This window comes from uncultured Veillonella sp. (assembly GCF_937981445.1).
In the GTDB taxonomy this organism is placed as follows: Bacteria; Bacillota; Negativicutes; order Veillonellales; family Veillonellaceae; genus Veillonella_A.
The window spans coordinates 1-57,671 of the sequence record NZ_CALJON010000034.1; the positions used below are offsets into that span (position 1 = coordinate 1).

The following is a 57,671-nucleotide window of genomic DNA, read 5'->3' on the forward strand; positions in this document are numbered from 1 at the left end:
GCAGTTTATCTAATAAAAAGATCACTTGTTTCTAAGACAAGTGATCTTTTTATATGTACAGCTACTGAACTTGAGTTCTGGGTAAAAACACCATCTCAAGTAGTTAGCAAAAATGAATTGTCCACGTCCCAAAAATTACAAGAACAATATTGGCAACGTACTCATGGCGCTGTTCGTACAGCCCTTGAAGAAGCTGTATTAGCTTTAAATGCCTATGGCTTAGAAGCTGAAATGGGGCATAAAGAAGTAGGTGGCGTTAAAGGTAAAATTGACGATGAAGGTCATATGGACCATGTATTAGAACAGCTTGAAATTGACTGGAAATACACTGGCAATCCACTTCAAACAGCAGATAATGAACTAGTAGCGCGCATTATTGTACGTGAAGTATTCCGTAAATATGGCTTAGATGTAACCTTCCAAGCAAAACCAATTATTGGTGTAGCTGGTTCTGGGGAACACACTCATTTTGGCTTAATGGCTAAAATGAAGTCCGGCAAAATGATTAACTTATTCTCCCCAGCAGATATGCGTAAAGCAGCTTTAAGCTCCATTGGTCTTGGCGCGATTATGGGGGTGCTTAAAAACTATGAAGTAATGAATCCATTCATTTCCTCTACTACGGACTCTTTGAATCGTTTAAAACCAGGCTTTGAAGCACCAATTTGTATCGTAACTTCCTTTGGTGAAGATCCAAGCGTACCGAGCCGTAATCGTACCATTCTTTGCGGTCTAATTCGCGATATTGAAAATCCAATGGCTACACGCTTTGAACTTCGTTCTCCTAATCCATATACCAATACTTATACAGCGATTGCTTTAATTTACTCCGCTGTACTCGATGGTCTTCGCTATGTACTTACTTCTGGTAAGTCCTATGAAGAATTATTAGCTGAAATTTCTAAAGCGCCTGAAGCTGAGGCAGATTATTTAGAAAAAGGCCGTGCATACCGCTCTGAAAAAGACGTATTCGATGATTATACCGTCGAAGAACGCAATGCTATGTTCGGTATGCCACCAGCTACTGTATGGGAAAATATCTTAGGATATCGCAATAATCCTGAAAAAGCACAGGCATTAGCTAGTGCTGGGGCATTTGCTACGGATTTGATGGACTCCTTTATTGCCGGTGTAATTAATCGTTGGACTTTGGAACTTACTAATCGTATTGTACCTTCTAATTTAGGCCTTGTGCGCGCTATGAAAGCAGCTCATGAAACTAATGCCTTCGACGATGCTCGTTGGGAAGAAGTAAATCGCCTTCGCTTATATCTGGCTAAAGATAGTGTAACTGAAAAATCCTTATTCACTCGTATTATTGAAGCTGTAGCAGCTAAAGACTATGACACAGCCTCTATATTACAAGTTGAAATGGGTGAAAAAATGGCTGAACTAGAAGCAAAATACTTCGAATATAGCCGCAACTTAATTTAATAGTTAGATTCTAGTTAATATAACTCCCTTACAAACTAATGGAATCGCATGTCAGTGTGGAACTCATTAGATTGTAGGGGAGTTTTTTTTATATATTTTTATATATTTTTTATGTAATTTGTCTGTAGATATTCATGTAGTTTGTAAAGAAAACAGTAGCGCTTATAGTGGGAATATCGTACAATAATATTTAGTATTGGGTTCGTCATTTTATTACAAAGGCATGTAAGAAAAGGAGACTTACAGGCCTAGTTTGTAGTAAGAGGAGGACTATTATGGAACATAATGTTTCCCCGCAAAATCATAAATCGGTTCAAAATCTTTTGTTATCCCCAACTAAGCCTTTAGGGATTGCCTTAACTATTGCAGGTACGGATCCCTCTGGTGGAGCTGGCGTTATGGCTGATTTGAAATCATTTCAGTCGCGCCAAGTTTATGGGATGGCGGCTATTACAAGTGTAGTGGCACAAAATACAAAGGGAGTACAGAGTATTCAAAATGTAGACCTTACTATGTTAGATGCTCAACTTCGCTGTGTATATGAAGATATTGCCCCAAAGGCAGTAAAAACGGGTATGATTCCTAATGTAGAGATGATGCGCATCATTCGAAACTATGTAGATGGTTCTATTCCCTATGTTATGGACCCTGTCATGGTGGCTACGAGTGGCGATTATTTAATTGACAAGGCTGCACGGGATCAGTTTAAATCTGAGTTGATGCCGGTGGCCACTTTAGTGACCCCTAATTTATCAGAGGCCGAGTTTTTAGTGGGTTTTTCCATTGAATCTGAAACAGATATTGCAAAAGCTGCGCAAGTTATTTTAAATGAAATGGGACCAAAAGCCGTTGTTATTAAAGGTGGTCATTTTGGCACGATGGCCAAAGATTATCTTTTTATTCGCGGTGAACAAGTTAAGACCTATGAAAGTCCTAAATTAGATACTAAACATACTCATGGTACAGGCTGTACTTTCTCTGCTGTTATTACGGCCGAGTTGGCTAAGGGGAAGGCCTTAGAAGAGGCTGTTTGGATTGGTAAGCAGTTTATAGCGAGGGCCATTGCTCAAAATCCATCCTTAGGGCATGGTCATGGACCAGTGAATCATATGGTATTTCAAGGAGATGTAGAATTATGAGAGTCAAAGATATGACTCATTATTTAGATCAATTGCGGGCTAAACAGCCACTTGTTATTTGCCTAACTAATGATGTAGTAAAAAATTTTACAGCCAATGGCCTCTTGGCCTTAGGGGCATCCCCTGTTATGAGTGGGTGTAAAGAAGATTTAGCAGATTTAATGCCTCATGCGGATGCATTACTCATTAATATTGGCACCATTACCCCTGAATTGGCTAATTTATATAAAGAAGCAGCGAGGTTGGCAAATATTCATAATGTACCTATAGTATTAGATCCTGTAGCAGCGAGTGCAGGAGCTTTTAGAAAATCAGTGGCTCTCGATTTATTACATAATTATAAAATTGCTGTAATTCGCGGCAACGCTGGTGAAATCGCTGCCTTAGTGGATGAAAGGATTGCCACAAAGGGCGTTGATAGTAGTGGCGCCACTGAACCAGGGGCATTAGCGCAAAGAGTAGCTCAAACATACAAGACCGTAGTTGTCGCTACCGGTGCGATTGATGGGGTGGCTACGGCGTCTCAATTTGTAGAGTTAGGGAATGGTTCCTCCTTAATGCCAAAAGTTGTAGGTACGGGTTGCTTACTAGGTGCTGTAGTGGCCGCTTTTGTAGGGATTGCAAGAGAACTTACAGTGGCAAAGCCTAACAGTGATACTAGTGATGACCATATGTTGTATTTTGATCTCGCAAGAGCGGCCCTATCTACGTATAATGTGAGTGGTGAATTGGCAGAACTTAAAAGCTTTGGTCAAGGTCCTGGCACGTATGGAGTGGAATTTATTAATGCCTTAGGAGCTGTTACGGATACTATGACTATAGAGCAGACGCGCTGTGTGCGTACAGCTAGTATTAATCCGTATAATGAGTCTGAATTGATTCGTAAGGCCTTGGGGATATATTTTATCTGTGGCACACAGGATTTTGATGGCGATGAAGTCGTAGCCCTAAAGACGATTGAAGCAGCCTTAAGGGCAGGGATTACCATGTTTCAACTTCGCGAGAAGGGGGCAGGCTCCTTAGTGGGGGCTAGAAAGAAAGCCTTTGCCCTTTCGGTACAAGGTCTTTGTAAAACATATAAGGTGCCATTTATTGTAAATGATGATATGGATTTAGCAGAGGAACTTGATGCTGACGGTGTACATATTGGTCAAAACGATGATCCTATTGAGACTGTAAGAAAACGTTTTGGTCATAAAATTATCGGTTTATCGATTCATGATGTGGCAGAATATAAAATCTCCAATGTGGAACTAGCCGATTATATCGGGGTAGGTCCTATTCATGGGACGCAGTCAAAAGCTGATGCTAAGTCAGCTATCGGTTATGAAGGCATAGAAGCAGTGCGACAATTTGCTCCACAAATACCTATAGTTGCTATAGGTGGCATCGTAGCAGCTGATGTGGCACCACTAAAAGCAGCTGGTGCCGATGGTGTAAGTGTTATATCCGCTATTACCAAGGCAAAGGATATAGCGCAAGCTGTTAAAGTGCTTAAGTAAGGGCTTTATAATGAATTGATTGATAGTATTTGATGGAGTTATATTATCAATTAGTATTTTCAAAGTTCATACAGGACAAACCAATGTGATAAAATTATACGAACTATGCTTTTAAATCATAAAATTAGTTTTTGTTTAACGTATATGTAAATCAAAGATTTCTGTTGGTTTATAAATTTAAAATATATATTTTTGGTAATAAAAAGAAGCGGCTATATCATCTTGATATGAGCCGCTTCTTTTCAATTATGTTATACTATGTTTCGTCATGGAAATAATATATTTCCATCATAATATTGACCACCTAGGGGTAAGAGATTGGTATATTGCCACATATAAACATCAGGCAGGTCACACTCCGTATTGTATTGAGCACACCATTTGGGGCAAGAGAGTTGGCTGCTATCAATATGATGGGTCCACCAATCAAGATTAGCATATATACCACAGTGATAGTATCCTGCGTTCCATAGGGTATTAACAAAGACACTACACATGTTGGTGATTTCTTGCTTAGTAAGCGGTGGCAGACAATACGTCGCCTTGTAGTCATCGGCATCTTCCATGTCATACCAAATGCCTAAGGGAATATGTTGCGGACTTAAGCCACAGTTTTGCAAGACTTGTATAACAAAATTAGCTTCCTTCTTCGCATCGACTTCATGAAGTGCGTAGGAATAGTAATAAATGCCTATAGGAAGCCCAATTTGAAGGGCTTCATTTACATTCTGATAAAACTTTGTATCTAGGTGTCCTTGGCCATAACCTAGGCGAATAATGACGAAGTCAATATGGCTTTGCTTTATAGTTTGCCATGGAATGATTCCATTGTGTTCACTAATATCAATGCCGCGAATTAAATGTGTAAACTTAGATTTAGCACCACTTGTACTAACTTTAGGGGCTTCGCTAAGAAGTTCATAGGATTCTTTACTAAGTTCCCGATCTTTTTTACTACGTTCGTATTGCTTTTTAGTGCGTATCATGATGTAACAGCTCCTTAAAATGTACTTGCAACGCAGCTAGAGCACGTTGTTTGTGTTTGTGAATGGCTTGCCTTGATATATTGTAGTCTCGACCTAACTGCGCCATTGATTTTTGATGGATATAAATATCTTTTAACAAATCTCGTTGCTTAGGTGCTAATTGTTGTAAGGCCTTATGCAAGGTCGCATAGGTATGACTCTTCATATACTCATATTCAGCGCTGTCGGCTGGATTAAGTAAATCTTCTAAATTTAATATATTTGAATCAGGTTTACGATCGCTGTCGAATTCTTGACCTAAGATGCAGCTTTCCTGTTCCCATTGGTGGCGATACTTTTTAAAAAGATTATATTGTCCATATTTTATGCGTGATTTTATAAAACCTGAAAAGGGAATATGAGTTGATGCGTCATATTCTTTCAATGCTTTAAGAAAACAACACCAGAGTTCGTTTTCTAGGTCCTCTTTCACCTTGTGAACTGGTGTGAGTGATGCATACTTTCGGATAAGGGGCTCGTAATTTTGGCAGAGCTGGGCTATGGACTGAGCATGGCCTGCTTGGGCTAGCTTTACTATGTTAGATTTATAACTAGTGTCTAAATATACCATATTCTTTCCTCCTTTACTGTTTTAGATTACGTAACCTAAGATATATTGTAGGATGTCTTGTGGTACTGCACAATAGGCCTAAGTTATCATGAATTTTACCCGGCATATTTGAAAAATACCATTATATATGGAAAGGGGGTGGTTAATGAGTATAATGAATGGTTTTTTATGTTTTTTTATAGTTTTCCTAATGAAAAGAGGTGGTATCTGCGATTATATTCCAGATCATAAGAGCTAGGGGATGTATGGCTACAAAAGCTTTTAAATAAAAAAATTTAGCCCTATGGACTCATGATTTATGGTACTTAATCATAAAAAATAATGTGCTTTATGTTACCTGCATTTTAAATTTGAGAGTAGTGTAAAACGTAACAGTATCTAGTAAATGAAAACAATAGGAATGAACTCAATCATTTACACTAGCTTGTAGTTGGAGTTACATGAGGTTGTATTGATATTTTGTTTTTTAGATGTTAGTTTCCATTTTTATGAGGTAACATAAAGTGCGGAAAGTTATTATAAGATAATAAAAATTAGACATTCGATGGAACAAAAGGTTTGCATGGAGGAGGGCATAAAAAATATCGATTAAATATTTTAAATTTTATTTCTAATATTATGTAAAGAATTATAATGAGGTTTTAAATGGGAAAAAAATTAAATTTTCAATTTAAACCGATTAATAATATTTCATCGTACAATTCGTTTTTTCTATTGGCGATGGAAGCACTTTTATTAGAGGCTCATGTAAGTCAAGAGGTAAGGGCTCAGTGTTTAGGCCCCTATAATCAGGCCTTTTCCCTATTAGATAGGGCTGTTAAAAGGGGACGTTTAACTCGAAGTACTAGAGATTATATGAGTAAAAGCTTTAGAAAGGGAGCGTTTACCATTAAGTCAAATCGAAACTTACTGAGTGCCGTAATGTATGGCAAAACATTAATGGATTATTTGGTTAACATGAGCAAGACTGCCGTGCATTTTATCAATCTTGAATGGGATTACAATAATGAGCTACACAAGAAGGGGATCAATTTTGTTCAATCATTCTTTACGCCCTATGATTTTAATAAGCTCATCGAAGAGCAAGCATATCGTATGAATGGACATACGTCAAAAACATACGAGCCTAGTTCATTTAGCTTCATCTATACTTATGAATCGGGGATTCGTCATATTACTTGTAAATTGGCGAATCATATAAAAGATATGTGGCGTATGATGCATAGCGAAAATATTGAAGCTAATGCGAATTTTTGCGAACTACTATGTAAGTTAAATGCTTACAGTAATGAAATTACTTTACTTCAAGAGCTAGTAAATAAAGTCAGTGGTTATGGCCCTATAAAGTATGAGGAGATATTTTTGACTGTTAGGTCTTTATTTAGCTACAATCAAACACTACATACTTTGTGGCGTTCTGTAGTAAATTTAGTGGAGGAGCAGTTATTGCAGGGGCTTAGCCTCGCCCCATCAAGGCAGGAGGCACTGATAAAACAAAGCCATGAGATTTATGCTTTATTAGATGAATTGCAGTGTGGTATTCATCTTTGTTGTTTTCGTCTTTGTGGAGGTGATATTTATAAAGGACAGATAACCTTCTTTAGAGGTACGCATGTCCGGTTATAACTTTTTTCTTAAATTCTTCTTTTTATTAAACTCTTCTAAGATGTGTAAATTGCTTGAGTCCATATTTTAGTAATATAATAAAAATACATCAGAAAGATACATCAGAACGATAAAGTAAGGCCATCCATTAGAACCATACATTAGAAAATATGTGAGGAAAAATATCAAAAAATATCAGAAAAACTTATATTAATTCAGCTAATTAATTTAATAAAATTTCCTATGAATCTTTATGTGGTGTTCATGATAGCATGGTATACTAAAATATAAATTTACTTGAGGAGTCGGAATGTACTATGAAATACCCTATTCACCAGTTTATTCAGCAGGTGTTACATGATGCTGGCCTCGATATAAGAGCGTGGTGTTATGAACGGAGTTTATATGTAGAAGAAAATGGAGCTGTATTACTTGTTAATGATGATGAGTTTTATGATTTTTTAATAGCCCATAAAAGAGCCCTAACTGGAAAATGCATAGCTAATTTAAGCAATTTAGAATTATATCGTCATTTTAACTCATTAGTTTACTATACTTTGGTGGGCGCTAATGCCATTGAGGGACTTCAGCGCTATATAGATTTTAAAAATCAAATAGGTCCTATTGGCATCGAATTGAAAGAAAGTGAAACGGAGTTTATTTTGCGATTTATTCATAAATCAACGGGGCTCATACTGACTGATCAAATGCTGAAATTAGAGCATGCCTATATTGTTAATGTACTAGGTCAGGGTGGTGGCACGTATACTTCCTGGCAAGGGCGCAAACACAAAGGGGGTCGCCTTGTAGAAAATAGATTAGTATTTCAGCGCACAGAATTACAATTTCCATTCCTTAAAAGCCACAATTTTATGTCGCAATATTTAATAAAGGCGAGAGCGCCATATTACAATCAACTAATGACTGAATCGGGGCATTTTTCACATTTATTAATTGATGAAATACTCATGGGCTTGTTGCGTCATGAATATCACATTATATCGTTAGCTAAACAGCTACAGATGAATGAGCGAGCGATACAAAGGCATTTGCATGATGAGGGGACATCGTATAAGCGTTTGCTAAAAGATGTGCAGCAAATGATGATTAAGGTATATTTGGACTTGTCCATAAGTTCTGAAGAAATAGCCTTCTTGACGGGTTTTACTACATTGAGGGATTTTCTGAAAACCTTTAGAGCTTGGTTCGGTAAGGGGTTTGCAGCTTATACAGAAGAACGGCGAAATAGTAAGAGAGAATTCCTTTCTTGATGGTTTAGTTATTAGTATTGCCAATTCTATTATGGATATATCTTACTGTTTGGGGAGGCTTGCATATGAAAACAGCGCATGAGATTATACATAATCCATTTTATAATAAGGGCACGGCATTTACTGCCAAGGAGCGAACGCAGTTTAAACTGCATGGCCTAGTGCCCCCTGGGGAGCAAAGTCTTGAAGAGCAAGTGGCAGAGGTTTTTGAAGCATTGCAACAGGCTCAAACAGATTGGGAAAAACGTTATATTCTTATGGATATATATCATCACAATCGTATTTTATTTTATAAATTATATCGGTCTCATATGACTGAGTGTATGGCTCTCTTATATGATTTGGGTGACAATGGAGCTAAAACTAATAGTATAAGTTCTCATGATAGACTGCCCTTAGACACTGTATATCTATCTATGGATGATGGGGATTGTATGCAAGAGGTTTTGCAGGCTGCTGGGCAGGGGCAAGCTATAAAATTATTTATAGTGACTGATTCGGAAGATATTTGCCATAGAGGGGATTTAGGCATTTATGGAGCTGCTAATAGTCATAGAACGGCTCTATTGTATAGTGCGGCAGCAGGCATTGCTCCTAGACAGATTGTTTCAATTGTGCTAGATGTGGGCAACAATCGCACCTCTTTATTAGAAAGTGAATTCTATATAGGGGCGAAACATAAACGAGTTACTGGCAAGGCATATTATGAGTTTATGGAACGATTTTTAGATACGGTAACATCTATATATCCTGATGCTTATGTACATTTCGAATCATTTCGCCGGCACACAATGGATACAATGCTTAAGACTTATAAGGACCGATATGCTCTCTTTAGTGCAGACTTAGAAGGCACCAGTGGAGCTGTGTTAGCTGCTATTTTAGGAGCTCTTCGCATGTCTAAGCAGGTGTTATATAATCAAATCTATATGTCCTATGGTGCCGGCACAGCGGGCACAACGATGGCAAATCGAGTATTGCAAGAGCTTATGGACCAAGGACTGAGCCGCGATGAAGCATTGGCACATTGCTATTTGGTAGATAAGCAAGGTCTTTTGTTTGACGATATGGAGGACTTAACACCAGAACAGCGTCCATTTGCTAGAAAACGCAGTGAATTTGTTAATAGTCGTGAGTTAGTTAGTTTAGAAGCTTGTGTAAAGGCCATTCGGCCAACTATTTTAATTGGCACCTCTTATGCAAGTGAGGCGTTCACTGAATCTATAATAAAAACTATGGCTTCTTATGTGGAACGTCCTATTATATGCCCTATGAGTTATCCTGTAGAATTTGTAGAGGCTAGGGCTGCCGACTTAATTCGCTGGACAGATGGACGCGCTTTAGTGGCCACGAACATCAAAGAAGCACCTGTAACATATAAAGGTCAGGTTTATGAAATAGGCCAAGCCTGTGGTGCGTTATTATTCCCAGGAATTCTTCTCGGCAGTCTCGCTGTAAAGGCCCGTCATATAACAGCAGGTATGTTAAATAAGGCGGCTCATGTTCTCAGTGAATTTGTTGATGTATCAAAGCCAGGGGCTTCAATTATTCCTAGCGTAGGGGCATTATATGAACTATCTCAGGCCATTGCATTAGCGGTAGGTCTGCAGGCGCTTCATGATGGTGTAGGCCGTGATACGTCTAATGTTGTAGACGATTCAATTGAATTAAAAGACTCTATTAAGTCAGCCATAGATCAGATTACGTGGCTTCCAGCTTATGAAGAGTTAAGTGAGGCAATTTATACTAATGAGCTTTGCCAAAGTAAGCAGAGTATAAGTAGTACAACAAAACATCGGTCTAGGAAGGTGCAAAAGAAAAAGAAAGGGAAGAAAAGTAAATAGTTGCACAATTCCTTAATTGGGCGTATAATCAAGTATGTAAGTTCGGTGATAATCAATTCCAATATGAACTTATAAACAATACAATTATATATAGAGTAGTCTTTGAGGCAAGGTGCGATGGTGTATTAGTTCTGCTGAAGTAGAAGTAAATGGATATACCAATCAATTCCTGACCGGCGGTTATAGTCCGCAAGCTCTGAAATGGGTTGACTCGGTGCGATTCCGAGACCGACAGTATAGTCTGGATGGGAAAAGACAGATACGCAGATTTATAGGTATAGCTTGGTAGCTATACAGGAGAGTAAGTTTGTGTAACCGTAATATATTCAAGGACTATAGAAATATAGTCCTTTTCTTTTTACCTCATAGATGAAATACGCTCTATGCAGTGCGTGTAGAGCTTGATTCTAGTATGTTAAATGATTGAGGTTATAGTATGACAGATGAGCAATATATGGCGCGGGCCTTGAGCCTGGCAGCTAAAGCGATAGGACATACACATCCCAACCCTATGGTAGGAGCAGTAGTAGTAAAAGATGGTCGCATCATAGGTGAAGGGTATCACCATAAAGCCGGTGAAGCTCATGCTGAAGTTAACGCCTTAAGAGAGGCGGGGGCGGAGGCACAGGGGGCTACCTTATATGTGACGTTAGAACCTTGTGCACATTATGGTAAAACGCCACCTTGTGCTAAACGTGTTATCGAAGCTGGATTAAAACGAGTTGTGGTGAGTATAGTAGACCCTAACCCGTTAGTCGCTGGTAAGGGCATTGCTATGCTGGAAGAGGCAGGCATTGAAGTTACAGTAGGTGTACTAGCTAAGGAATGTACCACATTGATAGAAGGCTTTTTAACCTATATTAAAACGAAAGAGCCTTTTGTAACTCTCAAATCAGCAATGTCTTTAGATGGTAAAATTGCTACGCAAAGTGGACAGTCGCAATGGATTACCAATGAGTCGGCACGGCGTGATGGACATGTTTTGCGGGCTACTCATGATGCGATTTTAGTGGGTATTGGTACTGTAATAGCAGACAATCCGACCTTAAATGCACGCATTACATATGAAGCGGTAGAGGCGCAGTTAACTCAAGCTGTTCAAGCCTATGCTTTGAAGAAAGCTCAAGAACCAGACGCTGAATTTACAGCTTTAAAAGTATATGAAAGGGCCGCAACTTCGAAAGAGAATGAAAGTGCCGCTACCTCAAAAGGGGATGAAAGTGCCGCTACTTGGACCGATCATGAAGCGAATGGAGCGTCAAAAAAACAGACAATTGATTGTGAAACTCAGGTCCATCAGCCTGATGTTGTTATTTTAGATAGTTTAGGGCGAACACCTACAGATGCTAAGCTTTGGAGTATAGGCAGTCGCTGTGTTCATATTTTTGTCAGTTCCAATTGCCAGGCTGTGGATAAAGCACGCTTAGAAGACGCGGGCGCTCAGGTCCATGTAGTAGAATTGGCTGAAGGGGGACTTGCTATCGACAGGGTCTTACAAACTTTGGGGCATCTAGGCTATACATCGGTATTAGTAGAAGGCGGTAGTCATGTTATATCGGCCTTTATGACACAAAAGCGATTTCATAAAATTGTAACCTATATAGGTAATATACTCATTGGGGGCCAAAAGGCTTTAAGTGCTATGGCAGGTAAGGGCCTTGATTTCTTAAATGAGGCACCTACTTTAGAGTATAGAGATGTGCAATTAATAGATAATAATATTCGAATTGAAGCCTATTATAAGGAAAGGAGTGGACGCTAATGTTTACCGGCATTGTAGAAGAAGTAGGCCATGTGGTAAGTGTGCGTCACACCGGGCCATCACTTCGTTTAACTATTGAAGGCAATAAAATCTTTGAAGACATGGAAATTGGCTGTTCCATTTCAGTCAATGGGGTATGCTTGACGGTAACTGAGTTTTCTGGACATCAATTTGTAGCTGATGTTATGGCAGAGTCTTTAAAAATGACTACATTTAAAAACTTAGCTAGTGGTACTCCTGTTAATTTAGAGCGTGCTATGGCTGCTAATGGACGCTTTGGCGGCCATATGGTGGCAGGTCATGTGGATGGCACGGGTGTTGTGCAGCAAGTGCGGCATATCGGTAATTCTGTGGTTTTCACCATTGCTACTACACCGGAAGTGCTAGAGTACATTATTTATAAAGGATCTGTTGCTGTGGATGGGGCGAGTTTAACCGTCTCAAAGCGGGATAGTCATTCTTTTGAAATATCGATTATACCGCATACTATTGGTAATACAATTTTAGCAAAGGCTAAAGTGGGTACTGTAGTTAATTTAGAAACCGACATAGCAGGACGTTATATTCAACACTTTCTTATGAATCAAAATTTTGCCAAACTTCCTAGCAAGGAATTGGATACCAAGGACCTGGGCAAGGAATCTGTTAAAGAAAATAAACAAGGCATTACAATGGATTGGCTGGCAGCCAAAGGGTTTATGTAAAGGAGCCAAACAATGGGACGTACATTAAATACAATTGAAGAAGTTTTAGAAGATATTAAAATTGGTAAACCAGTTATTATCGTGGATGACGAAAGTCGAGAAAATGAAGGCGATATCGTTATTGCTGCAGAGTTTGCTACAACAGAAAATATTAATTTCATGGTTAAAGAAGCCCGTGGCATTGTGTGCACACCAATGAAAAAAGCTGACTTAGACCGTCTTGGCATTAGCCAGATGGTAGAAAAGAATACAGATAATCATGAAACAGCCTTTACTGTAACTGTTGACCATGTAGATACAACTACCGGCGTATCCCCTTATGAACGAGGCCTTACAATCCGCCATTTACTTGATGACAATGCTAAACCAGAAGATTTCCGTCGCCCAGGCCATGTATTTCCCCTTCAATATAAAGAAGGCGGTGTCTTAGTTCGTCAAGGACATACAGAAGCATCTGTGGACCTTTGCCGTTTAGCAGGGCTTAAAGAAGCATCGGTCATTTGTGAGATTACTAATGATGATGGCAGCATGGCTCGCTTAGATGATTTATTAGCTTTTGCAGAAAAACATGATTTAAAAATTGCTTCTGTTGCTGAGCTAATTGAGTATCGCAAACTACACGAACCTATTATTACCCTTGCGGCAGAATCAAACTTGCCTACAGAATATGGTGATTTTAAAATTTTAGTGTTTAAGAACTACTTAGACCATAAAGAACATTTGGCCATCGTTAAAGGTGATGTAAAAGACGGTGAAGATGTGCTAGTTCGTGTTCACTCGGAATGCTTAACTGGAGATGTATTTGGTTCTAAACGCTGTGACTGCGGTCCTCAACTTCATAAAGCCTTAGAAACTATTGAAAAAGAAGGTCGTGGCGTAGTGGTGTATATGCGCCAAGAAGGTCGTGGCATTGGTTTAACTAATAAGATTAAAGCCTATGCCCTACAAGAACAAGGTCTCGATACAGTGGAAGCGAATGTAAAATTAGGCTTCCCACCTGATATGAGAGAATATTCCTTAGCGGCGCAAATTATCCGTTTCTTAGGCATTAAGAGTGTAGAATTACTTACAAATAATCCTTTAAAGCGTACAAGCCTTGAACATTGGGGCATTGATGTGCACAAACGAGTACCTGTGATTATTAAAGCTAATAGCATTAATGCATCATATTTACAAACTAAAAAAGAAAAGATGGGCCATTTATATTAATAGGAATGACCAATACGTAGTGAAGAGTAATACGTATTAAAGTTAATGAGATGATTGTAATGATTGAAATTAATACAATCATCATACGTATATCATACGTATGGGAAGCATTGAAGTTTTAAACAGAATATACATGTATTAGGAGGCATATTATGATTAGAGAAGGTAAATTATTAGGAACAGGTAAACGTTTTGCTATTATTGGCTCGCGTTTTAACGAATTTATTACATCTAAATTAATCGGTGGTGCTATGGATGCATTACTTCGTCATGATGTTAAGGAAGAGGATATTACTACAATTTGGGTGCCAGGGGCTTTTGAAATTCCTTTAATTGCCAAAAAAGCAGCGCTCAGCGGTAAATATGATGCTGTAATTTGCGTGGGTGCCGTAATTCGTGGATCTACCACTCATTATGATTATGTATGTAGTGAAGTGTCCAAAGGCATTGCTCATATTAGCCTAGAAACAGGTGTACCTGTTATGTTTGGTGTATTGACTACAGAAAACATCGAACAAGCTATTGAACGTGCTGGCACTAAGGCTGGTAACAAAGGTTTCGATTGCGCTATGGGTGCTATTGAAATGGTAAATTTGATCGAGCAGATTTAAAAGAAGGAGTATATATGGATATAATTCGTCGCTATACCACTAAAGAAGGCGTGCGTATGGCTATAGCTGTTACAAGAGATACGGTAGAAGAAGCAAGAGTTCGTCATGATTTGAGCCCAGTTGCTACGGCGGCTCTAGGTCGAACTCTGACTGGTGCTCTTTTAATGGCTGGAGATTTTAAAAATGAAGAAAATGTAAGTCTTCGTATTCAAGGGGATGGCCCTTTAGGCGTGATTCATGTAGATGCATTCAGTGATAACACTGTCCGTGGCTATGTAGATAACCCTACCGTTGATGTGCCTCTTAAATATGCTGGTAAATTAGATGTAGGCGCAGCTGTTGGTCACCATGGAGATGTAAAAGTAACTCGTTTTACTAAGCTTCGTCAAGACTATACGTCCCAAAGTCCGATTCAAAGTGGTGAAATTGCTGAGAATTTAGCTTATTATTTGTATACATCAGAACAAATCCCTGCCACTATTAGTTTAGGTGTATTGGTTGATACGGACCATACGACTAAGGCTGCAGGGGGCTTCTTGGTACAAGCATTACCAGATGCTACTGATGAGGCTTTAGCACAAGTAGAAGCTAATATTAATGAACTAGGACCTATTTCTAAATACTTAGAGTCTCATCCTGATGGTGAGGGCTTAGTAGACCGCGTTCTTCGTGGTTTAACGGTGGAACAAGTATATGAAGGGGATGTACATTTCCAATGTACTTGCAGTCGCGAACGGTTTGAACGAATCCTCATGACATTACAAGATGAGGATAAAAAAGATTTACTAGAAGATGAACAAACTGAATTAGTATGTCATTATTGTAATGAAAAATACCACTTCAGTCGTGAGGAATTGAAGTCTTTATTTGATGAAGCTAAACGTCATAAAAGCTAATAGTAAAGCTGAAGAAAAAGGCATATTTCAAGGTAAAGACTAAGGAAATAAAGTAAAGATTAAAGTAATAAAGTAAAGACTAAGGTAAATTCAAAACTGAAAACTAAGGCAAATCTAATGGTAGAGACTAGGGTTTTTATGTCTTTTCGTTTTTATCTTTTTTCTTTATAAATAAAACTGTATTCATGTAAAGTAATGATTAACGCTTTTATTGAGAATATGGTACAATATAATAGACAAGCCTTATATGACAAGTATTTAATTCTATAATACGAGTAAGTAACATAAGGTATCCATTCTCCAGGCTTGCCCTGGAGAATATTTTTTTATTTTATATGAAGAGGTGACATAATGGGCGTAATAGCAGTTATTGGTGGTACTGGCGTGTATGATCCATCCATGTTTGAACATATTGAAGCAAAAACTATGACCACTCCCTATGGTGATATTGCTTATACAGAAGGCTCTTATAAAGGTAAGAAAGTTATTTTTCTAGCTCGTCATGGGGCAGGTCATTCCATTCCGCCTCATTTAATTAATTATCGTGCTAATATTTGGGGCTTAAAAAAATTAGGCGTAACTGTTATTGTATCTACAACGGCGGTAGGTTCATTAAACCCCGATTATAAACCGGGTCAATTCGTGCTTATTGATCAATTCTTGGATTTTACAAAATCAAGAGAAGGTACTTTCTTTGATGGCAATGGCAAGAAAGTTGTCCACTTAGGCGTGGGCAATCCTTATGCCCCTGAAGTAAGAGCTGTTATTGAAGAGGCGGCGCATGAACTTAATATTGACATTCATAATGGTGGCACCTATGTGTGTACAGAAGGACCACGATTTGAAACACCAGCTGAAATTAAGATGTATCATATGTTTGGTGCCGACACAGTAGGTATGACTAATGTGCCAGAAGTGGTATTAGCAGGTGAGGCTGAAATTGCCTATGCTACGATTTCTATGGTAACGAACTTTGCGGCTGGCATATCGCCTACTGAATTAACTCATCAAGAAGTATTAGATATTATGCAAGAATTAAGTGATAAGTTTAAGGCTTTAATTTTACGTACTATTGAAAAACTTGACCCTGACCAAGACTTGCCAGCTCATCATCGATTGGCTGAATATGGTGGCTTTAAAGTGGCCTTAGGTAAAGATGGAGATTTGCTATGAGAAGTATTGAGTGGACAGGGGAAGAGTTAGTTTTATTAGATCAAACTAAATTACCTACAGAAGAGGTCTATATTCGCTGTACCGATTGGCGTGAAGTGGCAGAGGCTATCAAAATGCTTCGTGTGAGGGGCGCTCCGGCTATTGGGGTGGCCGCCGCCTATGGTTTGATTTTAGCAGCTAAAGAAGCGCAAGCTACAGTACTCCATGAAGCACGACCATTAGAGGATCGTGCTGTGGGGGAGAAGTCATTATTTTTAGACTTTGCCAATGAATTACGCAGTGCGAGACCGACGGCTATTAATTTAGCTTGGGCTATTGATCGCGTAGTAACCAATATTGTTGTGCCCGCTGAGTCCATTACGGCTGCTTTACCGCTTATTGAGGCGGAGGCACAGGCTATTGAGCATGAAGATTTGCAGCTTAATACGCGTATGGCTAAAGCAGGGATTACCTTATTTGAGGGGCAGCAGGGCATTCGCATTTTAACACATTGCAATGCTGGTGCTTTGGCTACCGCTGGAGTGGGCACGGCATTAGGTGTGGTGAGAGAACTTCATAAAGTAGGAAAATTAGAACGGGTTTATGCTGATGAAACGAGACCTTTGCTTCAAGGGGCACGCTTGACAGCCTTCGAATTACATGAAGACGGTATTCCCGTTACCTTGCTCACAGATAATATGGCAGCTTATGCTATGCAACAAGGCTTAATTGATGCTGTTATAGTAGGTGCTGACCGCATCACTACAAAGGGGGATGTGGCTAATAAAATTGGTACCTATGGAGTGGCATTATTAGCGAAAGCTCATAATATACCATTTTATGTAGCAGCACCTTACAGTACCTTTGATTTCACATTGGAGAATGGAGCAGATATTCCTATTGAAATGCGCGCCCCTGAAGAAGTGACTCACTTTAGTGGCGTCCAAACAGCACCAAAGGGCATTGAAGTGCTAAATCCGGCTTTTGATGTAACACCTCATGAGCTCGTTACAGCCATTATTACTGAGGAAGGTGTATTAAAACCGCCATTTACAGTATCTATTGATAAATTAAAACAATTAACTACGGATATATAAAAAACTATCAGAAAGAAGAGGATAGAGATGGAATCATTAATTAGAGATATTACATTAGCACCAGAAGGTCGTAAAAAAATTGAATGGGTAGCTAATTTCATGCCTGCTCTTAATAGTTTGCGTGAAGAGTTTAAAAACAGTCATAAATTTGAAGGTAAAACTGTAGTTGTAAGTGTTCACCTAGAAGCTAAAACAGCGTATTTGTCTACCGTTTTAAAAGAAGCTGGTGCTCAGGTGATTGTAACGGGGTCGAATCCGTTATCAACGCAAGATGACGTAGCCGCTGCACTTGTAGATATGGGCCTTACTGTATATGCTTGGCATGATTGTACTGAAGAAGAATATGTTATGTTTTTAAATAAAGCCTTAGATCATAAACCACATATTATCATTGATGATGGTGGTGATTTAGTAAATCTATTACATACGACTCGTCAAGATGCTAAAGAGCGTTTAATCGGTGGTTCAGAAGAAACAACAACAGGCGTGCATCGCCTTCATGCCTTAGCTAATGAACATAAACTAACCTTCCCAATGATTGCCGTAAATGACTCATATTGTAAGTATTTATTTGATAATCGCTATGGTACAGGCCAATCTGTATGGGATGGCATTATGCGTACGACTAATTTGACTGTAACTGGTAAAAATGTTGTCGTAGCTGGCTATGGCTGGTGTGGGAAGGGCGTGGCTATGCGTGCTAAAGGCTTAGGTGCTCATGTAATTGTTACTGAAGTTGATCCTATTAAAGCTATTGAAGCTGTATTTGATGGCTTTAAGGTTATGCCAATGATTGAGGCAGCGCCCATTGGTGATATTTTTATTACTGTAACCGGCTGTAAAGATGTGATTCGTAAAGAGCATTATGAAGTAATGAAAGATAAAGCGATTATGTGTAATGCTGGGCATTTCGATTGTGAAGTAAATGGTGTTGAGCTCGCTGAAGTGGCCGTATCTCATAAAAATGTACGCAAAAATATTGAAGGTTATACATTAGCAGATGGACGTACGCTATATTTATTAGCTGGTGGTCGCTTAGTCAACTTGGCCGCAGGGGATGGTCATCCAGCCGAAATTATGGACTTATCCTTTGCGATGCAAGCCTTAGCAGCAGAATATTTGCTTGACCATGGTACAACTATGGAAGCAACGGTTCATATCTTACCTCATGAGCTTGATGAACGCATTGCGAAGGTTAAATTGCAGTCCATGGGGTATGATATAGACGCATTGACACAGGAACAATACGATTATTTACACAAAGTTAACTAATGTATTTTTGTATACTGTAAAGTTTGTTCGGTTGTCTTATAAGAAAATTTCTTCTGTTATTTTATAGAATAGGTATTAATTTTATAAAATTATGTTTTTTAGAAAGGAGCTGACTTATGGCTCAGATTGTAATTCGTCATATTGACTGCATTACTGGCGAATATAAGGGTAATGAAAGTGTCATTATAAAAGACGCTACTTTATTATTAGAAAATGGATATATTAAACGCATTATAAGTCCTGAAGAAGCCGGTACTAAGGCTGGAGAAGCTCTTATAAGTGAAGCAATAAAAAATGCAGAATATGTACTGTATGGTGAAGGTAAAGTAGCAGCACCAGGATTTATCAATACTCATACTCATGTAGCAATGGGTTTATTTAGAAATTATGCAGATGACTTAGAGCTCATGGACTGGTTATCTAATGCAATTTGGCTAGCAGAAGCTAAATTAACTGATGAGCTTGTAGCTATCGGTACGCAATTGGGCATTGCAGAAATGCTCCGATCTGGCACAACCTGCTTCAATGATATGTATTTCTTTATGGACGAAACTGCTAATGTAGTGAAAGAAACAGGTATACGTGCTGTATTGTCCCGTGGTATGGCTGGGGTAGCACCAACGGCAGATGTGGCTTTACAAGAAAGTCGTCATCTCTATAATACATGGCATGGTTTTGAAGATAATCGCATCAAGGTTATGTTAGGACCTCATGCACCGTATACATGTCCTGATGCATACATGAAAAAGGTCATGGATTTAGCTCATGAATTAGGTGCTCAAATTCATGTACATCTTTGTGAAACTCGTACAGAAGTAGAGGATGTGTTAAAGGCTACTGGAAAAACACCAATTGCTCATTTTAATGATTTAGGTGTATTTGACACAGGCTGTATAGCAGCTCATGGTGTACATTTGACTGATGACGATATGCGTATTATGAAAGAAAAAAATGTGCGTCTAGCCCATAATCCACAATCCAATCTAAAATTAGCTAGTGGCATTGCTAATTTGCCGGCTTTACTTGAAAAGGGTATAACTGTAGGCCTTGGTACGGATGGTTCATCTAGCAATAATAATGCAGATATGTTAGAAGAAGTGCGTTTAGCTGCTATGTTACATAAAGCGACTCATTATGATCCTAAGGTAATCCCTGCTCACACAGCCCTTGCTTTAGGCACCGTAGAAGGAGCTAAAGTATTAGATTACAATGATTTAGGCCTTATCAAAGAAGGGTATCGTGCAGACATCGTTCTCTATGATGTGACGGGCATGCATTGGTTGCCACGCTATAATGATGTAGCGTCTTTAGTGTATGCAGCTAATTCCTCTGATGCTGTAACGACTATTGTAGCTGGTAAAGTACTTATGAAAGATCGTGAACTCTTGACTATTGATGAAGAACGTTTACGTCATGAAGTGCTAAAACAAAGTCAGATTTTTATGAAATAAAGTCAGATTTTTTGAAATAATGTCATATTTTTAGGAATCTCATGGAATTTATCCTACTACGCTTATATCTATAATGCGAGTAGTATGCAAAAAAATAGCCCTTGCCGAGGCAAGGGCTGTTTTTTATTATTAAGCTAATTTTTTAGCAGCTTCTAATGCAGCGTCGAAGTTAACTTCATGAGTTACTTCAGGAACATATTCAACATGAGCTACTTTATTGTCTTTGCCAATTACTACGATACCGCGAGTTAAAAGGCGAAGTTCTTCGATTAAGAAGCCATAGTTAGTACCGAAGCTTGCATCTTTGTGGTCGGAAAGAGTAACCACTTTGTCGATACCAGCAGCACCGCACCAACGTTTTTGAGCGAATGGAAGGTCCATGGATACAGTTAAAATTACTACATCGTCAGAAAGCTTAGCAGCTTCTACATTGAAACGACGAGTTTGTGCATCACATACGCCAGTATCTAAGGATGGTACTACGGAAATAATTTTTACTTTGCCTTCGTAGTCTTTAAGAGTTTTTGCTTGTAAATCATTATCTAATAGAGTAAAGTCAGGCGCTTGTTCGCCTACTTTAACTTCTTTACCAACAAGAGTCATTGGATTATTTAAAAATGTAATCACACCAGTACGTTTTTCCATTTCATTAACCTCCTAATGAATGATTGATTGAATACAAAAAGATTGGATGAGATTTCTCTCTTACATAAACAAGTATAGCATGTTGGAGGATAATAGTAAAACTATAAATTAAAAAAATTCGATATTTGTATATTTCTACTTTTTAAGGCTTTATGATAAAATAATATAATACATCGTTGATTTTCGATAAATACCTATATTTTGCATATAAGTATATGCCTATGTATTGTATGGCTATCTTTTATATTAGGAGTGACTATGAAAAAGTTACGTATTTTTTCCCAGTTTTTCAAAGGCTATGGGCCCGTATATTTACTGGGTGTTTTTGTGATGATTATTATTGATATTTTGTTTTTATATGTACCTAAATTAACTGGTGAAGCAATTAGCACCTTATATTATGGTAGAGAAGGATTGACTACCTATATAGGGTACTTTTTTATCTTAGGCATTGTGGTTACCATATTGAAATTTGCATCGCGCCACTTGCTACTGGGCTCTATTCGGCGCTTTGAGTTTTTATTGCGCCGTCGTCTCTTTGACCATGCTTTGTATATAAAAACTGCCTATTATGAAACAAATGGTCCTGGCAAAGTGATGGCTCTCATGACCAATGATGTAACTTCCTTGCGCGTATCATTAGGTCTAGGGGTCATGATATTAGTGGACGCCATCTTTTTTGGAATTTGCTCCTTCATATTAGTAGCCAATTCCATTAGCTTATCATTGGCCGCGACTATTCTATTACCCATGCCCTTTGTTCTCGTAGCTATGCTCTATGTGAGTCGGCGAATGCGCGCTAAACAGCGCGAGGCACAAAATACCTATAGCGATCTTACAGAATTTGCTCAAGAATTATTTCTTGGCATGCCCATTATCCGTGCTTTTAATAGGGAGATGCGCAGTGTAACACGTTTTATGAATATAAATACAGAAAATTACCATAAAAATATGAAGGTCGCCTTCTTAGACTCTTTACTGGCCCCGTTGACCTTCATAGCACCCTTTATGTGCTATGCCATTGCTATTTATGTATGTGGTGATTTAATTGTAAAAAATGAGCTAACTGTAGGTGAGTTTGTAGCTATTAATGGCTATTTATTGCTTATTATTGGGCCTATTATGGGGATTGGCTCCTTAGCATCTGTACTTCAAAAAGGTTTGGCTTCGCTAGATCGTATTTATGAGTTTCTTATGATTCCTGAAGAAGTAATGGGGGAAAGCAATGAAGAACTACCTTTAAGTGAACTGCGCTTAGAACATTTAAATTTTACTTATGAAGGAACTAAAGCGCCTATTCTAAAGGATGTGAATTTAATAGTAAAACCAGGTCAGTTCATTGGGATTGTAGGGGGCCCTGGGTCAGGGAAATCCACCTTATTCAAAGTACTGTTGCGTTTGCAAGAGATTCCTGAGCAGTCCGTGTTTATTGACAATAAAGACCTCGCTACCATGCCCCTTGAGGTAGTGCGCCGATCCATTGCCTATGTGCCACCGGAAAGTTATTTATTGGGTACTACAATTGGTGAGAATATTGCCTTTGGAGAGGCATCAAATCATAATTTAACATTGACAGAAGCAGCAGAGCGAGCAGCCTTAACTCGTGATTTAAAAGAACGCTTGCAGCCTGAAAGCAAGCGTTTAAAAGAGGGGGGCACAGACTTATCGGGTGGCCAAAAGCAGCGCATTAATATTGCCCGTGGTCTTTATAAAAATGCCCCCTATTTGCTTTTAGATGACAGTTTCTCTGCCTTAGATGCTATCAGTGCGGCTACGATTATTGATACCTTGCGAAGTGGACGAAATCAAACTTTGCTCTTCATTTCCCAGCGTTTAGAAGCCTTGCGTGATGCTGACCGCATCATTGTGTTTAAGGACGGCTCTATTGTAGAAGAGGGGACTCATGAAGCATTAATGGCCCTTAAAGGGGAATACTATCGCTTGTATGCCAAACAAATTGAAGGAGGTGAAGGCCTTGAGTAAGCAACATAACAGCACTTATGCAGTGCAAGAGGAAGTAGCCTTAACAAAAAGTGGCGATATTTTATTATTGCAACGCTTAGGGACTTATATTAAACCACATCTCCTACTTTTAATCGTGGCGGCCGTATTTTTATTAGTTGCCTTGGGGTTGGATTTGCTCCGACCTTGGATTATTAAAACAGTTATTGATACGGCCTTTCCAGAAAAGAGTTTAGGTCTTATTATGCAGTATGCAGGGCTTTATTTTGGGACCATTTTACTTAGTATGATGGCCATGTTTATACATAGTTTTATGCTTCAAAAATTTGGCCAGCAAATTATTTTTGAAATTCGTAATACTGTGTTTGCTAAGATTATTGCCCGCACGCCTGCTCATTTTAGTGAACTACCTATTGGCAATCTTGTGACGCGTGTTACTAATGATACGGAATCACTGCGCACCTTGTATACTGATGTAGTATTAAAACTCGGGAGCAGTGCCTTGATGATTGTAGGCATACTCATATCTATGTATATGCTGAATGTGAAGCTTGCCATTATGGTGACTTTTTTAATCCCTTTAATGGCCATAATGATTTATGTATACCAAATTTACGCACGCAAAGCCTTTCGTGGTGTTCGTACAAAACTAGCCGCTTCGAACACATCAGTGCAAGAGATGCTCAATTTCATAGTGATTATAAAATCCTATGTAGGCGAACGCATCATGGCGAAGCAGTATGACAAAATTAGCAAAGAATTTTTAGAAGCAGGTCTATTTGAAGTAAAGACATTTGCTATCTTTAGACCTATTGTTGATGCCTTAGTATTTGTTATAACCATTGCCATTTTCAGCTTTACAAATTGGTTTGATACAGTTATTGAAGCTGGTACGGTATTTGCTTTTCTACAATATATGAATAAACTATTTACGCCAATTAAAGAAATATCTGAAAAATATAGTAATCTTCAAAGTGCCTTAGCTGGGGCGGAACGATTAGTGCCTATTATTAATGAAGTAGCGGATACTGAAATTGAAGATGTGTTGGTTCCTGCTGAATTTAAAGTGATAGAATCCATCGAGTTTGACCATGTGTGGTTCTCCTATGATAATTCGGAACATTATGCCTTAGAGGATATTAATGTAACCATCAAAGGTGGCCAATTTGTAGGCATTGTGGGGCCTTCTGGGGGTGGTAAATCTACGCTTATGTCGCTCCTTATGGGCTTTTACAGACCGACTAAGGGCGTTATCCGCATCAGTGGCTATGACACGGCGGCGTATGCACCAGCGGTACTTAGAGAAATTATGGGTTATGTGTTCCAAGATAGTCATTTATTTAAAGGGACCATTAGAGAAAATCTATCCCTTTATAACAGTGATATTAGTAAAGAGGCCCTTATAAAGGCAACTCAAAAAGCACATCTGCATAATATGATAGAACGATTGCCACAGGGCTATGATACGCCGGTGGGGTATTTAGGTTCTTTATTGTCTTCAGGACAAAAACAATTATTGGCTATGGCTCGCGTTTTAGTAAGAGAGCGAAATGTGCTTATTTTTGATGAGGCAACGGCTCATATTGATAGTCATACAGAGCAATTAATTCAAGACTCCATTGAATCCATACGAGGGGAAAAGACAATTATTAGCATAGCTCATCGACTATCGACAATTCGTTCAGCTAATACGATTTATGTTATTCAAAATGGCCGAATTGTAGAGCGTGGTGCCTACAATGAATTGATACAGAAAGAAGGCGCGTTTTACCAACTTTGGAATGCTAAGTAAATTTACCTTTTTTTATGAAAAGATTATAATTTATTTAGAAATTGCCATTATTCTTTTATTACTCTGTGGTATAATAATCAATACATGTGTTTTCTAACAGGACGTTTGGAGGTGACTAAATGGAATTAATTACTTCAAAAGACAGTCGTACACTGAAGTTTGCTCAATCTTTGCAAAAGAAAAAATATCGTATGATTCATGACGCTTATTTAGCCGAGGGACTTCGTACGGTGGCTGATATGCTGCCAACGGGGCTGGTTAGTCATGTACTTATTAAAGAGGATGCTTCTTTAGACGTGCAAAATGTAGCCCATGAAGCAGAGGCAAAGGGGGCTTTTGTGTATGTTGTAAGTGATCCATTATTCCAGCTTGTAGAAAATACCGTACATGGACAAGGTATTATAGGCATTGTTAAAAAGAGTATTACTAATTTAAACAATTTTATAGAGGCTGAACTGAAACGACTAGGGCAAGGTATTAGTAAGAATAATGAACTAAACTGTACTGGCCAAGACCACGCGCCTAATCCTCAGGGGACTGCTCCTTTATATGTAGTTTTAGATGAGGTGCAGGACCCAGGAAATTTGGGAACTATCATACGAACTGCTGTAGCCGCTAATGTGAATGCTATTTTTCTTACTAAGGGGAGTGTAGACCCGTATAATGAAAAAACAGTGCGTAGCACCATGAGTGCTATAACGAAGATTCCTATTATAGAGGGCGTTACTGTGGAGGATATGGTAGAAGTCAAAGAAAGATTAGGCATTACTATTTATGCTACGGCCTTAGAAGAAGCTAGCTCTATTTATGAAACCTCTTATGCCCTGCGGAACCTAATCATTCTAGGTAATGAAGCCCGTGGCATTAGTGCAGAATGGCAAGCTTTGGCGGATAAAAAAATAACCATTCCCATGTATGGTCCTATTGAATCGTTGAATTTGAGTGTAGCCGCTGCGTTATGCTTTTATGCAGTGAGAGAGCGTGAAATAAATGATGTATAAAGACGCAGAATTAGATTTTGATCGAGCTAAACGGCAAGGTTTTCCTGAAGTCGTATATTGTGAAGGTAAAACTGACGATCAATGTATAGCAATTTTTAAAGAACTAGCAACTCATTATTCTTTATTTATGGGAACGCGGGCACGGCAAAGTATTTTTGATGCCCTTAAGGAGTATATTCCGTCCTTGCAATACGATGAAGTGAGCCGCATCATATACTGTAAAGAGGATTGGACTTTACAAAATGGCGAGCGCACCATAGCTGTCATCACTGCCGGTACCAGTGATGTATCGGTAGCTGAAGAAGCAGCGCTTACGGCAGAATTGATGGGCAACAAAGTAAATCGCATTTATGATGTCGGCGTGGCCGGCATTCATCGACTATTTAATCGCTTAGATGAAATTCAATCAGCAAATGTAGTCATTGTCATTGCTGGTATGGAAGGTGCTTTAGCTAGTGTAGTAGGGGGACTTGTAAATAAGCCTGTAGTGGCTGTGCCAACTTCTGTAGGTTATGGTGCTAGTTTTCATGGCTTAGCGGCCTTGCTCAGTATGCTAAACTCCTGTGCCGCCGGTGTGGGGGTTGTGAATATTGATAATGGCTTTGGCGCTGGTCGCCTGGCTCATATGATTAATAGTCAGCGTTAAAGCAAATTAGAAGGCACGCGTTAAACTAAAAGTCAGCGTTAACCTAAATTAAAGGTCAGGCGTTAACATACATTAGAGGTCATGAGACATGGTAGAGGAAACAATATTACAAATCGAAGCTAATATCGATAATATGAATCCTGAACTGTATTCATATATTATAGAAGAACTTTTAAATTTGGGCGCTCAAGATGCATGGCTCGTCCCCATTATTATGAAAAAAGGACGTCCTGCAGTCACCCTTTTCGTACTTTGTAAAGAGTCGCTCTTTAAGATCATAGAGCGGTTTTTATTTACCCATACTACAACGATTGGGTTTCGTTATTTTCCAGTGAATCGTAAAGTCCTTGAACGAAGTTTTGATACGATTTCCTATGAAGGTCATATAATTCATATTAAGACTTCCTATTATAATGAGCAATGCGTTAATCAAACCTTGGAGTATGAAGATTTACTTACAGCCTCAAAAGCCCTTAATAAGCCCGTTAAATGGTTAGAAAAAGAAATATGGGCAAAATATAATTTAAAAAACACTATATACTGTGAGTAGACATATGTTACAATTAAATATAACTTCAAAGTGTGAGAGTATATAGAAAAGAGATAAAAATATGATTCGATTAATTGTTAATGCAGATGATTTTGGTCTCCATGAAGAAGTGAATAAAGGTATTATTCGTGGTCATAAGGAAGGTATTATTACAAGTACCTCTTTATTGGCTAATGGACTGGATTTTGATGGTGCTGTATTAGCAGCTAAAAGTCTACCTGACTTAGGGATTGGTGTTCACACCGCCTTAGTGGGGGGCTTGCCACCGCTTAGTGATCCAGAAAAGGTTCCGTCTTTATTGGAGAACGGAAAATTGTTGGAATCCTATCCAGCATTTGTAAAAAAGGCAGTAACAGGACAGATTAATTTTCAAGAAGTATATGCTGAATTAGATTTACAGTTTGAAAAAATTATGTCCAGTGGCCTAAATATTACCCATGCAGATGGACATCAACATCTTCATGTGTTGCCACAGATTACGCCTATTATGGTGACTTTGTTAAAGAAGTATGGCATCAAGAAAATGCGCATTCCTGCAGAGAATACGTTTTTCTTAAATGGTCTTACAAAATGGGGCCGTTTCGCCGGAAAGGTAGGGCTTGCTGAAGTAGCAAATCAGGCCTATACGTTTACAAGTCGCAATGGCATTTGGTCGCCTCGTTACTTCTGGGGCATGATGAGTGGTGGTCATTTAAATGAAGAGCGATTGTTAGAAATTCTAGGTCGCATTGCCACAACAAGGGGCAGTCATGAGATTATGACGCATCCAGGTGCCAAAGATTCAGTTCTTGAGCAGCAGTTCCACTGGGGCTATCATTGGGAGAGTGAGTTGTTCTCCATGTGTTCGCCTACAGTTAAGCAGTTCATTGATGTTCACCAAATTCAACTCATGAATTATGGAGAGTGTGAATGAATAAACTAATAAAACGTGGCATAGTATTAGCCAGCGTATTGTTAGTTATATCAGGGCTGACAATTTATTTTACAATCGATATGGAATCGTTGCGCACCCTAAATACCTTCAATGTATCGTCTTTGCTACTAGCCTTTATGGCTTTAGCCATTGGCATGTACTTTGATGGTAAGCGCCTGCAACGTTTAGTTAAAATGGGTGGCTACAGACTATCTATTAAAGCAATTTTGCGGGTCATTTTTGGCAATTATTTTATGGCCATGTTGACCCCTGGTGCTAGTGGTGGGGCTATTGCTCAAATGTTGATATTGAAGAGTTATGGCGTGCCCATTATGAAGGGGGCTCCTATCGTATTAGTGCGCACCGTATTTTCCATATTTTTCTTGATTGTTATGCTGCCATTTATATTTTTGAATGAGTCCATAACAATTCCCTATATTTCAAATGAGACCTTGCTACAAATATCCTTACTTATGGTTATTTGTACGATTGTGGGACTGTATGTACTGCGCACTCGTTTGATGAAACAATTGGTTTTATGGGGAGCTGGTAAATTAAAAAAAGGTAGCCCTAAATTATGGCTTGCTAAATTAAGTGAAGTAAATGATGGTTTAGGACTACTGTATGCTAAGCCATTTCAGTCACTCATTGTATTTGTTGAGTCCGGACTGAGCTTATTGTTTCTATATGGTATTGCGCCTGCTTTGATGTGGGCTTTTACTACTGAATTACCGATTGTTGATATACTCAATCGGATGATTTTATTAAATTTAATATTGTATTTTGCACCCACACCAGGAGGTACTGGTGTAGCAGAAGGTTTATTTATCTATTTATTTACGGATTTTCTCCCTGTTGGTACAGTTGGACTTGTAGCAGTGGGCTGGCGCATTGTGGCAGAGTATGTGCCCTTTTTTATTGGCATGTATTCGGTGTTTACACTATATGGTCATCGCTTTTTATCAGGTACTATAGAAAATCCAAAAGACAATTAAGGAGGCAAACAAATTGGCTAAACTAAAGAAAGACAAATTTTATTTGGTACAAGAAGACATTCTTCCTGAAGCGATTAAAAAGACGATTAAAGTAAAAGAAATTTTAAAATTAGGTGAAGCAAAAACAATTAATGAAGCAGTAGAACGTATGGATTTAAGCCGTTCAGCTTACTATAAATACAAAGATTATGTATTCCCATTCTATGAAATCGCCCAAGGCAAAATCGTGTCCATTACCATTTCCATGTCCAATGAATCAGGCATGCTTTCCAATATTTTAAAAGCTATTGCTGAAAGTAATGGTAGTATTTTAACAATTAACCAAGATATTCCACTTCAAGGCATTGCCAATGTAACAATCGCTTTTGAAACTAAGGATTTATCTGGCTCTTTAGAAGATTTATTGGATAGCATTCGTTCGATTCGTGGCATCTTAAAAGTTGAAATTTTAGGTCAAGCCTAATTTGGGATTATGTAGTTTGAGATATAAAGAGTTGTTGAGTGAGGGAACATAATGGAGCAAGTTAATATAGCTTTATTAGGCTTTGGCACTGTAGGGCGTGGTACTTATGAACTCTTGGTTAAGAACCAAGAGCTCATTGCCAATCGTTCTGGTGTAGCCATCAAAGTGAAGCGCATTTTTGTGCGCAATGTAGAAAAACATAAGGACTATCAATTAAATGAAGGCACTAGCTTTACTACTAATTTTGATGATATTTTAACAGATGAATCAATCCATATTGTGGTGGAAGTCATGGGGGGCACTGATTTTGCAGCTCAATGTGTAGAACAAGCGCTAATGGCCGGTAAGAATGTGGCTACAGCTAATAAAGATTTATTGGCTGATCGTGGTCCGTACTTGCTCGATTTGGCCGCTAAGAACAAAGTTGACTTACGCTATGAAGCCAGTGTGTTAGGCGGCGTTCCTATTATTCGTACTTTGTACGAATCCTTAGGAGGCAATAAGATTACAGAAATTATAGGCATTTTAAATGGTACGACCAACTTTATTTTGTCCAATATGACGGAAAAAGGAGCTGGCTACGAAGAAGTATTAAAAGAGGCACAAGCTCTTGGCTTTGCTGAAGCAGATCCTACGTCTGATGTAGAGGGGTATGATGCAGCACGAAAATTAGCCATTTTGTCATCTATTGCCTTTAACCGAAAACTCTTTTTTGACGATGTGACAGTAGAAGGGATTACTCGTATTGATGCTACCGATATTGCCTTTGGCAAAGAGTTTGGCTATACCATTAAACTCTTAGGGATTGCTAAGGAGACTAAAAAAGGTTTATCTCTCAATGTGCACCCCGCTTTTATAGACAATCAGCATCCACTTGCATCTGTGCGTGGGTCGTATAATGCTCTATATGTAAAAGGAAATGGCATTGATGATGCCATGTTTTATGGTCGCGGTGCCGGCAGCTTGCCTACGGGGAGCTCTGTGGTGAGTGATATTATGGAGATTGCCAAAAATGTAGTAGCTCATAAAACCGGGCAACTTATTTCCTATTATTATGCAGATAAAAATTTATATGCACCAGGAAAAATTGAATCGTCTTACTATATTCGCTTATTAGTAGATAATAATACAGGTGTATTAGCTAAGGTGGCTTCAAAATTAGCGGAGCAACGCATTTCTGTACAATCAGTAATCCAACGCAATGAAAGTGAACAGGCCGCAACGTTAGCGATTGTTACATCTGTCTGTCCACAGGCCTATATTATGAATGTTATTAATGCCTTCAAGAATTTACGCGTTGTTCGTGAAGTTGGTAGTGTTATTCGTATTATGGCTGAGTAGGAGGAACTATGAAGAAATTAGTAGTTCAAGTGCCTGCTACCAGTGCGAATTGTGGACCAGGCTTTGATTGTTTAGGTTTGGCCTTAAAGCTATATAATACATTTACCTTCACGTATGATGAAGAGGCGACGCACAATACGTATTCTTTTTCTGGATTTGATGCAGAACTATTGGAGCAAGAAGATCAAAGCCAAAACTTGGTTGGTAGGGCCATGGCTTTTGTATTTGAAGCAGCCCAGGAAGCGCCTAAGTTTGGCCATATAGGGAGTCATTCTGATATTCCACCATCTCGTGGCTTAGGTAGTAGCTCCACAGCGATAGTGGCAGGTCTCATGTTAGCCAATGGTTTAGTAACAAAGCCCTTAAATCGTGAAGAACTTCTGGTATTGGCAAATAAAATTGAAGGACATCCTGATAATGTGGCACCAGCGCTGTTAGGCAATTTAGTATGTGCTGTTAATCATGAAACGGGTTTACTTCATACGACCATACCATTGCTAGACGAATTGGTGTTTGCCGTTGCTGTTCCAGATGTGGCAGTAGCTACTGAATATGCGCGCAGTGTATTGCCTAAAGAAATTACTCATACAAAGGCGAGTACTAATGTAAGTCATGCCACGTTATTTGTTACGGCTTTATTGCAACATAAATTAGAGTATTTAAATATAGCTCTAGAGGACTATTTGCATGTGCCTTATCGAAAGACCTTAATTCCTCATTGTGAAGAAGTATTTGCCGAAGCTTTACAAAAAGGTGCTTATGGTGCTACTATCAGCGGTTCAGGATCAACTTTAATCGCATATTGTCCAAAGGAACAAGCACAGGCTGTAGCAGACGCTATGAAGTCTGTTTTTGAAACAGCGGGCATTGCCTGCAAGGCCTATGTGTTAAGGGCTGATACAGCAGGGGCAATATATATATAAAATTGCAAAACTTTCTTAATTACGATATAATTAGATATATAGATATTATAAATGATTTCGGGGTATACTTTCTCGAAATCATTTGTCTTTATCAAAAGACTTATGTACTACGGGACGTAGCTCAGCTTGGTAGAGCGCTACCTTGGGGTGGTAGAGGTCGCAAGTTCAAATCTTGTCGTTCCGACCATGTAAGATGGTTTATTAATTGAGTCGTTTTTAAGAAAGAGGAAAAAATCTGAATGAATAATGTAAAAACAGCTGTTTTATTAGCATTGATGACAGGGTTGTTGATGGTTATTGGTCAGCTCGTGGCTGGTCGCACAGGGCTGCTTACAATGTTTGTTATTTCCATGGCTATGAATGTAATTAGTTATTGGAATAGTGATAAAATTGTGCTTAGTATGTACAAGGCACAACCAGTAGATCAATCAAATAATCCCACACTGTACAATATGGTAGGCCGTTTAGCTCAAAATGGTGGTTTACCTATGCCTAAGGTATATATAATCGATTCCAATGTACCAAATGCTTTTGCTACGGGGCGTAATCCGGAGCATGGGGCTGTGGCAGTTACAACAGGGATTATGGATTTGCTTACAGATGATGAAATTGAAGGCGTACTAGCCCATGAATTGACTCATATTAAGCATCGTGATACGTTAATTAGTACTATTGCTGCTACTTTAGCTGGTGTTATTACGATGATTGCTAATATGATGCAAATGTTTGCTATCTTTGGTCGTAGTGATGACCGCGAAGGTGGTAGCAATCCGATAGTTATGTTAGCAACGATTATTTTAGCACCTATTGCAGCGGCCCTTATCCAAATGGCCATATCCCGTTCCCGTGAGTATTTAGCAGATGAAGGGGGCGCTATGATGAGTGGTAAGCCTTTATCCCTTGCATCAGCACTAGCTAAAATTGATTACTACTCAAAATATGGAGCTTTACCAGCTGGTACAAGCCAAATGGAAACAACTTCTCATATGTTTATTATCAATCCACTTAGCCATTTAAAAGGTGGCATGAGCAATTTATTTAGTACCCATCCTAGTACGGAATCTCGTATTGAACAATTAAAACAAATTGCCACGCGCATGCCAGTGCGATCTTAATAATGAGAGCCCAAGCCATGCTTGGGCTTTTCTTTTTGGGGTGAATAAAATATAAATTAAGATTTTATTGAATTTAATAGTAGATTCGAGGTGCTTTTATGACTAAAATTTATACTAAAACAGGTGATGCAGGGCTTACCTCATTAGGAACTGGGGAACGCATTAAAAAGTCGTCTTTACGTGTAGACTCTTATGGCACGATTGATGAATTACAGGCTGTATTAGGCCTGTGTCGAGCCTTTGCGAAGCATGAAGATTGTAAGACTTATGTATATGAGATAGAACGTGATTTATGGTTACTCATGGCTGATGTGGCTAGCTTAGGTCAAGCGCCTATGATAAGTGAAGAACATATTACGAAGTTAGAGCGAATCATAGATCGTTATGATGAGATATTACCGCCATTAACGGTTTTTATCGTACCAGGTGGCAATGAAAGCTCTGCTTTTTTCCATCAAGCTCGGACCCTAGTGCGACGTGCTGAACGGGCACTTTGGCGTTTAAAGGATAGCGGGGAAGAAGTACATGATGTAAATGTAAGATATTTGAATCGCTTATCTGATTGTTGTTATATGCTGGCTCGTGTTGAAGAAGAGTTATAAGTGAAAAAAGCTATGTTACTACTCAGGTGAGCAGTAACATAGCTTTTATTCTTCATAAAGTATATCGTGTGGGCTAGGATAAAAGAAATATATCGTGTTAATATGGTATTGGAACTTTTCGCGAAGCTTGGCGGCAAAAATAGTTTCAAAATCTAATAGTTCATCGCTTTTAATGGAACTATCTTCTACAAGCACATGAAGTTCGGGGTCTACATGAGGCGCATTGTCTGGCAATTGATCAGGATTTAAGGGAATTGATACTATGACACGACTGGTACATATATAATTATTAGTTTCGTCATAGGCTACTATGCGATATGTATTTTCCCATAAAGTAGCCAGCACTTGGAGTGATAAATTGAGCATAGACTTTCCTTTCAAGATTTGAGTAATTGGATAGGATCCATAAAGTTTGATGCACTTAGTTAAATCGACTTAGTCGAATAGAGTAAATTAAATCACTTCAGTGAGATGAACTAAGTCAAATTGGTTAAACAAGATGAACTAAGTATAACGTTTTCATAGAGAGTAGTAAATAGATTAATTTTACGGACAGTAATCAATAGATTAATTTTTCATAAAAGAAAATTCAAGATATAATAGATACGATATGATAGAAAGAGTTTATAAAAGTTAGGTGACTATGAGTTCAAAAATTATTCTTTGTACAGGCGGCGCTCGCAGTGGAAAGAGCGAATTTGCCGAAGCCTTAGCCAATCAAATAGCTATACATGAGGAGCTACCCGAATATACACATAAGGGGATTGCCGAACAGGTGCATAAGAGTGTACCCGAACAGACCCATGAGGGAGTTCCCGAGCATACACATAGGGGAACACTGGAACAGACTAGCCTTGTAAAAGGCGGTCATAAAGTGTATGTAGCAACGGGTCAGGCCTTTGATGAGGAAATGGTAGACCGCATCAAAAAACATAAAGTACGACGTGGAGAATCCTGGACTACTTTTGAGCTACCACATATGTTACAGGACCAATGGTCTAATGTATTAGCTGCACCAGGTCAAGTTATACTCGTAGATTGTCTAACTATGTATGTGACAAATGCTCTCTTGCGAATGCCTTCTATGGAGTCGGTTGATTTAGAGTCTGTGACGAAGGAATTATGTGACGACTTAGAGTGTATTATAGAGAAAACCCATAAGGCCAATAAGACGCTTATTTTCGTTACCAATGAAGTGGGGCAAGGCATTGTTCCTGATAATGCGTTAAGCCGTCATTTTAGGGACATATCCGGTATAATTAATCAAAGGGTAGCAGCTCTAGCAGATGAAGTATATTTAACAGTCAGTGGTATTACTATAGAAATTAAAGCCCGCCAGGTAAATGTAAATACATTAATTTAGCAATTAAATTAGTTGTACAATATTATTCATACTTCATAAAGTAAATTCATAGGATAGCATGATAAGATTGGCACAAAGATTTAGGCTAGGCTTAAGATAGATTTAAGATAGGCTTAATATAGCCTTAATATAGTCTTAATATAGGTTTAAGATAGATTTTTGATAGACTTAATATAGATTTTATATAGGAGGTAGACTGAATGGCAAAAAAAATTATGCTCCAAGGCACTAGTTCTAATGTAGGTAAGAGTGTATTGGCTACAGCCTTGTGTCGAATTTTTTATCAACAAGGCTATAAAACAAGTCCTTTTAAGGCTCAAAATATGGCACTCAATTCATATGTTACCTTGTGGGGCCATGAAATCGGTCGCGCGCAAGTGGCACAGGCTGAGGCCGCTGGGATTCCTCCTATGGTACAAATGAATCCGGTGTTGTTAAAACCAACCGGAAATCAGTCATCTCAAGTTGTTTTGATGGGCAAGCCAGTTGGTGTATATAGTGCTAAAGAGTATCATACAAAATACTCTTTAACAGCGCTCGATAAAGTAAAAGAAAGTCTTTTATATTTAGATGAACATTTTGAACGCATTGTTATTGAAGGCGCTGGAAGTCCGGCAGAAGTCAATTTAAAAGCTAATGATATTGTCAATATGAGAGTCGCTAAAATGGCAAATGTTCCGGTCTTATTGGTGGCTGATATTGATCGTGGTGGTGCTATTGCAGCTATTGTAGGCACCTTAGAGCTTCTAGAACCAGCAGAACGAGAGTTGGTTAAGGGGATTATTATTAATAAATTCCGCGGTGATATTAATTTGTTAACCCCCGCATTAGACTTTATTGAAGAAAAAACCGGTAAGAAAGTAGTCGGTGTCATTCCGGCTATTGAAAATCTAGATATTGATGAAGAGGATTCAGTAGCATTAGAAGGTCATAGTTATGTAAAAGACAAGGATCTGACTATTACGGTGATTCAAACGCCTAAAATTTCTAACTTTACTGATTTTGATGCACTGCGCTATGAACCTGATGTGGCCCTTCGTTTCGTAAAACCAGGCGAGCCCATTGGCCATAGTGATTTAATTATTTTGCCTGGCTCTAAAAATACCTTAGCTGATTTAGCCTATTTAAAAAATGCTGGCTATAAAGAAGAAATAGACGCACTCGTTAATAAAGGTGTACCTGTTATTGGTATTTGTGGGGGCTATCAAATGTTAGGCACTCAATTGCATGATCCTCAAGGTGTAGAAGGACCGGTAGCACAGATGGAGGGCTTAGGTTTATTGCCCATGATTACTACCATGACTGACCAAAAATTAACTCATCAAGTAAATTTTGACGCACCTGCCATAGACTTTTTAGGCGCTCGTTTTAGTGGCCACGCTATGAAAGGCTATGAAATTCACATGGGCCGTACTGAATTTATGGAAGAATTAGATCATCCATTTCATATAAAAACACGCAGCAATGAAATAGCAGACGAGTTAGATGGTGGGATTAGCAAATCACAGCGGATTATGGGCACTTATATTCACGGTGTATTTGATAATGACGCATTTCGTCATTTTATTTTAGACCAATTGCGCAAGGAAAAGGGCTTACCAATCATTCAGCGGACATTTAATTATTTTGACCATAAAGAAGCGGCCTATGACCGTTTGGCTCATATTGTGGCCGAGCATTTAGATTTAGATTATATTAATTCTTTATTTGAGGAGCCAGATGTATGGAATGGTTAATTAATAATTCCCATTATCTAATTCCATTATGGGCCTTTTTATTGGACTGCTTACTAGGTGATCCTCACACAAAATACCATCCTGTAGCACTTATAGGGCGCTGCATTGGGTATTATGAAAAACGGCTTTATAAGATTAAAGACACACCTAAGCAACAACTTTTCCATGGATTTTTGACTGTTGTACTAGTTATTTTTACAGTACTTATTATCGCCTTTTTATTGCAACTCATAGGAGGCACCTTAAATCCTTGGATAGGCTATGCAGTGGATGTGGTACTATTGTATATTGCTATTAGTCCGCGCAGTTTAGGTGGTGCGGGCTTAGAAATTGCTGATTTGTTACGTCAAAATAATATAGATAAAGCAAGACAACGTGTAAGTTATATTGTGGGGCGCAAAACGAGTGATTTAGATGAAGGTGAAATCACCCGTGCTACAGTTGAAACAGTGGCCGAAAATACCGTAGATGGCATTATAGCGCCGCTCCTGTTCTTTGCACTTTTTGGTAGCTTGGGAGCCATCTTTTACCGCACTGTTAATACACTAGATTCCATGCTTGGCTATAAAAATGAACGGTACTTGCTCTTTGGTCGAGTAGCTGCTCGCCTTGACGATGTGGCTAATTACATACCGGCACGGCTTACCTTTCTTTTATATGTACTTTCGGCGGCCATACTTCGGCACGATTGGAAGGCTGCTTTACATATAACATTTCGTGACGCTCATAAGCATCCCAGTCCCAATGGAGGTTATGCAGAAGCACCGGTGGCTGGGGCGCTGCATATTCGCTTGGGGGGCTATAATACATATGGTGAAATAACTAGTTTTAGAGCCTATATGGGAGACCCTAAGAACCCCTTGCGAGCCTATCATATTGTAAAAACAGTGGGTTTAATGTATATTTGTACTCTCTTAGGGATTGTTGTAAGTATGGTACTTTCAAAATTCGTATTAAGCTTATTTTAATAATTTCTATTTGAAGTCTAAGAAAGGATATATGCATGAATGCTTTTTTTGTGGGTTTGCAATTTTTAACCCGATTAAAATTAGTGAATCAAACGGAATGGAACATAGAAGATTTTGGAAAAAGCGTTGTGTACTTTCCTTTAGTAGGTGCTATCATTGGGGCTTTTCTAGTTGCCTTGTGGTATGTATTAAGTCCTTTAATACCAATCTCCCTATTAGGTCTAGGGCTTGTTATTTTTGAATTTCTTTTCACTGGTGGTCTGCATGCAGATGGCTTTATGGATACTTGTGATGGTCTGTTTTCTGGCCGTGATAAAGAGCGTAAATTAGCTATAATGAAGGATAGTCGTGTAGGCTCTAATGGAGTAGTGGGCTTTGTATTTTTAGTTCTATTAAAATGGCAGCTCTTAGTAGCCATGCCAAGTCAATACATATATGAATTGCTATTTATAATGCCCTTGCTAAGTCGTTATGGTTTAACCTTGAGCATTCGCCTATTCCCATATGCGCGACCAGAAGGTATGGGGAAAGCCTTTGCTATCTATTCCCCTAAATCCACTTTGTGGTGGGCCAGCTTTATGGCCCTCTTGCCAGTCGTATATTTTGGCTGGCATTACTTAATACTTTTTAGTGCTATGCTAGGTATTAATTTATGGTTGAATCATTTTATAACTAAGCAAATTGATGGTGTTACAGGTGATACCTACGGCTTTGTAGTCGAAACGAGTGAGGTTTTATTTATTTTACTAATGCTACTACTCATAGATAGTAGCAAGTATATTTTGCTTTAGGAGGCTCGGTGTGTTACATATTGTAAAATCACCAGGATCTTGTGGTGAACTTATACAGGGCGCCATTGATGGACAACATTTTTTAGTTACATGCCCTATTAACCGGTACTCCTATGCCCTGAGCGGGGAGCATTTAAGAGCTTCGCTAAGCAATGATAATTTAAGTGAGTGCTTACGCGCTTTTCTAAGCGATGGGCATTTAAGTGAACATTTAAATGGCATGTGCAGTCAATTAGAAGTAGGCCTTGCAGGACATGACATGATGTCATCTTTGTTACGAAGTAGGGCTTGGGAAGAAATGATATTGCGTCTAAAAAGTAAGCAGCTACCGAGGTTACAGCCTAAAGGAAATCAAATGATGCGCCTATTAGGATATGATAGTAAAATAGATGAGCAAATTATATGTGTTTCTGAATTACCTCAGGGCAAAGGTTTGGCCTCTAGTAGCGCTGATTTAAGCGCCATTGCTATGGCGGCCAGTTTATTGAAAGAGAAGGCATTATCTTATAAAGACTTAGAGCGTTTGTGCTTAATGGTTGAGCCCAGTGATGCGTCTTTTTATCCAGGGGTTGTACAATTTGACTATAAAAAGGGTACTATTACTAAAGAGTTAGGTTTACTACCACCATTACAATTATTAATTTTCGATAAAGGTGGCATGATTGATACAGTTCGTTTTAATGCACAAGTAGATTTAGAGTATAAAATTAAGCAAAAAGAAGAGGTCGTCTTAAACGCCTTGCAATTACTTGAGAAAGGTCTTCGCTTACAGGATTTACGGCGTATTGGGGAAGCCGCAACGCTAAGCGCGATAGCTAATCAAGAGATTTTATACAAACCAGAATTAAATGATTGTATAGGGCTAGCCGAAAAACTAGATAGCTATGGCATTGTCATTGCTCACAGTGGGACTGTATTGGCCTTTATGTTTGATCCTCAACGAAATCTTACGAGTGCAGTGGAGTTGATAGTAAAAAAATGTCCCACCTTGGCCTATTTTGATACAGTATACTCTACAAATGAAGGCCTTACGTATGATACAATAAATGATGTAAAGCGTTAACGTTAATCTAAGTTTGTAAGGAGGTAAAGAGCATGAGTAAGGCAATTCATGGAGGTAATATATATGAATTTGCTAAAGCCCATAATCTACCAATGGAGCAAATTTTAGATTTTAGCGCCAATATTAATCCCATAGGTATGAGTCCTATAGGCTTAGAGGCTATGACGAAGGCGCTTACACAGTGCATACATTATCCTGATATTCACAATGAAGAATTAATGACAGTAATAAGTGAGCGATTTAATTTACCCACATCGCAGATTGCTTTAGGCAATGGTGCATCAGAACTTTTATATGCACTCATGAAGGTTTTGCCATGTGAGACAGTGTATGTGCCAGCGCCTGGTTTTTCAGAATATACTAAGGCTGCTCAATGCTATGGGAAAACACTTCGTACGTATTCAATCGACTCCTTAGGTGGCCTGCAAAACGTATGGCCCTTACCTAATACACAAAATTTGAACATTGCCTATGATACGAAGCATACTAACCAACTACATGGCACAAAATATACTAGCCAACTACATGGCAGGAAATATACTAGCCAATTACATGGCGCGAAATATGCTAGTCCGCTAGATGATATAAAATCTATTAGCCCGCAAGATGGCACAGAACGTGATAAACTGCTATATAATAAGCACGATGCTAGATTGTTACAGGACGTGCCAGGTGCTCTATGTATCATAGGAAATCCTAACAATCCCGATGGCAGTTTAATTGATACGGTTCAGTTTAAAGAGTATGTAGCCCAAGCACAGGCAGCGGGCCTATATATATTAGTGGATGAATCATTTATAGAATTTACGGACGAAACACAGACTGTGCGGCAGTTATGTAAATCCTTTCCTAATTTATTAGTACTTCATTCGCTGACTAAATTTTATGCCGTTCCGGGGTTACGCTTAGGCGCTCTTTTTGGATCCGAAAAGGTAATTGATTTAATACAAGCTAGCTTACCTGCTTGGTCGGTAAATCGATTAGCTCAAGTCTATGGGGCACAGGCCTTGCAAGATACAGCCTATGTGAAAGAGAGCAAGGACTATGTAAAAGAAGAAAAACAACGATTTTATATGGCTTTACAAGAGTTTCCTTTTTTACAGGTAATTGAGCCATCAGTAAACTTTATATTACTGCGCTGGCTTCCCAAAGAGCCTACATTAGGAAATTTTATGGCCTATATGAATCGTCATCATATTATGCTGCGAAACTGTGAGGCCTATGAAGGCTTAGGTACAGGTTGGTTTCGCTTAGCGATTAAGAAAAAAGAAGAAAACAATGTATTACTTTCATATGTAAAGGAGTATGGTAATGAACACAATTTATTTAGTACGTCATGGACAGACTGATTGGAATAATCAAGGCTTATATCAAGGGCATACTAATGTGCCGCTTAATTCATTAGGTCTTAAACAAGCTAAAGCGGTAGCAGAAGTATTGAAACCAGTCCATTTTGATAGTATTATTGCTAGCGATTTAGATCGGGCCCGCATTACGGCAGAATATATTTACGAAGGTCGTAATGTATCTTTTAAAACAGATAAGCGCTTGCAAGAAATAAATTTCGGCGAATGGGAAGGTTTGACATATAATCAAATTGAAGAAAAATGGCCTAATGGTATTTTTACTATGTACCGTACGCCCGAAAGATTAAGTCTTCCTAAGGGGGAGACCTTTAAAGAAGTACAAACTCGAGCTTGGCATGCTGTAAGCGATGAAATGAATGAAGTTGGGGAAGATAAAACCATCTTGGTAGTAGCTCATGGTGGCACTAATCGCACAATAATTTGTAAGATTTTAAACTTACCACTTCATTATTCCTGGAATTTTAGCCAAGGCAATACATCGATTACTAAATTGCAGTATTTCGGTTCTGGCGAAGATGATCATAATATTTTAAATTTCTTGAATGATACAAAACATTTAGATACAATTAAGTAAAGATGGTGATTTTATCATCGAAAATTAGGGAATAGTAATTATGAACATAATTACTATTTTTTAATGGAATTGATTTTGCATTCACTATATGGCTCTATGGTGCATTTCATCATATTACAGGGCATTATAGAGACATGGACATTATATAAAGTAAGGGGATATAATGAGACTTCGTTTAGATAAATTTCTAGCACATAAAGCATTCGGCACTCGCAAGGAAGTGCATGGCCTCATTAAGCAGGGCATGGTGACAGTAAATGATGTGGTAGCAAAGAAAAAAGATCAAAGTATAAATACAGATACTGATGTGGTAGTTGTCAATGGACAAGTGGTTTCAACTCAAATGGTGTATTATGTGAAATTTAATAAACCAGCTGGTTATATTTGTGCTGCCTATGACCGATATGATGCGACGGTTATGGACATTTTGCCACCTGAGTATAAAACCTTAGAAGTGTATCCAGTGGGGCGTCTTGATAAAGATACAGAAGGCTTGCTCTTACTTACTAATGATGGTAATTGGGCCCATCGCATAATCAATGGTAAGAAGGACATTCCCAAAGTCTATTATGTGGAATACAAAGGTCAATTAAGTGATGAGGGACTTAAACGTATAACAGAAGGGCTCGTACTAGGTGATGGAACCCAGTGTAAGGCAGCTCATATTGAACTACTAGGACCAGTCATATCAGACGAGAGGGCAGTAGAAGATGTTGTGAGCAGTGAAATTTATAGTGCCAAATTAACTATTACGGAAGGAAAGTTTCATCAAGTAAAGCGCATGATTGGTGCCGCTGGTGGTGAAGTGGTGTATTTGAAGCGTTTATCTATTGGTTCTTTCACTTTGGAAGGAATTGAAGAAACCGGCGATTTTCTACTTTTAGACGCTAATGAAGTAGAAAGTATATAGGGGCACGCAAAGTAAATGAAGGTAAGACAGGTAAAAAGTAATAGTCAAAATCGTGTTTTTGTGGTATCATTAAATGAAAAATTTTTAAGTTAAGGGAGTCTTTTTATGAATGGGTTACGTCGTTTACAAGACTTTTTAAAAAATAAAAATTATGATGCTAGTATACTTATTAGTGAAACAAATCTGCGTTATTTTACAGGGTTTACAGGCACTACGGCGGTTGCTTTTGTTACACAAAATAAAGCATATCTAATTACTGATAGCCGCTATCGTATTCAAGCAACGAATCAATGTGAAGGCTATACCGTTATTCAATATGAAGATACTGTATGGGCCACCATAAAGCAGCTCATTGAAACCGAAGCACTATCCATTAAGATTTGTGTTATTGAAGGTGGCTATATGCCGGTGGATACCTATGAGAAGCTCAGTGCCGTGGTAAGTAATATTGAGCAGTTTAAATCTGAAAAATTTGCCTTATTACGCGCTGTGAAACGTGATGATGAGCTACTACTTATGCGTCACGCTGCTAAGATTGCAGATGAGGCCTTTGCGGCCATGCTACCTCAGTTAAAAGTGGGCATGACTGAAAATGAGGCACGCATTATTTTAGAAAAAGAAATGCTCTTGCGAGGCTCTGAAGAGGTGTCTTTTCAAACTATAGTGGCTTCTGGACATCGTTCCAATATGCCTCATGGAGTGGCATCAGATAAAGTAATTGAATCTGGTGATTTTGTTACCTTTGACTTTGGTGCTGTGTATAAGGGATATCATTCTGATATGACGCGCACAATCGTGATGGGGAAAGCATCAGATTTTCAAAAATATATTTACAATGTGGTCTTGCAGTCTCAGCTCAATGGCTTAAAGGCTGTAAAGGCAGGTATAAGCGGCAAAGAATTAGATGCCGCTTGTCGTCAAAATTTTCTTGACCAAGAGGATTTGAAAGACCTAATATATCAACATGGCACTGGTCATGGCGTGGGCCTTGATATTCATGAAGAGCCCGTAGCTTCTATAAAATCTGAATCTACATTAGAAGCTAACATGATTGTAACTATTGAACCAGGTATCTACTTAGAAGGCCAATATACTATTGGTGGTCTCACCGGTGGTGACTGTGGGCTTCGCATTGAAGATAGTGTTATTGTTACTGACGAGGGTTGTGAAATAATTACGCACACCTCGAAGGAATTAATAGAATTAGAAGGTTAAACGGAGGGATTTTAAATGATTTCTAGTAATGATTTTCGTCCGGGCGTAACGATTGAGCTCGATGGCAACGTGTGGCAGGTTGTTGACTTCCAACACGTAAAACCAGGTAAAGGAGCTGCGTTTGTTCGTTGTAAATTAAAAAACTTGCAAACTGGTGCAGTTGTAGAACGTACATTCAATGCTGGTGAAAAAGTGCCTAAAGCTCATGTTGATCGTCGTCGTATGCAATACTTATACGAAGCTGACGGAGCTTATACATTCATGGACAATGAAACATATGATCAAGTTGAATTAAATCTTGAACAATTAGGCGATGCTAAAAACTTCCTTTTAGAAAACATGGAAGTAAGCATTATGTTCTTCCAAGGTATTGTAATTGGTATTGATTTACCAGTAGCTGTAGAGCTTCGCGTTGTTGAAACTGACCCTGGTATTCGTGGCGATACTGCCACTGGTGGTAATAAACCAGCTAAATTAGAAACAGGTTACGTAGTTAAAGTACCTTTATTCATAGAAGTAGATGATGTACTTCGCATTGATACTCGTACTGGTCAATACATCGAACGTGCGTAATTAAATTTAAACCGGAAAGCATTTGTCTGTGACGCGCAATCGTTGTAGGCAAATGCTTTTATGCTTATGTGTGAAAGGCGGCGTACTATGAGTGAACAAAACTCTTTTTTTGATGGGGTAACTAAATTTAATGACAATATATATACAACTATTGCCTCCCTCAGAGCCTTAGAAGTAAGAGGTATTGAGTCCATGAGTACGACTGCTGGCGATGACATTGCTAATCTAGTGGGCATGAAAAATCAATGGGAAGGTATTCGTATTAAACATAATGAAGATAAAAGTATATCCATTGATTTGTATGTGGTAGTTCGCTATGGTTATCGCATTCCTGATGTAGCACTGCGTGTGCAAGAACATGTAAAATCAGGCATTGTTGATTTTACTGGAACACCGGTAGATTCTGTTAATATTTATGTACAAGATATTGTCTTCGATGAAATGTTTGCACCCGCTGGTGGCATGCCAGTTGGTGATGATGGAGGACGACGGTAATGAATCAGAATAAATCATTTTCAATGAATTCAGAACTAAAAGTGCAAGTGTCTGACGATGTTATTTTACAAATTGCCACGCAAATCATAGCCCAAGTGCCTGGCTATCATTCATTGAGCAGTAGTTTTTATCATGGCGTAGTGAATGGTATTGCTCGAAATTTTGGACAAAAAAATCTTCCTGGCATGAATGTTAAACATCGCAAGGAAGGCTTAGAAATTAATATTTATGTCAATGTATTATATGGTTATTCACTCGTCACTATGGCAGAGGAAATGCGTCAGCGCATTAAAGCGGAGTTGAAACGCATGCTTGATATACAAGATGTGAGAATTGACGTACATTTTGAACATGTTATTGGACCTGATCAGGTCGCAGAGGAGACTAAGAATGAAACAGAATCGTAATCGCCGCTTAGCAAGAGTCTATGCGTTTCAAAATTTATATGCTGCTGAATTTCATAAGGGAGAAGAGAGCATCGAGATTCCTATGGATGAATTTCCAGCCCTTGATTTAGCGTTTGCTCAAGCCATCATCGAAGGTACTACAGAACATAAATCTGCCATTGATGATATCTTACAAAGTCATTCACCAAAACGTAAAATTGCCCATTTAGGTGCTGTGGAGCGGAATGTACTTCGCATGGCTACATGGGAATTGATTTTTGCTGAAGAAAAGATTGATGGCCGTATTATTATTAATGAAGCCATTCAGCTGACTAAAGAATATGGTGCTGATAATAGCTATAAATTTGTTAATGCTGTACTTGATTCCATTAAACAGTCTGCGTTAAAAGCTGACACTGCTAAGGCTGAAGCAGTAAAAAGTGAAGTTGAAAAAACTGAAGCTTCAAAAAGTGAACTTACAAAGACTAATATGGCGGAAGTTAAAACCAATATTGAGGCGTAAGTAATGAAATCAGCATTTTTAGGCATTGATACAAGTTGCTATACTACGTCCTGTGCTTTAGTAGACGAAGCAGGGCAATTATTGGGCGAGCATAGAAAACTGCTCGTCGTTAAGCCAGGTCGCCGTGGCTTGCAACAATCGGAGATGGTGTTTCAACATACGAGAGCCCTTCCTGATTTAATTAAGGAATTGCCCCAGGATTATGAGCTTAAGGGGATTGGCGTCAGTGCTTTTCCGCGGCGTGAAGAAAATTCCTATATGCCGGCTTTTCTAGTTGGTCATGGAGCAGCACGCAATTTAGGGCATATGATGAAATTGCCAGTGTATGAATTTTCCCATCAAGAAAATCATATTTTAGCAGCCTTTCGTGAAATGGGGCAGGTACTGCAAGAGCCCTTTTACAGTTTACATGTGTCTGGTGGCACTACGGAATTACTGTATTGCACACCTCAAAAGACAGGTTTTTTCAGGGCAGAATTAATTAGTGGCGCCATTGATTTACATGGGGGGCAATTTGTAGATCGCATCGGTGTAGCCTTGGGACTTCCATTTCCAGCAGGACCTTATTTAGAGCAATTAGTACGAGCTGCTTATCCAAAGGCCATGTCTTGGGAATCGGCTAAACGGGAAGCTATGCGTGAAGGTGCCTATCGTCCCTTACCAGTAGCGGTAAAAGCAGGACAAATGAGCTTTGGTGGTCCTTGCAGTGAAGCACAGCGCCGCTGGGATCGTGGTGAGTACTCACCGAGTACTATGGGTTTAGCTGTATTTCAGTGTATTTGCCAATCCATACGCAAGTTTTTGGCTTATTATCAACAGCAAAGGCCAGCTGCTCACCTTATCGCTGTAGGAGGCGTTATGTCGAACTTTTATTTGCGTCAAGCCTTGCTCGATTATGGCTACCATGAAGGCGTAACATTACATTTTGCGAGCCCTAAATACAGTTCTGATAATGCCACTGGTGTGGCCTATGGTGCCAGTTTATTGCATGCCATGACTTAGAATAATATATTATAATGACAATTTATTTTATATAGCCTTCGTGGGGCAACAAGTAATACCTGCTTATTGGGCAGGTATTGTTTCATATTATCTTCTTTTTGATCGAGGTGTTTGAATGGACGTATTTTCTGTTACTCGCCTATGTGGGCTGGTAAAGCGTACATTAGAGCGAGAGTATTTATTAAAGAACTGCTATGTAGGTGGCACCATATCGAATTTGAAACGTCATAGTACAGGGCATTATTATTTCTCTATTAAAGATGATGATGCCTCCATTGATGTGGCTTTATGGTCTAGTACAGCGCAAAAAAAAGGACTCGTAGGGGCTTTAGAAAATGGTCTATTTGTGACCATGCGTGCGTCTATTAATTTCTATGAAAAAACAGGCAGATTGAGCCTTATTTGTAATGATTTAGAAATAGGGCAAAAAAGCCCCTATCAATTAGCTTATGAAGCGTTAAAAAAAGAATTGACTGCCTTAGGGTATTTTGATGAAGGACATAAACAAGTACTACCAGAAATGCCCACTTGTATAGGTTTAGTTACGTCGGAGTCCGGTGCTGTATTACATGATATATTACATGTGGCGCAGCAGCGTAATCCATTTGTACAATTCAAATTATTTCCTGTTCCCGTGCAAGGTGAAAAAGCAGGCCCTATGATAGCAAAAGGTATTGCAAAAGCAGACGCTGATAAAGCAGTAGAGCTTATTATTGTAGGTCGTGGGGGCGGCTCCATGGAAGATTTGTGGTGCTTTAATGATCGCAGTGTAGTAGAGGCTGTTTATCACTGCAAAACTCCCATTGTATCAGCTGTAGGTCATGAAACTGATTATACACTTTGTGATTTTGCTGCTGATGTACGTGGTGCTACGCCTAGTCATGCAGCGGAGTTAACCGTATTTCCAGTGGTCAATTTACTCCGCCGTTTAGAAGAAAAGCAGGAGTATTTACATCATGTCATGGCCCGTACGTTAGAGGTAAAAAAGCAAGAATTGCAAGCTTTATTTAATCGCAAATTAGGTATACCAGCGTTAACCTTGATTCACAAAGAGCGCAGCAAAATCGATGAATTAAAACATAAATTAGAAAGCAATGAAAAATCTCAAATACAGCGGAAAGAAAATAAATTAGCTTTGTTAGCGAAACAATTAGATTTATTAAATCCCTTACATCTACTAGTAAAAGGATATAGTAAGGTTGAAGTAAAAGGACAAAGTGTGCGCTCCGTAAAAGAGGTAAGTAAAGGTGACACTTTGTGCATTACCCTACAAGATGGACAGGTAGAAGCCACTGTTGAAGATATACATTAGGAAATGGAGAACATATCATGGCAAATACATTAAAGAATTACGAAAAGAAATACGCCGCACTAGAAGAAATTGTTAAAAATTTAGACGAGAATGAATTATCCATTAGCGATTTGTTAGGTCAATATAAAAAAGGCTTAACCTTAGTAAAAGAGTGTTCTGACATGTTACAAAGCGTTGAATCAGAAGTAAAACAAATTATTGATGAAGTGCGCATTGGTGAATAACAGTATTCCTAGCTCACACTGGGGGCGCAAAATAGTAATTGCCTAATACATGGATGGCAGTAGTAATTAGCTAATATAGAAAATAATAATTGGCCAGTGAAATATACAAAGTTATGAATTTTGTATAAATTTTGTATATTATGAGTAAAATTTTTTGTATAAACTGAATAAGGTAGTGTATAATAATTATATTAGTGTAGTCTTCTCTCAGGTCCATAAACGAGCTTATGGTAAGAAAATTTTAAAATAATTTTAGACATGTTGGCGGGGGAAAATAATCTCGCCTGGGCCTGATAGATTATACAATTTAAATTTTGTGTTTATGTTTATATATGCGTATATTCGTGCATAGGAGTATATTATGTTAAAGGCCTATTTAAAGGATGGTAAAGCTTGGACAGAACGTTTTTTAGCAACTGCTTTAACAAGTCCATGTGAAGAATACAATGGACTTTACGAGTCTATGAAGTACAGCCTAATGATGGGGGGCAAACGAATCCGTCCTATATTAACAAAGGCTGTTATGGAATCGCTGGGCGTTGATCCTGAACCATATAAGGAAATTGTGTGTGCCATTGAGCTCATTCATACCTATTCCTTAATTCATGATGATTTGCCAGCTATGGACAATGACGATTATCGTCGCGGTAATTTGACTAATCATAAAGTCTATGGCGATGGCATGGCTATTTTGGCCGGCGATGGTTTAAATACCTTTGCCTTTGAACTAATGGGACAAAATACAGTAGCTACAGCAGAACAAAAAAATGCAGCCATTGTAGCATTGGCTAAAGCCGCTGGTCCTAGTGGCATGGTTGGGGGACAGGCTTTTGACTTATCCTCTGAAGGTCATAATTTAAGCTTAAAAGAGCTTCAAGTGTTGCATAAAGGTAAGACTGGTGCCTTATTCTTAGGAGCTATTGAAATTGGTCTTATCCTAGCTAATGCAGCCCCTCATATTTGTGAGAAGTATAGAGCATATGGTGATCAATTAGGTCTTTTATTCCAAATTACTGACGATATATTAGATGTAACAGGTACTATTGAAGATTTAGGTAAAATGCCTGGTAGCGATGAAAAAATGCACAAAGCTACCTATGTGTCCATCTTAGGTGAAGCAGAAGCGCGGAAAAAAGCCGAAGAAGTAGGTCAATTAGCGAAGGCTGCATTAAGCGATATTGATGGAGATATAAGCATTTTAACAGGTCTTGTTGATTACTTGTTGCACCGCACAAATTAATAATGAGGTGTCTGGATTAATATGAATTTTTTGAATGAAATTTTTAGTAATTATATAGCACAGGCTGCGTTGTGGGGGTGGTTTATAGCTCAGGCAATTAAGTTTGTTATTGTATTATTACAAGCAAAGCGTTTTCAATGGGAACGCTTAGTTGGATCAGGTGGATTTCCAAGCTCTCATACGTCTTTAGTTATCGCTTTAACCACTGCATTAGGGTACAAGCATGGATTGGGCTCTGACTTATTTGTCATAGCTTTAGTATTTTCCCTTATTGTTATGTATGATGCGTCAGGCGTTCGCCGTGAAGCGGGGCGACAGGCGCAGATACTAAATCAATTACTAACACATTTTAAAAGCCGCGATATTCCCGTGTATATGGAAAGTGGACGCATGCTTAAGGAACTCTTAGGACATACGCCATTTGAAGTATTTGGGGGCGCTATTTTAGGCTACATAGTGGCGTCTGTAATGTATTACAATTTTATTTAAATTAAAGGATTTTATATGAGTACTAAAGAACGATTAGATGTGTTGCTGGTAAATCGTGGACTCTTTGAAAGTCGTGAAAAGGCCAAGTTAGCCATTATGGCAGGGCAGATTTTCATGGGCACGGTTTGCGTAGACAAGGCCGGTACTAAAATCCCTGTAGATGCGGAGTTATCGGTAAAAGGGCAGCAACTTAAATATGTAAGCCGTGGCGGCTTAAAGCTTGAAAAGGCCATTGAGTTATACCATATAGATTTAACTGACGCTGTTATGATCGATATTGGTGCCTCAACAGGAGGCTTTACAGATTGTGCACTGCAAAATGGGGCTCAAAAAGTATTTGCCATCGATGTGGGCTATAATCAATTAGCTTGGTCCTTGCGGCAAGATGAACGAGTTATTAATATGGAAAAACAAAATATCCGCTCCGTGACACCTGAACAATTAGGTGAACTTGCTGATTTTATTTCCATTGATGTAGCTTTTATATCCTTAGATAAAGTACTGCCTGTGGCGGTAAATCTATTAAAAGATAGTGGTTCCTTAGTAGCTCTGATTAAACCGCAATTTGAAGCAGGGCGAGAAAAGGTTGGTAAAGGTGGTATCGTACGAGAGCCAGCCATTCATGAGGAAGTATTAGACCGTATATTGCACATGGCATTAGATTGTGGATTTTATCTACATGGTCTCACATTTTCCCCTATCAAAGGAACTGAGGGCAATATAGAATTTTTAGGTTATTTCAAGAAAGTTGATGAAGGGGCTATTGCAGTTACAGACGACCTAATCCATGAAACTGTGAAAGCAGCCCATCAACTGTAGGAGTGTAGGAGTTGCTATGCGTATAGGTTTTATTCCTAATATGGGAAAAGAAAACATAATCGAAGTATTGAAGAAGGCTCATGATTTATGCATTGCTAAAGGGCTTGAAGTGTGGTTGCCTGAAGATCTTGAAGAATTTGACCTTCCAAAGATTTTAGGTGTACCTAAGGAACGGGTGTTACCACGTCCTGAAATTTTCAAACATTTAGATATTGCCTTTAGCTTTGGTGGCGATGGCACTATAATTCACTTAGCACGTCAAATTTATATGCATGATGTGCCTATTTGCGGGATTAATTTAGGTGAGCTAGGCTTTTTAAATCAGATTGAATTAGCGGAGATGGAAAAACGCATCAATAAGATTGCTTGTGGTGATTATCGCGTAGAAAATCGCATTCATTTGGCAGCGGAAATTCGCCGTCCCGATGGGGTTGAAAAATTAACACCTATTATTAATGAAGTGGTTGTATGTTGTGCAGAACCTGCTAAGATGGCGCGCATTAATCTGGCCATTAATGAAGGCTATACTCAGATGTATCCAGCGGATGGCTTGATTGTATCTTGCTCTACTGGTTCTACAGGGTATAATTTATCTGCCGGTGGTCCTATTATGGCACCTGATAATCACTCCATAATTGTTACCCCTATAGCACCTCATTTATTACAAAGTGTATCCTTAGTACTCAAAGAAAGTGCACGCATCGATTTAACGATGCCTGAACGTCAAAAGGGGCTACATATTTGTATTGATGGTACTTTTGATTATGACTTTACTAATAAGGACACTTTGCATATTGAAGCAAGTTCCTTATACAGTCGCTATGTGCGGTTCTATGATCAGAAGTTCTTTGCAACTTTGTTTAAAAAATTATCGGCTAGAAGAGAAGAGTTACTATGATTAATTTTAATCATGCAGTGAAACTACAGCATACCTTTTGGCAGGATTCTTTGGAGCAGGCGAAAGTTATAGTAGATGCGACCTTAGGCAATGGGCAAGATTTTCTATACTTAGCAGCTCATGCTTCGCCTGGTGCCGAATTATGGGGCATTGATATTCAGCCTTTAGCACTTGAAAAAAGCAAGGAGCTTTTAACCTCAAAATTAGAGCATAACCATGCAGCTTATCACTTTATTTTAGGCTCGCATGAACAGGTTATAGAAGATACAGCATTTTCAGGGCGCATTGATTTGCTGGTCTTTAATCTTGGGTATTTGCCTGGTGGCAATCATGATTTGATGACACATAGCGATACTACGATTAAAGCGCTCAAAGCAGGCCTTACAAAATTGAATCAAAGTGGTTTAATTACTATTGTTGCCTATCCAGGTACTGACATGGGTAAAGGGGAAAGCGAAAGGGTGTTAGAATTTATAAAGACTCTGCCGCAGCGCCAATATGATGTGTCTACTTGGGCGCCAGTCAATCAAGTAAATAATCCACCTATTTTATATATTATTAAAGGACGGTGACATATGAAACGGTATAGATATAACATCATTAAAGAAATAGTACAATCTCGTTCCATTGAAACTCAGGAAGAATTAGCTCAAGCATTAGCGGAGCGCGGTATTGAGGTCACTCAGGCCACTGTATCACGTGATATCAAGGAGCTTATGCTCATTAAAATTCCTACCGGTGATGGTCATTATCGCTATGCCTTATCTCCAGAAGAGAATGTGCTTTTATCTAGTAATCGCATTCATCGTTTATTCCAGGATTCCATTACGCGCGTTGATTTTAGTATTAATCAAATTGTGCTTCACACCTTACCAGGGTCTGCGCAGGCCGTGGCATTTGCTATTGACCATGCGAAGTGGAATGAAATTATTGGTACTATTGCAGGGGACGATACAATATTACTTATTGCGCGTTCCATTGAAGAAGTTCAACCTGTATTAAAACGAATTTCTGATTTAATGAAGGGATAATTTCATATGTTACTACAGATGGGGATTCGCAATTTTGCCCTCATTGAACAGATGAATTTAACATTTTCTAAGGGCATTACTATTTTTACTGGTGAAACTGGGGCCGGTAAATCCATTCTCATGGATGCGCTTAGCATCCTCTTAGGTGAGCGGGCGAGTAATGAATTTATTAGACATGAAAAAGACTCCTTTGTCATTGAAGGAGTCTTTGACATTGCTGATAATTCATCATTATTAACTCTATTAGAAGCTAAGAATATAGTAGTAGAAGACGATGGCGTCTTAATTTTATCGCGCTCTTTTAATCGCCAGGGTAAGTCTAATATTCTCGTAAATGATCAGCCCATACCATTAAAAGCATTACGGGAAATAGGTTTATACTTGGCTGATATTCATGGACAATACAATAATCAAATGCTCCTCAATGGGGAGACGCACCATCGCTATTTAGATGAATATTCAGAGGAAAGTAAAGCAGTTTACGCAAACTATGCTAATGCGTTTAAAGCCTATGAATCGGCCAAAAAAGCCTATGAAAATTTAGAGACCATGGCTGCTGAACGAGCTCGTGAAATGGATATGTTGCGCTTTCAAATTGATGAAATTGAAGAGGCTCAATTGCAACCAGGTGAAGATGTTGCTTTAAGTGCTGAATTAAAACGCTTAGATAGTTTTGAGCAATTAGACAAAGTATTAGGTGCCTGTTATACGGCATTTTACAGCGATCGACATGCCATATTAGATGCCGTTAATTCTGTTAAGTCAGAAGTGCTTGATTTAGTCTCCATTGATGAAGGCCTTAAAGATACGTCTGAACTGTTAAATTCGGCATATTTTCAATTAGAAGAAGTGGCTCAAGCCCTTGATCGATATCGCGATACCATTTCCTATGATGAGGAGCGCTATGCCTACTGTCAGGAACGGGATTCTTTGCTATATGGCTTAAAACGAAAATATGGAGAAACTATAGAGGCTGTTTTAGATTTTGAAGAACAGGCTCAAAAGCGCTTAGAAGAACTAGAAGCTCAAAGCTTTGCGCGGGACGAATTGGCTCAGGCTGTAGAGGAGAATAAAGTAAAGGCAGAACGTGCACTACTGACCTTACGTGATTTGCGGAAAACGAATGGAATGCGCATTGCTAACGAATTGCAAGCTCAATTAGTAGACTTAGGCATGCCTAATGCACAGATTCTTTTTGACATTGAAGACAGTGATGAATTAAATCGCCTAGGGGCTAAGCGCATTGAATTGCTCTTTAGTGCCAACAAAGGGGAAGGCTTATTACCTCTGCATAAGGTTGCTTCTGGGGGCGAAATTTCGCGTATTGCCTTGGCTTTTAAAACAGTCTTTAATGATCAATCTTTGAAGACTTTAGTATTTGATGAAATTGATGTCGGTATAAGTGGTGATATTGCATTGCGTGTGGCAAGCAAAATTTTACAAATAAGTAAGAATAATCAAGTTTTTTGTATTACTCATTTACCACAGACGGCTAGTATTGCGGATGACCATTATCACCTATATAAGCATGAAGTGGACGGGCGCACTGTTTCTCAGATTAGAGGATTTACACCTCACGACCATGAAGAGCAGATTGCGCGCATGATGTCGGGACAAAACTTCTCTCATACCGCTTTAGAAACGGCCCGTGAAATGATTGCTCATTTCAAAAAATAAACAAAAGTGTTTGACGGTAGGACAAAATAATATTATACTATTAATAATCGTTTAAAATATACTTTTGTTCACAAATAAATAGAAGTATTATGTAATTTATTATTAACTATCTTGCTCTTATAGTGGATATAAGAAGGGTGGTTTAGGTTGTAAAACCGAGATCAGTGGTAGCTAATCCACTGGTCTTTTTTCTTAGGAGGGATACGGATGACAACAGTAATGGTTTGTGGCACAACAGGTAAAATGGGACGAGAAGTTGTGAAGGCTGTCACTAAAGACCCAGAACTGACCTTAATTGGTGGCATTGATCCTAGTGCAGCAGGTGAAGATTTAGGTCTTGCAGCAGGCATAGACAAGCTAGGTATACAAATTGATGCCTCTTTAACTGACGCCCTCACTAAGCGAAAGCCAGACGTAATAGTGGATTTTACAACACCAGCCATTATCTTTGAAAATGCTAAAACTGTACTCGAAGCCGGTGTTCATATGGTAATTGGTACTACAGGCCTTACTGCAGAGCAACGAGCTGAATTGGCTACTATTTGTGAACGCACAGGGGCTAATTGCTTAGTAGCTCCTAATTTTTCACTAGGTGCCGTTATGCTCATGAAAACAGCAGCTGAATTAGCGCCCTATTTCCCAGATGTGGAAATTATTGAACTCCATCATAATCATAAATATGATGCCCCATCTGGTACGGCAGTGTTAACGGCTAAATTGATCAACGAAGCTAAAGAAGCAGCTCAAGTTAAAGCTTCAGAAGATAAGACTCGTGAAAGCTTACCAGGGGCTCGCGGCGCTAAGGTAGATGATGTTACTATTCACAGCGTACGCCTTCCAGGCTATGTAGCACATCAGGAAGTACTATTTGGTGGCTATGATGAAACATTGACCTTGCGTCATGATTCCTTGAGTCGTTTATCCTTTATGCCAGGTGTTGTATTGGCATGTAAAAAGATTAAAGAGAAAAAAGGTCTCGTATACGGACTGGAACATTATTTATAAAACTAAAATAGAGCGGGAGAGATACACATGAGAAAACCAAATGTAGCGATTTTAGGTGCCACTGGCGCAGTAGGACAAGAATTTATTACTTTAATTGAGGAGCGCAATTTTCCTTTTGAAAATTTAAAATTATTAGCTTCAGCTCGCTCCGCTGGCAAGGAATTAACTGTAGCCGGTAAAACCTATGTTGTGGAGGAAGCCACTCCCGAATCTTTTGAAAACATTGACATTGCTTTATTTGCAGGTGGTTCCATTTCTAAGACTTTGGCTCCTGAAGCAGTAAAGCGTGGCGCTATTGTTATCGATAACTCCAGTGCCTTTCGCATGGACCCTAATGTGCCATTAGTGGTGCCAGAAGTTAATCCAGAAGATATTGACACTCATAAAGGGATTATTGCCAATCCGAATTGTTCTACTATTATTATGGCATTAGGTTTAAAACCTTTATATGATTTATCTCGTATTAAACGTATCGTCGTAAGTACTTATCAGGCCGTGTCTGGTGCTGGTAAAGAAGGTATTGATGAACTAACTAATCAAGTGATGCAAGTTAGTAAGGGCGATAGTACAGAAGAACTAGAGGCTCATATTCTTCCTTGTGCATCTGATAAGAAACATTATCCTATTGCCTTTAATGTAATTCCTCAGATTGACGTTTTCCTTGATAATGACTATACTAAGGAAGAAATGAAAATGGTCAATGAAACACAGAAGATTTTCCATGATGAGGCCATTGAAATTGTACCTACAACGATTCGCATTCCTGTATATCGTTCACATTCTGAGTCTGTTCTTGTAGAAACAGAAGAACCTGTAAGTGTAGCTGATTTTAGAGCAGCCTGTGAGGCCTTCCCAGGACTTATTGTAAAAGATAATCCTAAAGACCAAGAATATCCAATGCCTTTATATACATCTAATCATAATGATTGTGAAATCGGACGTATCCGCAAAGATTTATACAATGATCGAGGCATGAATTTTTGGATTGTCGGGGACCAAATTCGCAAAGGTGCTGCTTTAAACGCATTACAAATTGCAGAATATATTATTGAAAAACAAGCATTTTAATAAGCTTTTTGATTCCTATAAGGAGGTTCCTCTATGAAAACCTTAGGTCGTGTACTAACTGCTATGATTACACCATTTACTGCTGACGGAGCAGTTGATTTTGATGGAGCTCTTAAATTAGCCAAGTATTTATTAGCCAATGGGTCAGATGGTTTGATTGTTTGTGGTACTACAGGGGAAAGTCCTACCATTGATAATGAAGATAAATTAAAATTATTTAAGCTCATTGCTAGCGAATGTGGGCAGCAAGGAACTATTGTAGCTAATACAGGTTCTAATAATACGGCGCGTTCTGTGGAATTTACGGCTGCTGCCTCTAAAACTGGTGTGCATGCGGTAATGGCTGTTGTGCCTTATTATAATAAACCTAATCAAGAAGGTTGTTATTTACATTTTAAAGCCATTGCAGAAGCTACTGACTTACCAGTCATTGTCTATAATGTGCCAGGCCGCACTGGTGGCTCTATTACGCCAGAAACGATTGCCCGCCTTAATAAAGTGGCACCTAATATTTGTGCTGTAAAAGAAGCGAGCGGTGATATTTCAGTAGCGCAACGCATTTATCATTTATTGCCTGAAGGCTTTATGATTTATAGTGGTGATGATGCCTTAACCTTGCCAATGGTTGCTATTGGTGGATTGGGAATTATTTCTGTAGCAGCTCATGTAGTGGGCCGTGAAATGAATGATATGTTAAAAGCCTATGAAGCAGGCGATGTAGCTTTGGCAAAAGATATTAATGAACAGTTACAGCGTGTATGTAAGGCTATGTTTGTTACTACGAATCCGATTCCTGTAAAATACGCTGTGCGCCAATTAGGTTTGCCAGCCGGTCCATATCGTTTGCCTATGTGTGAACCAAATGATAAGGAAAAATCTGTTATAGATGAAGCCATTGCGCCATATTTAAATCGTTAATCCTAGGAACTGGAATTAACAGGAAAATAGAACTAGAATTAACAAGAAAATATAAGCAAAATACAATCAAAATATAAGCAAGTATAAAAAATAAGCCAGTATAGGCCAAAATATTATCAAAAAGAAAAAGCGAACACTTGTTTTCTTGACCCCATAGGGGTTAAAGGAACAAGTGTTCGCTTTTATATATATGGAGAAATTAATGTAAAAAAACCTAAAATATAATGTAAAAAATAATGTAAAAAATTATACAGAAATAAAGGGTAAAATAATAGAGCCTATATAAATGAATATATAAGCTCTATGTAGAATTAATAGTAGTTAACACATTAAATATGATCGCGAATGAGACCGATAACTTTACCTTCAATCTGGCAATCTTTAGTGTAAATTGGCTGAAATTCGCTATTTTCTGGTTGTAAACGGATACGATCAGCTTCACGATAGAAACGTTTTACTGTGGCTTCATCATCAATGCGAGCTACTACAATATCGCCATTATTAGCTGTAGATTGGTTGCGAACGATGAGT

Annotated in this window: 58 protein-coding genes, 1 tRNA gene and 1 riboswitch (1 of these 60 running past the window's edge); of the genes, 54 read left to right on the forward strand and 5 right to left on the reverse strand. The window is 38.7% G+C overall.

Going from position 1 to position 57,671, the window contains the following annotated elements; genetic code table 11:
* From Q0376_RS05570 to thiM, 3 genes are all read left to right on the forward strand, one after another.
* Positions 1-1,434, forward strand: a 1,434-nt coding sequence (locus tag Q0376_RS05570) for a glutamine synthetase (RefSeq protein ID WP_298705046.1), incomplete at its 5' end; no start/stop codon positions are given.
* A 275-nt stretch (positions 1,435-1,709) separates the two neighbouring features.
* Entirely contained in the window at positions 1,710-2,573 is an 864-nt protein-coding gene (gene thiD / locus Q0376_RS05575; RefSeq protein WP_298705048.1) for a bifunctional hydroxymethylpyrimidine kinase/phosphomethylpyrimidine kinase, read from the forward strand.
* On the forward strand, positions 2,570-4,075 hold the full coding sequence (thiM, locus tag Q0376_RS05580; RefSeq protein ID WP_298705050.1) for a hydroxyethylthiazole kinase: 1,506 nt from the start codon (positions 2,570-2,572) through the stop codon (positions 4,073-4,075). The genes thiD and thiM overlap by 4 nt, the downstream gene beginning before the upstream one ends.
* 266 nt (positions 4,076-4,341) lie before the next feature.
* On the opposite strand, the gene Q0376_RS05585 is transcribed toward thiM, so the two are convergent.
* Both Q0376_RS05585 and Q0376_RS05590 read right to left on the reverse strand, forming a co-directional pair.
* A complete protein-coding gene (locus Q0376_RS05585; RefSeq protein ID WP_298705052.1) occupies positions 4,342-5,061 on the reverse strand; it encodes a GH25 family lysozyme in 720 nt (239 codons plus the stop codon).
* Positions 5,048-5,671, reverse strand: coding sequence for a sigma-70 family RNA polymerase sigma factor (locus tag Q0376_RS05590; protein ID WP_298705054.1), 624 nt, complete (start codon positions 5,669-5,671; stop codon positions 5,048-5,050). Before Q0376_RS05590 ends, Q0376_RS05585 begins: the two co-directional genes overlap by 14 nt.
* Before the next feature lie 645 nt (positions 5,672-6,316).
* Here Q0376_RS05590 and Q0376_RS05595 point away from each other — a divergent pair.
* The 12 genes from Q0376_RS05595 (at position 6,317) to Q0376_RS05650 (ending at position 20,545) form a co-directional block, all read left to right on the forward strand.
* Positions 6,317-7,297, forward strand: a complete 981-nt coding sequence (locus Q0376_RS05595; RefSeq protein ID WP_298705056.1) for a hypothetical protein — start codon at positions 6,317-6,319, stop codon at positions 7,295-7,297.
* A gap of 296 nt (positions 7,298-7,593) precedes the next feature.
* Positions 7,594-8,547, forward strand: a complete 954-nt coding sequence (locus tag Q0376_RS05600; protein ID WP_298705058.1) for a helix-turn-helix domain-containing protein — start codon at positions 7,594-7,596, stop codon at positions 8,545-8,547.
* Between the two features lie 65 nt (positions 8,548-8,612).
* Positions 8,613-10,391 carry an oxaloacetate-decarboxylating malate dehydrogenase gene (gene maeA / locus Q0376_RS05605; protein WP_298705060.1) on the forward strand — a complete coding sequence of 593 codons (1,779 nt, stop codon included), beginning with the start codon at positions 8,613-8,615 and terminating at the stop codon, positions 10,389-10,391.
* Positions 10,392-10,486: 95 nt separating this feature from the next.
* Positions 10,487-10,652, forward strand: a riboswitch (FMN riboswitch).
* 175 nt (positions 10,653-10,827) lie between these two features.
* The gene (ribD, locus tag Q0376_RS05610) at positions 10,828-12,153 is read left to right on the forward strand and encodes a bifunctional diaminohydroxyphosphoribosylaminopyrimidine deaminase/5-amino-6-(5-phosphoribosylamino)uracil reductase RibD (RefSeq protein WP_298705062.1); all 1,326 of its coding nucleotides are present in this window, start codon (positions 10,828-10,830) and stop codon (positions 12,151-12,153) included.
* A complete protein-coding gene (locus tag Q0376_RS05615; RefSeq protein WP_298705064.1) occupies positions 12,153-12,857 on the forward strand; it encodes a riboflavin synthase in 705 nt (234 codons plus the stop codon). Before ribD ends, Q0376_RS05615 begins: the two co-directional genes overlap by 1 nt.
* 12 nt (positions 12,858-12,869) lie before the next feature.
* Positions 12,870-14,066, forward strand: coding sequence for a bifunctional 3,4-dihydroxy-2-butanone-4-phosphate synthase/GTP cyclohydrolase II (locus Q0376_RS05620; RefSeq protein ID WP_298705066.1), 1,197 nt, complete (start codon positions 12,870-12,872; stop codon positions 14,064-14,066).
* Between the two features lie 149 nt (positions 14,067-14,215).
* A complete protein-coding gene (gene ribE / locus Q0376_RS05625; protein WP_295788845.1) occupies positions 14,216-14,677 on the forward strand; it encodes a 6,7-dimethyl-8-ribityllumazine synthase in 462 nt (153 codons plus the stop codon).
* A gap of 14 nt (positions 14,678-14,691) precedes the next feature.
* Positions 14,692-15,573: an Hsp33 family molecular chaperone HslO gene (gene hslO, locus Q0376_RS05630; protein WP_298705068.1), complete on the forward strand. Its 882-nt coding sequence runs from the start codon at positions 14,692-14,694 to the stop codon at positions 15,571-15,573.
* A 351-nt stretch (positions 15,574-15,924) separates the two neighbouring features.
* The gene (gene mtnP / locus Q0376_RS05635) at positions 15,925-16,746 is read left to right on the forward strand and encodes an S-methyl-5'-thioadenosine phosphorylase (protein ID WP_298705071.1); all 822 of its coding nucleotides are present in this window, start codon (positions 15,925-15,927) and stop codon (positions 16,744-16,746) included.
* Entirely contained in the window at positions 16,743-17,822 is a 1,080-nt protein-coding gene (gene mtnA, locus Q0376_RS05640) for an S-methyl-5-thioribose-1-phosphate isomerase (RefSeq protein ID WP_298705073.1), read from the forward strand. Before mtnP ends, mtnA begins: the two co-directional genes overlap by 4 nt.
* 27 nt (positions 17,823-17,849) lie before the next feature.
* Complete coding sequence (locus tag Q0376_RS05645; RefSeq protein ID WP_298705075.1) at positions 17,850-19,094, forward strand: adenosylhomocysteinase; 1,245 nt, start codon at positions 17,850-17,852, stop codon at positions 19,092-19,094.
* A gap of 116 nt (positions 19,095-19,210) precedes the next feature.
* Positions 19,211-20,545 (forward strand): amidohydrolase, encoded by a 1,335-nt coding sequence (locus Q0376_RS05650; RefSeq protein WP_298705077.1) that lies wholly within the window; start codon positions 19,211-19,213, stop codon positions 20,543-20,545.
* A gap of 129 nt (positions 20,546-20,674) precedes the next feature.
* Here Q0376_RS05650 and tpx read toward each other — a convergent pair whose 3' ends face one another.
* A complete protein-coding gene (gene tpx, locus Q0376_RS05655; RefSeq protein ID WP_298705079.1) occupies positions 20,675-21,190 on the reverse strand; it encodes a thiol peroxidase in 516 nt (171 codons plus the stop codon).
* A gap of 258 nt (positions 21,191-21,448) precedes the next feature.
* On the opposite strand from tpx, the gene Q0376_RS05660 reads away from it, so the two are divergent.
* From Q0376_RS05660 to Q0376_RS05720, 13 genes are all read left to right on the forward strand, one after another.
* Positions 21,449-23,173, forward strand: coding sequence for an ABC transporter ATP-binding protein (locus Q0376_RS05660; RefSeq protein ID WP_298705081.1), 1,725 nt, complete (start codon positions 21,449-21,451; stop codon positions 23,171-23,173).
* The gene (locus Q0376_RS05665; protein ID WP_298705178.1) at positions 23,157-24,944 is read left to right on the forward strand and encodes an ABC transporter ATP-binding protein; all 1,788 of its coding nucleotides are present in this window, start codon (positions 23,157-23,159) and stop codon (positions 24,942-24,944) included. The genes Q0376_RS05660 and Q0376_RS05665 overlap by 17 nt, the downstream gene beginning before the upstream one ends.
* 119 nt (positions 24,945-25,063) lie before the next feature.
* Positions 25,064-25,945: an RNA methyltransferase gene (locus tag Q0376_RS05670; protein WP_298705084.1), complete on the forward strand. Its 882-nt coding sequence runs from the start codon at positions 25,064-25,066 to the stop codon at positions 25,943-25,945.
* Positions 25,935-26,591 (forward strand): nickel pincer cofactor biosynthesis protein LarB, encoded by a 657-nt coding sequence (gene larB, locus Q0376_RS05675; protein WP_298705086.1) that lies wholly within the window; start codon positions 25,935-25,937, stop codon positions 26,589-26,591. The genes Q0376_RS05670 and larB overlap by 11 nt, the downstream gene beginning before the upstream one ends.
* An 88-nt stretch (positions 26,592-26,679) precedes the next feature.
* Positions 26,680-27,141, forward strand: a complete 462-nt coding sequence (gene larC / locus Q0376_RS05680) for a nickel insertion protein (protein WP_298705088.1) — start codon at positions 26,680-26,682, stop codon at positions 27,139-27,141.
* A gap of 61 nt (positions 27,142-27,202) precedes the next feature.
* Positions 27,203-28,054, forward strand: coding sequence for a ChbG/HpnK family deacetylase (locus Q0376_RS05685; RefSeq protein WP_298705090.1), 852 nt, complete (start codon positions 27,203-27,205; stop codon positions 28,052-28,054).
* Positions 28,051-29,049 (forward strand): lysylphosphatidylglycerol synthase transmembrane domain-containing protein, encoded by a 999-nt coding sequence (locus Q0376_RS05690; protein ID WP_298705092.1) that lies wholly within the window; start codon positions 28,051-28,053, stop codon positions 29,047-29,049. The genes Q0376_RS05685 and Q0376_RS05690 overlap by 4 nt, the downstream gene beginning before the upstream one ends.
* Positions 29,050-29,062: 13 nt before the next feature.
* The gene (locus Q0376_RS05695) at positions 29,063-29,512 is read left to right on the forward strand and encodes an ACT domain-containing protein (RefSeq protein WP_298705094.1); all 450 of its coding nucleotides are present in this window, start codon (positions 29,063-29,065) and stop codon (positions 29,510-29,512) included.
* Positions 29,513-29,563: 51 nt separating this feature from the next.
* Positions 29,564-30,853 carry a homoserine dehydrogenase gene (locus tag Q0376_RS05700; RefSeq protein WP_298705096.1) on the forward strand — a complete coding sequence of 430 codons (1,290 nt, stop codon included), beginning with the start codon at positions 29,564-29,566 and terminating at the stop codon, positions 30,851-30,853.
* Between the two features lie 8 nt (positions 30,854-30,861).
* Positions 30,862-31,776 (forward strand): homoserine kinase, encoded by a 915-nt coding sequence (thrB, locus tag Q0376_RS05705; RefSeq protein WP_298705098.1) that lies wholly within the window; start codon positions 30,862-30,864, stop codon positions 31,774-31,776.
* 110 nt (positions 31,777-31,886) lie between these two features.
* A tRNA-Pro gene (locus tag Q0376_RS05710) sits at positions 31,887-31,963 on the forward strand.
* A gap of 52 nt (positions 31,964-32,015) precedes the next feature.
* Positions 32,016-32,891 carry a zinc metalloprotease HtpX gene (gene htpX, locus Q0376_RS05715; protein ID WP_298705100.1) on the forward strand — a complete coding sequence of 292 codons (876 nt, stop codon included), beginning with the start codon at positions 32,016-32,018 and terminating at the stop codon, positions 32,889-32,891.
* 98 nt (positions 32,892-32,989) lie between these two features.
* Positions 32,990-33,493, forward strand: a complete 504-nt coding sequence (locus Q0376_RS05720) for a cob(I)yrinic acid a,c-diamide adenosyltransferase (RefSeq protein ID WP_298705102.1) — start codon at positions 32,990-32,992, stop codon at positions 33,491-33,493.
* A 45-nt stretch (positions 33,494-33,538) separates the two neighbouring features.
* Here Q0376_RS05720 and Q0376_RS05725 read toward each other — a convergent pair whose 3' ends face one another.
* Positions 33,539-33,859 carry a hypothetical protein gene (locus tag Q0376_RS05725; RefSeq protein ID WP_298705104.1) on the reverse strand — a complete coding sequence of 107 codons (321 nt, stop codon included), beginning with the start codon at positions 33,857-33,859 and terminating at the stop codon, positions 33,539-33,541.
* A gap of 277 nt (positions 33,860-34,136) precedes the next feature.
* Between Q0376_RS05725 and Q0376_RS05730 the strand changes: the two genes are divergently transcribed.
* The 26 genes from Q0376_RS05730 (at position 34,137) to dapA (ending at position 57,140) form a co-directional block, all read left to right on the forward strand.
* On the forward strand, positions 34,137-34,856 hold the full coding sequence (locus tag Q0376_RS05730) for a bifunctional adenosylcobinamide kinase/adenosylcobinamide-phosphate guanylyltransferase (protein WP_298705106.1): 720 nt from the start codon (positions 34,137-34,139) through the stop codon (positions 34,854-34,856).
* Positions 34,857-35,056: 200 nt separating this feature from the next.
* Positions 35,057-36,592, forward strand: coding sequence for a cobyric acid synthase (locus Q0376_RS05735; protein WP_298705108.1), 1,536 nt, complete (start codon positions 35,057-35,059; stop codon positions 36,590-36,592).
* Positions 36,580-37,560 (forward strand): adenosylcobinamide-phosphate synthase CbiB, encoded by a 981-nt coding sequence (gene cbiB, locus Q0376_RS05740; RefSeq protein ID WP_298705110.1) that lies wholly within the window; start codon positions 36,580-36,582, stop codon positions 37,558-37,560. Before Q0376_RS05735 ends, cbiB begins: the two co-directional genes overlap by 13 nt.
* A gap of 35 nt (positions 37,561-37,595) precedes the next feature.
* Entirely contained in the window at positions 37,596-38,351 is a 756-nt protein-coding gene (gene cobS, locus Q0376_RS05745; protein WP_298705112.1) for an adenosylcobinamide-GDP ribazoletransferase, read from the forward strand.
* Between the two features lie 10 nt (positions 38,352-38,361).
* On the forward strand, positions 38,362-39,414 hold the full coding sequence (locus tag Q0376_RS05750; protein WP_298705114.1) for a GHMP kinase: 1,053 nt from the start codon (positions 38,362-38,364) through the stop codon (positions 39,412-39,414).
* Positions 39,415-39,446: 32 nt separating this feature from the next.
* A complete protein-coding gene (locus Q0376_RS05755) occupies positions 39,447-40,763 on the forward strand; it encodes a histidinol-phosphate transaminase (protein ID WP_298705116.1) in 1,317 nt (438 codons plus the stop codon).
* Positions 40,726-41,355, forward strand: a complete 630-nt coding sequence (gene cobC / locus Q0376_RS05760) for an alpha-ribazole phosphatase (RefSeq protein ID WP_298705119.1) — start codon at positions 40,726-40,728, stop codon at positions 41,353-41,355. Before Q0376_RS05755 ends, cobC begins: the two co-directional genes overlap by 38 nt.
* 163 nt (positions 41,356-41,518) lie before the next feature.
* A complete protein-coding gene (locus tag Q0376_RS05765) occupies positions 41,519-42,265 on the forward strand; it encodes a pseudouridine synthase (RefSeq protein WP_298705122.1) in 747 nt (248 codons plus the stop codon).
* Positions 42,266-42,370: 105 nt separating this feature from the next.
* Positions 42,371-43,480, forward strand: coding sequence for a Xaa-Pro peptidase family protein (locus tag Q0376_RS05770; protein WP_298705124.1), 1,110 nt, complete (start codon positions 42,371-42,373; stop codon positions 43,478-43,480).
* 15 nt (positions 43,481-43,495) lie between these two features.
* The gene (efp, locus tag Q0376_RS05775) at positions 43,496-44,053 is read left to right on the forward strand and encodes an elongation factor P (protein WP_298705127.1); all 558 of its coding nucleotides are present in this window, start codon (positions 43,496-43,498) and stop codon (positions 44,051-44,053) included.
* A gap of 87 nt (positions 44,054-44,140) precedes the next feature.
* Complete coding sequence (locus Q0376_RS05780) at positions 44,141-44,548, forward strand: Asp23/Gls24 family envelope stress response protein (protein WP_298705129.1); 408 nt, start codon at positions 44,141-44,143, stop codon at positions 44,546-44,548.
* On the forward strand, positions 44,548-44,955 hold the full coding sequence (locus tag Q0376_RS05785) for an Asp23/Gls24 family envelope stress response protein (protein ID WP_298705130.1): 408 nt from the start codon (positions 44,548-44,550) through the stop codon (positions 44,953-44,955). The genes Q0376_RS05780 and Q0376_RS05785 overlap by 1 nt, the downstream gene beginning before the upstream one ends.
* Entirely contained in the window at positions 44,939-45,457 is a 519-nt protein-coding gene (gene nusB / locus Q0376_RS05790; RefSeq protein ID WP_298705132.1) for a transcription antitermination factor NusB, read from the forward strand. The genes Q0376_RS05785 and nusB overlap by 17 nt, the downstream gene beginning before the upstream one ends.
* Before the next feature lie 3 nt (positions 45,458-45,460).
* Positions 45,461-46,459: a metallohydrolase gene (locus Q0376_RS05795; protein WP_298705134.1), complete on the forward strand. Its 999-nt coding sequence runs from the start codon at positions 45,461-45,463 to the stop codon at positions 46,457-46,459.
* 115 nt (positions 46,460-46,574) lie between these two features.
* Positions 46,575-47,771 carry an exodeoxyribonuclease VII large subunit gene (gene xseA, locus Q0376_RS05800; RefSeq protein WP_298705136.1) on the forward strand — a complete coding sequence of 399 codons (1,197 nt, stop codon included), beginning with the start codon at positions 46,575-46,577 and terminating at the stop codon, positions 47,769-47,771.
* Positions 47,772-47,788: 17 nt separating this feature from the next.
* Complete coding sequence (gene xseB / locus Q0376_RS05805) at positions 47,789-47,995, forward strand: exodeoxyribonuclease VII small subunit (RefSeq protein WP_298705138.1); 207 nt, start codon at positions 47,789-47,791, stop codon at positions 47,993-47,995.
* Between the two features lie 361 nt (positions 47,996-48,356).
* On the forward strand, positions 48,357-49,235 hold the full coding sequence (locus Q0376_RS05810; RefSeq protein WP_298705140.1) for a polyprenyl synthetase family protein: 879 nt from the start codon (positions 48,357-48,359) through the stop codon (positions 49,233-49,235).
* A gap of 21 nt (positions 49,236-49,256) precedes the next feature.
* Positions 49,257-49,724, forward strand: coding sequence for a divergent PAP2 family protein (locus tag Q0376_RS05815; RefSeq protein ID WP_298705142.1), 468 nt, complete (start codon positions 49,257-49,259; stop codon positions 49,722-49,724).
* A gap of 15 nt (positions 49,725-49,739) precedes the next feature.
* Positions 49,740-50,543, forward strand: a complete 804-nt coding sequence (locus Q0376_RS05820; RefSeq protein WP_298705144.1) for a TlyA family RNA methyltransferase — start codon at positions 49,740-49,742, stop codon at positions 50,541-50,543.
* A 16-nt stretch (positions 50,544-50,559) separates the two neighbouring features.
* On the forward strand, positions 50,560-51,441 hold the full coding sequence (locus tag Q0376_RS05825; RefSeq protein ID WP_298705146.1) for an NAD(+)/NADH kinase: 882 nt from the start codon (positions 50,560-50,562) through the stop codon (positions 51,439-51,441).
* A complete protein-coding gene (locus Q0376_RS05830; RefSeq protein WP_298705148.1) occupies positions 51,438-52,013 on the forward strand; it encodes a class I SAM-dependent methyltransferase in 576 nt (191 codons plus the stop codon). The genes Q0376_RS05825 and Q0376_RS05830 overlap by 4 nt, the downstream gene beginning before the upstream one ends.
* Positions 52,014-52,016: 3 nt before the next feature.
* Positions 52,017-52,472 (forward strand): arginine repressor, encoded by a 456-nt coding sequence (gene argR / locus Q0376_RS05835; RefSeq protein WP_298705150.1) that lies wholly within the window; start codon positions 52,017-52,019, stop codon positions 52,470-52,472.
* Between the two features lie 6 nt (positions 52,473-52,478).
* Positions 52,479-54,149: a DNA repair protein RecN gene (recN, locus tag Q0376_RS05840; RefSeq protein WP_298705152.1), complete on the forward strand. Its 1,671-nt coding sequence runs from the start codon at positions 52,479-52,481 to the stop codon at positions 54,147-54,149.
* A gap of 207 nt (positions 54,150-54,356) precedes the next feature.
* Positions 54,357-55,154: a 4-hydroxy-tetrahydrodipicolinate reductase gene (gene dapB / locus Q0376_RS05845; protein ID WP_298705154.1), complete on the forward strand. Its 798-nt coding sequence runs from the start codon at positions 54,357-54,359 to the stop codon at positions 55,152-55,154.
* A 27-nt stretch (positions 55,155-55,181) separates the two neighbouring features.
* Complete coding sequence (locus Q0376_RS05850; protein WP_298705156.1) at positions 55,182-56,222, forward strand: aspartate-semialdehyde dehydrogenase; 1,041 nt, start codon at positions 55,182-55,184, stop codon at positions 56,220-56,222.
* Between the two features lie 33 nt (positions 56,223-56,255).
* Positions 56,256-57,140: a 4-hydroxy-tetrahydrodipicolinate synthase gene (dapA, locus tag Q0376_RS05855; RefSeq protein WP_298705158.1), complete on the forward strand. Its 885-nt coding sequence runs from the start codon at positions 56,256-56,258 to the stop codon at positions 57,138-57,140.
* A 329-nt stretch (positions 57,141-57,469) separates the two neighbouring features.
* Here dapA and lexA read toward each other — a convergent pair whose 3' ends face one another.
* Positions 57,470-57,671, reverse strand: the final stretch of a protein-coding gene (gene lexA, locus Q0376_RS05860) for a transcriptional repressor LexA (protein ID WP_298705160.1). It continues 482 nt past the right edge of the window; the window shows 202 of its 684 coding nt (coding positions 483-684); the start codon falls outside the window, past its right edge — the gene reads right to left on this strand; it ends in the stop codon at positions 57,470-57,472.

What these genes read in the sequence shown, in the direction of transcription:
- thrB (WP_298705098.1), top strand. Translation starts at nt 30,862, where the DNA reads ATGAAGAAATTAGTAGTTCAAGTGCCTGCTACCAGTGCGAATTGTGGA.
- Q0376_RS05850 (WP_298705156.1), top strand. Translation starts at nt 55,182, where the DNA reads ATGAGAAAACCAAATGTAGCGATTTTAGGTGCCACTGGCGCAGTAGGA.
- Q0376_RS05700 (WP_298705096.1), top strand. Translation starts at nt 29,564, where the DNA reads ATGGAGCAAGTTAATATAGCTTTATTAGGCTTTGGCACTGTAGGGCGT.
- Q0376_RS05810 (WP_298705140.1), top strand. Translation starts at nt 48,357, where the DNA reads ATGTTAAAGGCCTATTTAAAGGATGGTAAAGCTTGGACAGAACGTTTT.
- Q0376_RS05825 (WP_298705146.1), top strand. Translation starts at nt 50,560, where the DNA reads ATGCGTATAGGTTTTATTCCTAATATGGGAAAAGAAAACATAATCGAA.
- thiD (WP_298705048.1), top strand. Translation starts at nt 1,710, where the DNA reads ATGGAACATAATGTTTCCCCGCAAAATCATAAATCGGTTCAAAATCTT.
- cobS (WP_298705112.1), top strand. Translation starts at nt 37,596, where the DNA reads ATGAATGCTTTTTTTGTGGGTTTGCAATTTTTAACCCGATTAAAATTA.
- dapB (WP_298705154.1), top strand. Translation starts at nt 54,357, where the DNA reads ATGACAACAGTAATGGTTTGTGGCACAACAGGTAAAATGGGACGAGAA.
- Q0376_RS05585 (WP_298705052.1), bottom strand. Translation starts at nt 5,061, where the DNA reads ATGATACGCACTAAAAAGCAATACGAACGTAGTAAAAAAGATCGGGAA.
- Q0376_RS05795 (WP_298705134.1), top strand. Translation starts at nt 45,461, where the DNA reads ATGAAATCAGCATTTTTAGGCATTGATACAAGTTGCTATACTACGTCC.
- Q0376_RS05620 (WP_298705066.1), top strand. Translation starts at nt 12,870, where the DNA reads ATGGGACGTACATTAAATACAATTGAAGAAGTTTTAGAAGATATTAAA.
- recN (WP_298705152.1), top strand. Translation starts at nt 52,479, where the DNA reads ATGTTACTACAGATGGGGATTCGCAATTTTGCCCTCATTGAACAGATG.
- ribD (WP_298705062.1), top strand. Translation starts at nt 10,828, where the DNA reads ATGACAGATGAGCAATATATGGCGCGGGCCTTGAGCCTGGCAGCTAAA.
- Q0376_RS05765 (WP_298705122.1), top strand. Translation starts at nt 41,519, where the DNA reads ATGAGACTTCGTTTAGATAAATTTCTAGCACATAAAGCATTCGGCACT.
- cbiB (WP_298705110.1), top strand. Translation starts at nt 36,580, where the DNA reads ATGGAATGGTTAATTAATAATTCCCATTATCTAATTCCATTATGGGCC.
- tpx (WP_298705079.1), bottom strand. Translation starts at nt 21,190, where the DNA reads ATGGAAAAACGTACTGGTGTGATTACATTTTTAAATAATCCAATGACT.
- cobC (WP_298705119.1), top strand. Translation starts at nt 40,726, where the DNA reads ATGAACACAATTTATTTAGTACGTCATGGACAGACTGATTGGAATAAT.
- Q0376_RS05660 (WP_298705081.1), top strand. Translation starts at nt 21,449, where the DNA reads ATGAAAAAGTTACGTATTTTTTCCCAGTTTTTCAAAGGCTATGGGCCC.
- Q0376_RS05725 (WP_298705104.1), bottom strand. Translation starts at nt 33,859, where the DNA reads ATGCTCAATTTATCACTCCAAGTGCTGGCTACTTTATGGGAAAATACA.
- Q0376_RS05720 (WP_298705102.1), top strand. Translation starts at nt 32,990, where the DNA reads ATGACTAAAATTTATACTAAAACAGGTGATGCAGGGCTTACCTCATTA.
- htpX (WP_298705100.1), top strand. Translation starts at nt 32,016, where the DNA reads ATGAATAATGTAAAAACAGCTGTTTTATTAGCATTGATGACAGGGTTG.
- Q0376_RS05735 (WP_298705108.1), top strand. Translation starts at nt 35,057, where the DNA reads ATGGCAAAAAAAATTATGCTCCAAGGCACTAGTTCTAATGTAGGTAAG.
- hslO (WP_298705068.1), top strand. Translation starts at nt 14,692, where the DNA reads ATGGATATAATTCGTCGCTATACCACTAAAGAAGGCGTGCGTATGGCT.
- Q0376_RS05785 (WP_298705130.1), top strand. Translation starts at nt 44,548, where the DNA reads ATGAATCAGAATAAATCATTTTCAATGAATTCAGAACTAAAAGTGCAA.
- maeA (WP_298705060.1), top strand. Translation starts at nt 8,613, where the DNA reads ATGAAAACAGCGCATGAGATTATACATAATCCATTTTATAATAAGGGC.
- dapA (WP_298705158.1), top strand. Translation starts at nt 56,256, where the DNA reads ATGAAAACCTTAGGTCGTGTACTAACTGCTATGATTACACCATTTACT.
- argR (WP_298705150.1), top strand. Translation starts at nt 52,017, where the DNA reads ATGAAACGGTATAGATATAACATCATTAAAGAAATAGTACAATCTCGT.
- Q0376_RS05600 (WP_298705058.1), top strand. Translation starts at nt 7,594, where the DNA reads ATGAAATACCCTATTCACCAGTTTATTCAGCAGGTGTTACATGATGCT.
- xseA (WP_298705136.1), top strand. Translation starts at nt 46,575, where the DNA reads ATGGACGTATTTTCTGTTACTCGCCTATGTGGGCTGGTAAAGCGTACA.
- larB (WP_298705086.1), top strand. Translation starts at nt 25,935, where the DNA reads ATGATGTATAAAGACGCAGAATTAGATTTTGATCGAGCTAAACGGCAA.
- larC (WP_298705088.1), top strand. Translation starts at nt 26,680, where the DNA reads ATGGTAGAGGAAACAATATTACAAATCGAAGCTAATATCGATAATATG.
- xseB (WP_298705138.1), top strand. Translation starts at nt 47,789, where the DNA reads ATGGCAAATACATTAAAGAATTACGAAAAGAAATACGCCGCACTAGAA.
- Q0376_RS05595 (WP_298705056.1), top strand. Translation starts at nt 6,317, where the DNA reads ATGGGAAAAAAATTAAATTTTCAATTTAAACCGATTAATAATATTTCA.
- Q0376_RS05685 (WP_298705090.1), top strand. Translation starts at nt 27,203, where the DNA reads ATGATTCGATTAATTGTTAATGCAGATGATTTTGGTCTCCATGAAGAA.
- Q0376_RS05820 (WP_298705144.1), top strand. Translation starts at nt 49,740, where the DNA reads ATGAGTACTAAAGAACGATTAGATGTGTTGCTGGTAAATCGTGGACTC.
- efp (WP_298705127.1), top strand. Translation starts at nt 43,496, where the DNA reads ATGATTTCTAGTAATGATTTTCGTCCGGGCGTAACGATTGAGCTCGAT.
- Q0376_RS05615 (WP_298705064.1), top strand. Translation starts at nt 12,153, where the DNA reads ATGTTTACCGGCATTGTAGAAGAAGTAGGCCATGTGGTAAGTGTGCGT.
- Q0376_RS05645 (WP_298705075.1), top strand. Translation starts at nt 17,850, where the DNA reads ATGGAATCATTAATTAGAGATATTACATTAGCACCAGAAGGTCGTAAA.
- Q0376_RS05690 (WP_298705092.1), top strand. Translation starts at nt 28,051, where the DNA reads ATGAATAAACTAATAAAACGTGGCATAGTATTAGCCAGCGTATTGTTA.
- thiM (WP_298705050.1), top strand. Translation starts at nt 2,570, where the DNA reads ATGAGAGTCAAAGATATGACTCATTATTTAGATCAATTGCGGGCTAAA.
- Q0376_RS05650 (WP_298705077.1), top strand. Translation starts at nt 19,211, where the DNA reads ATGGCTCAGATTGTAATTCGTCATATTGACTGCATTACTGGCGAATAT.
- Q0376_RS05670 (WP_298705084.1), top strand. Translation starts at nt 25,064, where the DNA reads ATGGAATTAATTACTTCAAAAGACAGTCGTACACTGAAGTTTGCTCAA.
- mtnA (WP_298705073.1), top strand. Translation starts at nt 16,743, where the DNA reads ATGAGAAGTATTGAGTGGACAGGGGAAGAGTTAGTTTTATTAGATCAA.
- Q0376_RS05770 (WP_298705124.1), top strand. Translation starts at nt 42,371, where the DNA reads ATGAATGGGTTACGTCGTTTACAAGACTTTTTAAAAAATAAAAATTAT.
- nusB (WP_298705132.1), top strand. Translation starts at nt 44,939, where the DNA reads ATGAAACAGAATCGTAATCGCCGCTTAGCAAGAGTCTATGCGTTTCAA.
- Q0376_RS05815 (WP_298705142.1), top strand. Translation starts at nt 49,257, where the DNA reads ATGAATTTTTTGAATGAAATTTTTAGTAATTATATAGCACAGGCTGCG.
- Q0376_RS05730 (WP_298705106.1), top strand. Translation starts at nt 34,137, where the DNA reads ATGAGTTCAAAAATTATTCTTTGTACAGGCGGCGCTCGCAGTGGAAAG.
- Q0376_RS05830 (WP_298705148.1), top strand. Translation starts at nt 51,438, where the DNA reads ATGATTAATTTTAATCATGCAGTGAAACTACAGCATACCTTTTGGCAG.
- Q0376_RS05755 (WP_298705116.1), top strand. Translation starts at nt 39,447, where the DNA reads ATGAGTAAGGCAATTCATGGAGGTAATATATATGAATTTGCTAAAGCC.
- mtnP (WP_298705071.1), top strand. Translation starts at nt 15,925, where the DNA reads ATGGGCGTAATAGCAGTTATTGGTGGTACTGGCGTGTATGATCCATCC.
- Q0376_RS05590 (WP_298705054.1), bottom strand. Translation starts at nt 5,671, where the DNA reads ATGGTATATTTAGACACTAGTTATAAATCTAACATAGTAAAGCTAGCC.
- Q0376_RS05780 (WP_298705129.1), top strand. Translation starts at nt 44,141, where the DNA reads ATGAGTGAACAAAACTCTTTTTTTGATGGGGTAACTAAATTTAATGAC.